Here is a 57,020-nt window from a genome sequence, read left to right on the forward strand (position 1 = left end):
CGAAGAGCGTCGCTTGCGCGACCCTGTGCACCAGTCGGGGCTTTCTCAGGCGATTTTCAGTGGTTTGCGCGAACACTTCGAGCGCTTCCCTCCGCCGGCCAGTCTGCTTGCCTGGCAGCGTGATAACCAACGCCAGCCGTCGGGTAATGAGTACCGTATTCAGTCGGGAGATACCCTGTCGGCGATTGCCGTGCGCCACGGCGTACCGGTGAATCAGTTGAAGCAGGCCAATGACCTGAATGGTGACGTGATTCGCGTTGGCCAAGTGTTACAGATTCCCCGTTCATGAGGTGTCGTGTTGACTGATGTGACCGCTACTGCACCGCGTATTCATGTGCTCGACCCGCGGCTGGCTAACCAGATAGCCGCCGGTGAGGTGGTTGAGCGCCCCTCATCGGTAACCAAAGAGCTGATTGAAAACGCTATCGATGCCGGTAGCCAGCGCATCGAGGTGGAAATTGAGCAGGGTGGCGCGCGGCTGATTAAGGTGCGCGATGATGGTATCGGCATTGGCGAACAGGACTTGCCGCTGGCCTTGGCCCGCCATGCCACCAGCAAGATTGGCAGCCTGGAAGATTTAGAGGGCGTTAGTTCGTTAGGCTTTCGTGGCGAAGCGCTAGCGTCGATTAGCTCCGTTTCCCGGCTGGAGCTGATCTCCAATGCCGAAGACGACCCCCGCCATGGCTGGAGGGTAGTCGCAGAAGGGCGGGGCATGGATGCACGGGTGACCCCCGCGCCACATCCCCGAGGCACTAGCGTTGGCGTGCGCGATCTGTTTTTTAATACCCCCGCTCGGCGTAAGTTCCTGCGTACTGAAAAGACCGAGTTTGCCCACGTGGAAGAAGCGTTTCGTCGCCAGGCGCTATCGCGTTACGACATCACCTGGGTGTTGCGCCATAACCAAAAAGTCATACACCAACTGCCTGCCGGTCACTCAGCGTCGGCCCGGGAGCGGCGGATTGCCTCGCTACTAGGCAAAAATTTTATCGAGCACGCCCGCTATATCGAGCGCGAAGCGGGCGGTATACGACTAAGCGGCTGGGTGGGCCTGCCCACCCACTCGCGCTCCCAGGCAGACCAGCAGTACTTTTTTGTTAACGGGCGGGTGGTGCGTGACCGTTTGGTTGCCCACGCGGTGCGCCAGGCCTATCGTGATGTGCTGTTTAACGGCCGTCATCCGGTGTTTGTGCTCTATCTGGAGCTTGATCCAGACGTTGTGGACGTCAACGTCCATCCCACCAAGCACGAAGTGCGTTTTCGTGATGGTCGTATGGTTCACGACTTTCTCTATTCGAGCCTTCATCACTCCCTGGCGTCAGCTAAACCCGCCGAGAGCACAGAGGAGGTTGGTGATGCCGAGGTGGCTGATACGTCAGGCGCATCGCCACAGGGCGAAGCTTCAGAAGTGGGCGACGAACAGCCCCGCTGGCAGCAGCAGGGAATTGCGCTAACCCACTCGCCGGATCGCCACCCTGGTGCTGAGCGCGTGCGCCGCTTTATGCAGGGTTATCAGGCGCTGCACCCCAATCACGAAGAAACGCTGTTAACGCCTCAGCCGAGCGCTCCCCAGCGAGGTGGTGAGGTGCGTGAAGCGCCCCTGGCAATGCCCGATAACGACCCCACTGCAGCGCCGCCACTGGGTTTTGCGCTGGGGCAGTTGCACGGCACCTATATCCTGGCCCAGAACGCCGAAGGGCTAGTGCTGGTGGATATGCATGCCGCCCACGAGCGCATTGTCTATGAGCGTATGAAAACACAGCTGGCCGCTGCTAAAGGGTTGGATGCGCAACCGTTGCTGGTGCCCGTCTCCATTGCCGCTAGCCGGGCAGAGGTGGCCACTGCTGAGAGCGAGCAACAGGCGATCTCCCAGCTGGGCATTGAGCTCGATATTGCCGGGCCAGAGACGCTGCTGGTGCGCCAATTGCCCGCCTTGCTTGCCCAGGCTGACCCTGAGGCGCTGGTGCGTCAGATGCTGGAAGAACTGGCACGCTATGGGCGTACCCATCAAGTCGAGGCTAGGGTGCATGAACTACTCTCTACTATGGCCTGTCATGGCAGCGTGCGTGCCAACCGTCGGCTTACTATCGACGAGATGAACGCGCTACTGCGGGATATGGAGCGCACCGAGCGCAGCGACCAGTGTAATCATGGTCGTCCCACCTGGACGCAGATGGGGCTCAAAGCGCTTGATCGGCTGTTCTTGCGAGGCCAATAGATGCCTGAACAACAGCTGCGCGATCAGTAATCACCTTTTTCTTAGCTAACGGAACCGCGCATGGCTGATACCCGCCCCTGGGCGATTTTTTTGATGGGCCCAACGGCCGCCGGGAAAACCGATACCGCGATAGCGCTCCACGAACGGCTGGGACATGAGCTGATCAGCGTTGACTCGGCCATGGTGTACCGCGGTATGGATATTGGCAGTGCCAAACCCAGCGCGGCGGAGCTTGCCCGTGCGCCTCACCATTTGATCGATATTCGTGACCCCGCGGAGCCCTATTCGGCCGCCGATTTTCGTGTAGATGCGTTTTCGCTTATGCGACAAATCAGCGCGGCAGGCAGGGTGCCACTCTTGGTCGGCGGTACCATGCTCTACTACAAACGGCTGGTCGAAGGGGTGGCAAATCTGCCGTCTGCAGATCCGGCTATTCGCCAACGGCTTGAAGCCCAGTGGCAGGCTGAGGGGCTAATCTCACTGCATAAGCAGCTCGCCGAAGTGGATGCGGTATCCGCTCAGCGCATTCATCCCAATGACCCACAGCGCTTAATGCGCGCCCTGGAAGTGTACTACGCCAGTGGGCGGCCGATGAGTGAACTCTGGGCGGAGCAACAGCCTGAAACCTTTCCCTGGCGTGTGTTGTCGATAGCATTGGCACCTAATGATCGGGCGCTTTTGCATCAACGCATTGCCCAGCGTTTCGAAGTAATGTTGGGTGAGGGCTTGATAAATGAAGTCGCCGCCCTCAGAAAGCGTAATGACTTACATTTAGGCCTGCCGGCGATGAAGAGTGTTGGTTATCGCCAAGTGTGGGAGTACCTGGAAGGGGAGTATGACTATGCCTCTCTCATTGAGCGAGGCGTGATCGCCACTCGTCAGCTAGCCAAGCGTCAATTAACCTGGTTAAGAAGCTGGTCAGAGCTTCATTGGGTAGATTCACAGCGTTCAGACGCGCTGGATCAGGTGCTGAAACTCGTGCGTGACAGCGGTGCTTAGCGTAAGATAGCCGCTAAGATAGTAACTTAGTAAGTGTGTTTTCGATTGGCTGAGTGATTAGGCCTGTCGCGAACCTCAAAGCTCTTCGGGCATTCACTCGGCCTTTCGGGCAGTAATAAATAGTGCGGCGTAGCACCAGTAGGGCACGCCATTTGATAATTAACCCCAACGACAGTTTTAGGGAGAGCAACATGTCCAAAGGGCAGTCCCTTCAAGACCCGTACTTGAACATTCTGCGCAAGGAGCGCATTCCGGTCTCTATCTTTTTGGTCAACGGCATTAAGCTGCAGGGCCAGATCGAATCGTTTGACCAGTTTGTTATCCTGTTGCGTAACACCGTCAGTCAGATGGTTTATAAACACGCTATTTCTACGGTTGTTCCATCTCGCAACGTACGCCTGCCTGCGCAAGATCCGGCAGAGCAAGATGCGGAGATTTAACACCGCTGAAGCAGCAAGAGAGTCCACGAGGTATTGATTGTTTTTCGAACGCCCAGACGCCGGTGAAACGGCAGTTCTTGTTCATGTCGATTTTCATGATGAACAAAAACGTGAAGACCCGGGTGAGTTTTTAGAGCTCGTACGCTCTGCGGGTGCAGAGCCTGCGACTCTACTCACTGCTAGCCGCCACCGACCTGACTCGCGCACCTTTATTGGGTCAGGTAAGTTGGAAGAGCTGCGGGCATTGCTCGCGGCTCACGAGGCTGAGCTGGTTATCTTCAACCATAGCTTAAGTCCCTCTCAAGAGCGTAATGTTGAGCAAGAGCTCAAATGCCGAGTGCTTGACCGTACCGGTCTGATTCTCGATATCTTTGCGCAACGGGCACGAACCCATGAAGGTAAGCTGCAGGTAGAGCTTGCTCAGCTTGAATATATGTCGACTCGCCTGGTTCGCGGATGGACACACCTTGAACGCCAAAAAGGCGGGATTGGCCTGCGCGGCCCAGGTGAGACGCAGCTTGAAACTGACCGTCGCCTGCTGCGCGGGCGAATTAAATCGATTCATAAGCGCCTCGATAAAGTACGCAGTCAGCGTGACCAGAATCGTCGCGCGCGTGCGCGTGCGGAAATTCATAGCGTATCGCTGGTGGGGTACACCAACGCTGGAAAATCGACACTGTTTAATGCCTTGACCAACGCCGAGGTGTATGCCGCCGACCAGCTGTTTGCGACACTTGACCCGACGCTGCGACGGCTTGAAATTGAAGACGTTGGCCCCGTCGTGATGGCCGATACCGTAGGCTTTATTCGCCATTTGCCACACAAGTTAGTTGAGGCATTTCAAGCCACGCTCCAAGAAGCATCGGAAGCGTCGCTGTTGGTACACGTCATTGATGCCGCAGACCCTGACCGCGAGTTAAACGTGGAGCAGGTCGAGTTAGTGCTCAAAGAGATCGGCGCGGATGATGTGCCGGTACTCAAGGTCATGAACAAAATTGATAAGCTCGATAGTGCCCCGCGCATAGAGCGTGATGGCCATGGCGTACCCGAGGTGGTTTGGCTCTCGGCCCAGCAGGGGCAGGGCCTTGAACTACTCCATGAAGCGTTAACCGAGCGCCTGGCCAACGATGTCATTGGCTTTTCGCTGACACTCACTCCTGAGCAAGGTAAGCTGCGCGCTGGCCTTCATGAGCTGAATGCTGTTCGCGAAGAGGCTTTTGACGAGCAGGGGCAGTCGGTGCTGGATGTGCGTTTGCCGCGGCGCGATTTCAACCAGCTAATGGCTCAGCTAGGCGAGCGTGCCAATACCTATTTACCTGCAGCATTGCAGGAAACTGAAGATTGGTAGCCTCACCGTTTAATGTCTAGTACGCTGTCAGTATCTGCTTTTGTATAAAAACGGTACAAGATTTACATAGCAATAATATCAAAACGCCAGCGCTTCGTTGATTTACGAAGCCAGATGCGCGAGCGAATACCCTTAGTGGAGAAGAAGTATGGCCTGGAATGAGCCTGGTGGTGGCAACCAGCACGACCCTTGGAGTAGCGGCGGCCGACGCGGTGGAAATGATGGTGATGGAAACCGTGGCAATAACAATGGCAACGGCGGCGGCAATAACGGTAATAAAGGGGGCAACAACCAAGGGCCTCCTGACCTGGATGAAGCGCTGAAAAAGTTTCAGGACAAGCTTAACAGTATGTTGGGTGGCGGTAAAAAAGGCGGTGGCAAGAAAACCGGCGGTGGTGGTAGTGATAAAAACCGCAACCCTTTTGCGCTGCCAGGCTTGCTGATTATCGTTGCGCTGGCTATCTGGGCGGCGATGGGCTTCTATTTGGTGGACCAATCTGAGCGAGGTGTTGTACTCCGCTTTGGTGAGTACCAGGGCATTGTCGACCCCGGTCTCCAGTGGAATCCGCCCTTAATTGACGATGTGCGTATGGTCAACGTGACGCGTGTGCGCTCGCTGTCACAGACACAGTCAATGCTGACGCGTGACGAAAATATCGTCGAAGTGGAAATATCTGCCCAGTACCAAGTGGCTAACCCACGCGATTTCGTGCTTAACGTACGTGATCCTGCTATCTCGATTGAGAATGCGCTGGATTCGGCGCTACGTCACGTCGTCGGCGGTACTGATATGATCGATATCCTAACCTCGGGTCGTGAGATTTTGGGTAGCTCGGTCGCTAGTCGTCTACAGTCCTATCTCGACAACTACGGTGCCGGTATTCGCCTGCAAACTATCAACATCGAGTCCACTTCGGCGCCCGCGCCAGTGATTGACGCCTTCGATGACGTTATCCGGGCCCGTGAAGATCGTCAGCGTACGATCAACCAGGGTATTGCTTACGCCAACGCGATTATTCCTGAGGCGCAAGGTCAGGCGCAGCGTATTGTTGAGCAAGGCCAGGGTTACCGTGAATCGGTAGTCGCTGAAGCGCAGGGTCAAGCCAACCGCTTTAACTCGCTGCTTTCCGAGTACACTAACGCGCCGGAGATCATGCGTGAGCGCATGTACCTAGACACAATGGAAGAAGTGTTCGGCAAAACACCGAAGGTGTTGCTGGACGTGAGCGAAAACGCGCCGTTGATGTATCTGCCGCTAGATCAGCTTAGAGGTGGCAGCAGTAATCGCAGCAACGCTTCCAGCGGAAGTGCCGATAGCGATGAACAGCTAGACCCGAGTGTGCTTGAGCGGTTACGCAACACCCAGGGCAGTTCCAGCTCTTCATCGAATACCAATAGTAGCTCCATCCGCAGGGAGGGCCGGTAAATGATTAATAATCGATCCCTGCTGATTGTTGGTGGTCTGGCTGCCGTGGCGTGGCTGGCAAGCAACACTCTGTACGTGGTAGACGAAACCGAGCGCGCCGTTAAGCTGCGCTTTGGTGAAGTCATCGAAGAGAATATTCAGCCTGGCTTGCACACCAAAGTGCCGATCGCGCAAACGATCCGTAAGTTTGATACGCGCTTGTTGACGCTGGACACCGATACCAGCCGCTATCTGACCCTCGAGCAGAAAGCGGTGATCGTCGACTCCTACGTTAAGTGGCAGGTGGTGAATCCCACGCGTTACTACGAGGCGACGGCGGGTGATGAGTTGATGGCTATTCGCCTGATTCAGCCGCGAGTGGATGAAAGCCTGCGTAATGAGTTTGGTCGTTTAAACCTTCAGGAAATTATTGCCGAACGTCGTGATGATCTGATGACGGGTCCCACCGAAGAACTCGACGCGCTTATGCGCGATGAGCTCGGGGTGGCCATTCGTGATATCCGTATTAAGCGTATCGACTTGCCGGAAGACGTGTCGGCCGCGGTATTTGAACGGATGCGTTCTGAGCGTGAGCGTGAAGCCCGCGAATGGCGTGCCCAGGGTCAGGAAGAGGCCGAGCGTATTCGCGCCAACGCGGATCGTCGGCGTCAGGTGCTGCTTGCTCAGGCCAATGAGCGCTCAGAGACACTGCGCGGTGAAGGTGATGCCCAGGCCGCTGCGATCTTCTCTGAAGCGTATGGCCAGGATCAGGAGTTCTTCTCCTTCTGGCGTAGCCTGAATGCCTATAGCGAAAGCTTCGCCGACGATGGCAACCTGATGGTGCTGGAACCGAGTAGCGATTTCTTCCGCTACTTGCGCAGCGCTGACCCGGAAAACGATGCAGACAACGGCGAGTAAACCGCCGTTGGCCGGTGATCCTCGTCTTGGTTTGTTGATAGCCAAGCGGGGTTCACCCGGCCCATAAACGTGGTAGAATTTATTAACCGGGCGTCGCCCGGTTTTTTTGTGGCCCTCGTTTAACGCTAATGTCGCCCATGACCATGCTACGTTACTGATTGAATTTGTTGGGCCTTCATCGTCTTGCAGGATTGTTTACATGACCATTGCTGACCGCTGGCTGCTGCCCGACGGCATGGATGAGGTGCTTCCGCCTCAGGCAAGCCGTATGGAAGAGCTGCGCCGCGCGCTGCTCGATCTTTACCACTGCTGGGGTTATGACCAGGTCATGCCGCCACCGGTGGAGTTTCTGGACTCCCTGTTAACCGGCACCGGTACGGATCTGGATCTTCAGACCTTCAAGCTGACCGACCAGTTAACGGGTCGCATGATGGGCGCCTCGGCTGACGTTACGCCGCAAGTCGCACGTATGGATGCCCACTCGCTAAAGCGTCAGGGGCCGGTACGGCTGTGCTATTGCACCAACGTATTGCGCGCTAAGGCGGATCAGCATCAAGGTGGCCGTAGCCCGGTGCAAGTGGGCGCTGAGCTGTTTGGTCATGCCGGGCTTGAGGCGGATAGTGAAATTATTCACTTGGCGCTGGCTAGCATGAAAGCCGCGGGCGCTGAGGAAATTCATCTGGCGCTGGGGCATATCGGTATTTACCGCAGTCTTGTAGAGGCCGCAGCGCTCAACGACGAACAAGAGCGTGCGTTATTTGAGGCGCTAGCGCTAAAGTCACCGAGTCAACTGGCGCAACTTGTTGGCGCCAGTGTCAGCGACCCGGCACTGGCGGATATGCTGCTGGCGCTGGGTGAACTGCACGGTGGCGCAGATATTCTACGCCAGGCGCGGGAGCGGTTTGCCGGCGCACCCGCTTCAGTCTCGGCGGCACTGGATCAGTTGGATGCCCTTTATCAAGGGGTGCTGGCACGCTTTGATGTATCGCTCTACTTTGACCTGGCGGAGCTGCGCGGCTATCAGTACCACACGGGAATGATGTTTGCCGCCTACGTGCCAGGCTACGGCCATGCGCTGGCGAAAGGCGGGCGCTATGATGATACGGGGCGGGCCTTTGGGCGTGCGCGTCCGGCCACCGGTTTCTCGATGGACCTGAAACAGCTGGCATCGCTGGCGTTGGCAGCCCCAAGTCGTGGGGCAATTTGGGCGCCCGCGACTCAGGATGAGTCGCTTAACGCTGCCATTGTCGCGCTGCGTGAGCAGGGTGAACGCGTGATTCAAGCGCTGCCAGGGCAGCGTACTGGGCCGGCGGAGCATGAGTGTGACCGCCGTCTTGAGCTTATCGATGGTCGTTGGCAGCCAACGGCCCTGACACAAGAGACGAGTGCATCATAATGGGTAAGAATGTCGTAGTGCTGGGCACCCAATGGGGTGACGAGGGCAAGGGTAAAATCGTTGACCTGCTCACCGAATCAGCATCCGCCGTGGTGCGTTTTCAAGGTGGTCATAATGCCGGTCATACGCTGGTCATCGACGGTGAAAAGACTGTTCTCCACCTGATACCTTCCGGCGTTTTGCGTCCAGGCAAAACCTGCGTGATTGGTAATGGTGTGGTGCTTTCACCTGAAGCACTGATCAAAGAGATCCGTGAACTGGAAGCCAAAGGCGTTCCTGTGCGTGAGCGTCTGCGCCTGTCGCCGGCCTGCCCGCTGATCCTGCCTTACCATGTGCGTCTGGATCAGGCCCGTGAGAAAGCCCGTGGCATTGCCAAAATAGGCACCACAGGCCGGGGTATTGGTCCCGCCTACGAAGACAAAGTCGCCCGCCGCGGCCTGCGCCTGGGCGATATGCTGCATCGTGAACGTTTCGCTTCCAAGTTGGGCGAAGTGCTCGACTACCACAACTTCGTGTTGGTGAATTACCACGGCGAACCGGCGGTCGATTTCCAGGAAGTGCTGGATACCGCGATGCAGATGGCCGAAGAGCTGCGCCCCATGGTATGCGATACCGTCAGTATGGTGCACGACCTGCGTAAGGCGGGTGAGAACATCCTGTTTGAGGGTGCCCAGGGCTCGCTGCTGGATATCGACCACGGTACTTACCCGTACGTGACCAGCTCGAATACCACCGCAGGCGGCACAGCGACAGGCTCTGGCGTCGGCCCGCTCTATTTGGACTACGTGCTGGGTATCACCAAGGCGTATACAACACGCGTGGGTTCAGGTCCGTTCCCCACTGAGCTATTTGATGTCGATGGGCGCCACCTTGCTGAGCGTGGCCATGAGTTTGGCGCTACCACCGGCCGTGCCCGCCGCTGTGGCTGGTTTGACGCCGTGGCGCTGCGTCACGCGGTGCAGATTAACTCGGTCTCCGGCATCTGCCTGACCAAGCTGGACGTGCTGGATGGCCTGGAAAATATCCGTGTCTGCGTTGGCTATCGCAGTAAAGATGGCGACGTGCTGGAAACACCGGTGGATTCGGAAGGCTACGAAGCTGTCGAGCCGCTTTACGAAGACCTGCCAGGCTGGAAAGAGTCGACCCTAGGCGCCAAAAAGGTAGAGGATCTACCCGCCAATGCCCGCGCTTATATCAGCTATCTCGAACAGCAGGTAGGTACCAGCATCGATATTATCTCCACCGGTCCTGACCGCATGGAAACTATCGTGCTGCGTAACCCCTTCGATAGTTAAGAGTGTTTCGCACGCTGGTCACTGTTTGCGATCAGATAAGCAGATGAACAAAAGGGGCAACTTGGTTGCCCCTTTTGTATTGATGGTGGGTATTTAAAAATCGATCCCGCGGCGTGCCTTAAGGCCATTGTTGAAGGCGTGGCGAACTTCCTGCATCTCGGTCACCGTATCGGCCATGGCGACGAGTTCGCGGTGAGCGTTGCGGCCGGTAATGATCACTGTCTGCTCAACAGGGCGATTCTCCAATGCCTGTTTAACGGTTTCTATCTCTAGATAGCCAAATTTGAGCATATAGGTGATTTCGTCGAGTACTACCAGATAGGTCTCTGGATCGGCCAGCATGTGCTCAGCCTCTTTCCACACCGCCTGGCAGGCGTCAGTATCCGCTTGGCGATTTTGTGTATCCCAGGTAAATCCAGTGGCCATTATCGCCACCTCTAGATTGGCATCTTCTTCCAATCGATTGCGTTCGCCGCACTCCCATAGGCCCTTAATAAACTGCACCACGCCCACTTTGTAGCCGTAGCCCAAGGCGCGTGTAACCGTGCCCCAGGCAGCCGTTGTTTTGCCTTTTCCATTACCGGTGTTAATAATGATTAGGCCGCGCTGCTCGTTGGCACTGGCGACTTTCTCCTCTACGCGCGATTTGAGCTTCTCCATAGAGGCTTTGTGGCGGGTGTCGCGGTCACTCATGATATCTCCTGGTAAAAGCATCAAGCTAAAAAATAACCAAAATTCATAATCCGTTAGCCTAAGCCATCCGCCGAGGGTTGAACATCTTTATGGTCGTACTTGGAGATAATTTTTGTATAGATATTTGCTATGTCTTGTGAACATTTGTCTTAGTAATTCATTCTGAAAACCAACAAAAAACAACAGAATTGGCCCCTAGGGGGCTGGCTGCTCTAGAATAGGAGCCATCTCTTATCAGGAATTACATCATGCCCTCATTTGATATTGTCTCAGAGTTCGATAAACACGAAGGCGCTAACGCCGTTGATCAAGCCAACCGAGAAGTGCAGTCGCGGTTTGATTTTAAAGGTGTTGATGCCAGCTTCACCCTTGAAGGCGACAAAGTGCAGCTCGAGGCGGAAGTTGATTTCCAGCTTAAGCAAATGCTCGATGTGCTGCGCGCACGTCTCATCGCCCGGGGCATCGATGCCCGCTGTATGGATGTGCAAGACCCGCTACTCTCCGGCGTGAAAGCGCGCCAGGAAGTCGCTCTCAAGGAGGGGCTCGACGCGGCGGAAGCCAAAGATGTGGCCAAGCGCATTAAAGCCAGCAAGCTGAAAGTACAGGCGCAAATTCAGGGTGAGAAGGTGCGTGTGACGGGCAAAAAGCGCGACGATTTACAAGCGGTTATGGCGCTGCTGCGCGGCGAAGAGGGGCCGGATCTGCCACTCCAGTTTGATAATTTCCGCGACTAGGCGATGGTGTTCAGCTGTCGAACATTTTTAATTATGTAACATTCGTTTTATACAGGAGTCACGCACTATGTCTGATCCGCAGCCGGTTTATTTAAGCGACTACCAGCCGCCCGCCTACCGGGTAACTCATACCGAGCTGACGTTTGATCTTGACCCCGCCGCGACCCGTGTGAAAGCGCGACTGTTGATGGAGCGACATCCAGAGGCTGACGTTAATGCCCCGCTGGTATTAAATGGCGAGCACTTAAAGCTGATCTCCCTGGCGATTGATGAAGCGCCGCTAGAAGCCTCGGCATATGCACTCGATGATGAAAGCCTGCGCATTGCTCAGGTGCCCGAGCGATTTGCATTGGAAAGCGAGGTGGAGATCGCCCCGCAGGAGAACACAGCGTTAGAGGGGCTGTACCAATCTAATGGCATGTACTGCACCCAGTGCGAAGCTGAAGGCTTTCGCCGGATTACTTTTTATCCCGACCGTCCGGACGTTATGGCGACCTTTAAGGTCACCGTGATCGGTGATCAGCAGCGCGAGCCGATTTTGCTGGCCAACGGTAACCCAATAGAGCGCGGCGAGCTATCAGGCGGTCGCCATTTTGTTACCTGGGAAGACCCGCACCCCAAGCCCTGTTATCTGTTTGCCCTCGTGGCAGGCAATCTACATAGCGTAGAAGATCACTTCACCACCATGAGCGGGCGCGACGTGACGCTGCAGATTTGGGTGGAAAAAGATAACCTGGATAAAACCGAGCATGCCATGGCCTCGTTGAAACGAGCCATGGCGTGGGATGAACAGGCGTATGGCCGCGAGTACGACCTGGATCTATTTATGATCGTGGCCGTCAACGATTTCAATATGGGGGCGATGGAGAACAAGGGCCTCAATATCTTTAACTCTGCGGCGGTACTGACCCATCCACAGACGGCCACTGACGCTGCTTTTCAGAGCGTCGAAGGTATCGTTGCCCATGAATATTTTCACAACTGGTCGGGCAATCGTGTCACCTGTCGCGACTGGTTCCAGCTCTCGCTGAAAGAGGGCTTTACGGTCTTTCGTGACCAGTGCTTTTCGGCGGATACCAATTCAGCACCGGTTAAACGCATCCAGGATGTGTCCTTTTTCCGGACTGCCCAGTTTGCCGAAGATGCCGGTCCCACGGCGCATCCGATTCGCCCCGATCATTATATTGAAATTACCAACTTCTATACCCTGACGATTTATGAGAAAGGGGCCGAAGTTGTCCGCATGCTGCGTAATTTGGTGGGAGAGGAGAATTTTCGTCGCGGCTCAGACCTCTACTTTGAACGCTTCGACGGTCAAGCGGTGACCATTGAAGACTTCGTCGGTTGTATGGCTGAAGCCTCCGGTGAAGATTTTAGCCAGTTTATGCGCTGGTACTCCCAGGCGGGAACCCCAGATATCGACGCCCATGGTGAGTACGATTACGTGCAGGGTGAATACCACTTAACGTTGCGTCAGCGCACGCCTTCCACACCAGGTCAGCCAGATAAGCTGCCGTTGCATATTCCAGTGCGCATGGGATTGGTGGGAACCAAATCCGGCCAGGATCTTACCCTGACGCTCAATGGCGAGAAAATAGGCAAAGATGCGGTCATTCACCTGCGTGATGACGAGCAGACGTTTGTGTTTACCGATGTTGCCGAAGCGCCGGTGCCCTCGTTGCTACGCGAATTCTCAGCGCCGGTGAAGATCCATTATCCATACTCACGGGAAGACCTTGCCTTCTTGTTGACCCACGACAGCGATGGTTTCAATCGCTGGGATGCGGGCCAACGCCTGGCACTACTGGCCTTGGATGACTTGATTGCCGCCCATCGCAATGGGGTTGAGAAGGTCATGGACAGCCGCGTTGTGGATGCCTTTAAAGCTCTGCTAAACGGGCCAATGAGCGATAAGGCGGTATTGGCAGAGATGTTGACGCTGCCCTCCGAGGCGTATATCGCCGAGCAACAGCCTATTGTGGACGTTGATGCCATTCACGCGGCACGGGAGTTTGTGCGTCAGTCGTTAGCCATGGCGCTGCGTGATGAGTTTCTCGCCATCTACGAAGCTAATATGTCAGACGAAGCGTACGCGCCGACGCCGGAGCAAATAGCTCAGCGCAGTCTGAAAAACGTGGCGCTGGCTTATCTGATGTCGATTGAAGATGAGCAGGGCCTGGCGCTGTGTGAAGCGCAGTTCGCCGCCGACCACAATATGACCGATGTGCGTCAAGCGCTCACCCTGCTGGTGCACAGTGATCGCGATGATTTGGCCTCGCCAGCACTCAAAACCTTCGGTGAGAAGTGGGCCCATGACCCGTTGGTGATGGATCAGTGGTTCACCGTCCAGGTGTCGCGCCCTCAGCCAGATGTGCTTGAGCGGGTGAAGTATCTGATGCAGCACCCCGCCTTCTCACTTAGAAATCCCAATCGAGTCCGTGCGCTAGTGGGGGCCTTTGCTCAGAACCGAGTCAATTTCCACCGTTTGGATGGCCAAGGCTACCAACTACTGGCTGACGTGGTCATTGAGCTGAATCGGCTCAATCCAGAGATTGCCGCGCGGCTTATCACGCCGCTAACCCGCTGGCAGCGCTTTGATGAAACCCGCCAAGCATTGATGCGGTCGGAGCTTGAACGGATTAAAGAGCAGCCACTCTCTTCAAATGTTTACGAGGTGGTCGAGAAGGCATTGGCATAAGGTATTGCTATTAAACGTGTATTCTAAGGAAAGGAATAACAATAGTGACAGACTCTCAGCAACACTATTTACTGATTATTAATGGTAAATCCGCTGGTAATCCGGCATTTCGTGAAGCAGTCGATGAACAACGTCAGGCAGGGATGCTGATTACCGTTCGCGCTACCTGGGAAGGGGGCGACGCTGCTGATATTGCTGAGCAATCTGACGCCATGGGGATTACCCATGTGATTGCCTGTGGCGGTGATGGCACGGTTAGCGAAGTCATGAATGGGCTGATGCGCCTGCCCCATGATCGACGCCCTGTATTGGGTATTGTGCCATTAGGCAGTGCCAATGATTTTGCGACTTCGGTCGGCCTGCCGCTGGAGCCAGGCGCCGCTTTGGCGGCGGTAAGGGAGTTGAGCGCCTATCCCATTGATGTTGTGCGCGTGACCGCAGGCGCCGGTGGTGACTTGGCCACTAGCTACTATATCAATATGACCACCGGTGGGTTTGGTGCTGAAGTCACCTCATCGACACCGAAAACCTTAAAGCGGTTGCTCGGGGGCGGGGCTTACTCCTTGATGGGGGCGCTAAAAGCGTGGCGCCATCGCAGCTATCGCGGCACGCTGCATTGGGACGAGAAAGAGGAGAGCGCCTCGTTATTGCTATTGGCGTTGGGCAATGGTCGTCAATCAGGCGGCGGCCAAGTGCTGGCGCCGCGTGCCAAGCTGGATGATGGTCGCCTGGATGTGCTGCTGGTTAAAGACTTTAGCTCGGTAATGGAACTGACTAAGCTCATCAGCGAGCTGCAAACCTTTCCCTACGACGGGCGGTTTGTGCGCTATTTCACCACGACCCAGCTGACGGTGACCACTCAGCCAAATGAGTCACCTTGGCCACTCACGTTAGATGGCGAGGCGCGCTACTATGATCAGTTCTGTGCGGAAGTAGTACCCCTTGCGTTGCGTGTATTACTGCCCGAGGAGTGCCCATTGCTCTCCTCCAGTCGCCCATAACAGGATAGGTTTAGATTTTTAACGTTACAAAGGAGAAGAATCAAATGGCAAATCGCGTGTGGATACCCGTACTCGTCGCCGTGTCACTGCTGCTGAGTGCCTGCGGAGACTCCCAGGAAGATCCCACCGTGACACCCGATGAGAATTCTACGGTGACAGATGAAGAAACAGCTCGTGACGAGGGGACGGGCGAAGAAGAGGCGCCGGACACCGCTGAGAACGCGGCAGAAATGTCCAGTCCGGAAGAAGTAGAGGATGATATTGAAGCACGCCAAGCCGCTGAAGAGCTTGAGCGAGCGGAAGCAATACGTGAGGATGACACACAATCTAGCGACGCCGCCAGCAGCACGACGGCAGGTGGTGAAGAGGTTGAAGCTGGAGAAGATACCCTGGCGGCTGACCCTGACGATGTGCTCGATGAGGAAAGCGCTATGCCGGGTGAGGCCACCCGTTCTGATGTGGATGAGATCATTGCCGAAACTGAACGCCGCTTCGAAGAAGCAGAACAGCGTTTAGAAGAGCAGTTTCAGGAGGTAGAGCAGCAGGCGCCATCTCTAGAGCCGATGGAAAGTGAGGATGTCTCGCCGAGTTGGGAAACCGAAAGCAGTTTGCCAGAGCGCACGCCGTTGCAGGATGATCGCGAGGCAACCGATGTTGACGCCTTGATTGAAGATACCGAACGCCGCTTTGAAGAAGCACAGCAGCGGCTTGAAGAGCAGTATCAAGAGTTGGAAAATCGAGAGGCTGAGAGTGGCGCGGTTGTTGAGCCATCAGGCGAGCTTGGCAGCGATGTTGAAAGCAGTGAAGATAGCCAGGAAAGCGGTGCGAACGGTGATTCTGGCAGTGAGGAGTGATCGCTGAGGGGCTCTCGATTGGCGTTATCGATCGGCAATAAAAAAGGCCCGCAAATGCGGGCCTTTGTCCATCCGTTAGCAATTAAGCTGGGCGGATGTTGGAAGCCTGAAGGCCTTTTTTACCCTGAGTCACTTCAAAGCTGACTTTTTGACCGTCTTGCAGGGTCTTGAAGCCTTCAGCTTGAATTTCGGAGAAGTGGGCGAACAGATCGTCTCCGCCGTCATCAGGAGAGATGAAGCCGAAGCCTTTAGTGTCGTTGAACCACTTAACAGTGCCAGTTGCCATTTTCTATTTCCTTAACATGCTTAGTAATCACGGGCAACTCAATTGTCCACCCGCTACAATCACTCTAGATGCAAACGCGGCTGTCGTCCAGCGACATTCCTAAGATTTTTTATTTCGTTGCGAGTAAGCACTCATGATGCAGTTAGGTTTGATTGATGCACAATTTATTTCCTTTCTGGTAGCGATCACGCTGCTAACGATTAGCCCCGGTGTTGACACCCTGTTGGTGATTCGTAATACGGCGCGTGGGGGGATTAGGGATGGGGTTACCACCAGTCTTGCGATCTGCTTTGGCCTGTTTGTACATGCCACGATCTCGGCGTTGGGCATCTCGCTGATCTTGCTGCAATCCGCCTGGGCGTTTCATATGCTGAAACTAGTGGGGGCGGGCTACCTCATTTGGCTGGGGATCACCAGCTTGTTGGCTGCGCGACGCGGGCAGCCGCTGCCGGTTAATGGCGTGCTAGAGGGCACATCGGCTGTTTCTCGCTGGCAGCCGGTCAAAGAGGGTTTTTTATCCAATGTGTTGAATCCTAAAACCGTGGTGTTCTATATGGCCTTTTTGCCTCAGTTCATCGCGCCCGGCGACCCTGCCTTACTGAAGTCGCTGTGGTTAGCGGGGGTGCACTTTATCATCGCCAATATCTGGCAAATCGGTGTAGTGCTAATGGTGGGGAGTGCCGGTAAGTGGTTGGCCAGTGCGCGCTTTGCACAAACGCTAAACGCCGCTACGGGGGCGGTATTGGTGGTGTTTGGTATTCGGCTGGCATTAACACAACGCCCGGTATAAACCGGGCGCTGGCGTCAATCTAAAGCAGAGGATGCGGTTTAGCGGCGGGCAAGTAGCGCCCGGTCGTAGCGCACCTGCTGTTCGTTATCGCTTAGCAGCGAAACGCCTTCGCTACTGCCGCCGTTGGCAAGGCTCTCAAAAATCACCCGATAGCTGAGCACCGCTTGGACGTAGTCGCGGGTCTCGCGGAAGGGGATGCTCTCCACAAACAGATCGAAGGCTTCTACGCCATCGCCAAGCCACTGGTCGACGCGGCCAGGGCCTGCGTTATAGGCCGCCGCGGCGGCTAGGCGATTACCCTGATAGCGTTGCAGTTTATCGCGCAGGTAGGTGCTGCCCAGGCGGATATTAAGCTCGGGGTCGAGCACGCCGTAGGGGCCAGGGTCGTTAATACCCAGTTCGCGGCTGACTTGGCTAGCGGTGCCGGGCATCAACTGCATAAGCCCGCGGGCTCCTGCAGGTGATAGGGCATTGGGGTTGTAAGCGCTTTCACGCCGGGTAATCGCCATCAATAAGTAGGGATCAACGCCCGTCATTCGGCCCCAATGCTGAAAACTGTCGTGGTAAGCCTGAGGGAAGCGCCAGTCCAAGGCGTCCCACATCTCGGCGGCAATGGTGGTCTGCACTAAGCGCGCATGCCACTGCTGCTGATCGGCGTAGTCGGCTAATGCGCGCGCCTGCTGGGGAGAGCCGCTCTGTACCGCGTGTAACCACTCGCTGTTGGCCAGCCCATCTTCGCCAATGCGTAGCAAGGCCTCGGTGCGCTGTACGGCGGGGAGTTGGGCAACACGTTGGCGCGACGCTGCGTCAAAATGGTTGCGCTCAAGATTCAGTTGATAGGGTTGGCCAAGCTTTTCTGCTGCCGCAAAGCCGTAAAAACTGCGATCCTGGGAAGCCTGCTGGTAGCGCGCTTCTGCCGCTGCTTGATTGCCAAGCTGTCCGTTGGCGCGGCCCAGCCAATACTGCCAACGGCTATTCTCCTGCTGGCTAGCGGGCATTTCAGCGATCCAGTGGATAACCCCATTCCAGTCACGGCTGGCCAGCTCATGGCGGACCCGCAGCTCTAACACCCTCTCGCTGTCAAGTGTCGGTAATACGCCGTCGACCCAGCTAAGCGTGCCTGGGACATCCCGCACCAGAGCGTAAAAGGCAAGCTCTTCTTCGATGGCTGCACGGTCACTGGGCAGCAGGTTTAAGCGTGGTGATAGTGTTTGCCAAGCGGCAAAGGCTGCCGATGTATCTTCGCGGGTATAGCGCTGCATGGCAGCCTGGTAGAAGCTTGCCGTGGCGGCGCACTCCGGGCCTAGGCAAGCGGGCGCCTGGGTAATCGCGCTGCTGCGCGCTGCCACGCTATCGACCGTGTCCAGGGCAGTTTGCCACTGGCCGCTTAATAACCCGCCAAGATAGCTTGAGAGGCGTGTTTCTCCTGCCTGCCAGGCGAGCATTTTGCGCTCCCAGATAGCCGTAGCGTCAATAGTGCCGTTGGCCCGCAGACGCTCAAATAGCGGGTCGCAGGCGTCAGGTTGAGAGCTGCCTACGTGCCATAAATCTAACCCTGCCTCGCTCGCCAACTGGGGTTGAGTCGTTAGCAGCGCCGTGTAGTAGTAACACTGGCGCGCGGTGCCCGCCGGTTCACCGTCGGCTACCGCGAGCAGGTCGCTATAGCGCCCCGCGTGACCATACTTGGCAATGGCTTGACCGCGTATCCAGCCCGCTAACGGAGAGTCGGCGTATTGATCAATAAATTGCTGCACTCGCTCAGGGGAGACATTCGGCAGTTGTCCCCTTATGCGGTGGTATTCCACGTAGCCACGCAGCGTGTGGTCTTCAATGGCGCGTTCATCTACCCGCGCCCACTGCTGCTCCCTTGCGGCAGCGAGGGCATCACGTAACTCACTGTCTGAAGCCGCCCAGGAAAGCGCGGGTAACCCAGCCAGCAGTGCTGTACACAGCAGACGAGCGGTATAGCGAAATGGCGAAACCAACATGGTGCTCTCTCTCTATCAATCGGTGGCACGTTATCTGGGCTCGGGAGCAGCCCACCTAGTTTGCTGAGCAACCGCTATACTGAACGAATACCCGCAGTCATGATCTGACCGCCCAGATACTTAAAGGATCTAATTACGATGGCCCCATTATCCACTTGGTGGTTCTTACGTCGACTCAAATCCCGCCTTTGGGCGACAAAACGCATTGTACGTGCGTTAAAACTGTTTATACCCATGACCCGCGATGTGCTCCGCGGTGATTTTCGGCCTATCCCCTGGTCAGCTTTTGGCATGATGGCATTAGCGCTGGGCTATTTGATAATGCCCTTCGATCTGATTCCCGATTTTCTGATGCTAATCGGTGTGGTGGACGATGTACTGATTGTCGGCTGGCTGCTAAATCGTATCGATCAGCGCTTAGAGGGCTATCGGGCCTGGAAATATACCGATCCCGATATGACACCTTCTTAATACCCATGATTTGTTAACATTCCGCTGCTTGAAAAATCCCTGCTTAGCCCCATATCAAGTTCACGAAACCACTTTAAGCCCCTGCAGGTATCACGCAGGGGTACATGACTCAACGTGATTGATAAGGGCTAAGCGCATGACGACAGCTACCCACGAACAAGCGACCGACAAACAAGCCAACCACGAAGAAACCCTTGGCTTTCAGACCGAAGTTAAGCAGCTGCTGAATTTAATGATTAACTCCCTGTACTCCAACCGGGAGATATTTTTACGCGAGCTTATTTCAAACGCGGCAGATGCCTGCGACAAGCTGCGCTACGCGGCGCTGGATAACGACGCGCTCTATGAAGGCGATAGCGAGCTGCGCATCGAAATCGAGCATGATAAAGAGGCCAACACCATCACCCTGCGTGATAACGGTGTCGGTATGAACCGCGAAGATGTGATTGCCAACTTGGGTACCATCGCGCGCTCCGGTACCGCTGAGTTTCTCAAGCAGCTTTCTGGCGAGCAGCAGAAAGACGCCAAGCTGATCGGCCAGTTTGGCGTTGGCTTCTACTCGGGCTTTATTGTCGCTGATGAAATTTCGGTACGTACCCGCAAAGCGGGCACGCCAGCCGCCGAGGGCGTTGAGTGGCGTTCAAAAGGTGAAGGCGAGTTTACCGTAGCCGATATCGAGCGTGCCCAGCACGGCACCGAAATTACCCTGCACCTGAAAGACGACGCCAAAGAGTTTGCCGACGATTATCGCCTGCAAGGCTTGGTGCGCAAGTACTCGGACCATATTGAAGTGCCTGTGCGCATGCCGAAAACGGAAACGGCGAAAGATGACGAAGGCAACCCCATCGAAGGTAGTGAAGTGACTACCTGGGAAACCGTCAACGAGGCGACGGCACTATGGTCTCGCCCGAAAAGCGAGGTTTCCGACGATGAGTACAAGGCTTTCTATAAGCACGTTGCGCACGACTTTTCTGACCCGCTGACCTGGAGCCACAACAAGGTCGAAGGCAAGCTTGAGTACACCAGCCTGCTTTATGTGCCGGGTCGCGCGCCCTTTGACATGTTTGACCGCGACGGCGCCCGGGGCGTTAAGCTCTACGTCCAGCGCGTGTTCATTATGGACGACGCTGAGCAGTTCCTGCCGCTCTATCTGCGCTTTATCAAAGGCGTGCTGGATACCCGCGAACTGTCGCTCAACGTATCCCGCGAATTGCTCCAGCAAGACCCCAATGTGGATAAGATCAAAGCGGCGCTCACCAAGCGCGGCTTGGATATGCTCAAAAAGCTCGCCAAGGAAAAAGAGCAGTATCAAACCTTCTGGAATACCTTCGGCAGCGTCCTTAAAGAAGGGCCGGGTGAAGATCCATCCAACCGCGAAAAAATTGCTGGTTTGCTACGCTTTGCCTCAACCCACACCGACACTGCTACCCAAGAGCATGCGCTGGCAGACTACGTAGAGCGTATGAAAGAGGGTCAGCAGAAGATTTACTACGTGGTGGCGGATAGCTTCAATGCGGCCAAAAACAGCCCGCACCTGGAGATCTTCCGCAAAAAAGGCATCGAAGTGCTGTTGCTGTCTGACCGTATTGATGACTGGCTAATGAGCCATCTCACCGAGTTCGACGGCAAAACCTTTGCCGATGTGGCCAAGGGCGAGCTTGACCTTGGCGATGTGGAAGACGAAGAAGAGAAAAAAGCCCAGGAAGAGACCGCTAAAGCCAAAGAAGATCTGGTCAAGCGCGTTAAAGAAGCGCTGGGCGATGGTGTTCAAGAGGTCAAAGTGACCCACCGCCTCACCGATTCACCGGCCTGCGTGGTGCTGCCTGAGCATGAGATGGGCTACCAGATGCGCCGCATTATGGAGGCCGCGGGTCAGCCGCTGCCTGAGGTGAAGCCGATTCTTGAGCTTAACCCCAGCCATGCGCTGGTAGCGCGTTTGGAAGGTGCTGAAGGCGATCTGTTTACCCAGCTAGCCTACATCTTGCTGGATCAGGCGATCATCGCTGAGGGTGGCCACTTGGATGACCCTGCGGCCTACGTGAAGCGCCTGAATAACGTTCTAACGGCTTAATAAAATACGCTGCTTTAACGACGACGGCCCGCTGGTTACCCCAGCGGGCCGTCTGTTTTGATAGAGTAGGGTTTACGTTCTGCAAGACTTCTTAGGACACTATTATGATGGCTGAGCAGCAAATCAACGTAGCGGTGCTGGGGGGCGGTAGTTTTGGTACGGCGCTGGCGAGTATTGCCGCCGACAACGGCGCCCGGGTTCGCCAGTGGATGCGTGATGAAACGTTGGTCACGCAAATCAACCAAGAGCACCGTAACGGGCGTTATCTGCCGCATTACGCTATGAATTCGGCTGTAGAAGCCTCAACCGATCTTCAAGCTGTGCTGGCTGACGCCGAGCTAGTGCTAATCGCGATTCCCTCCAAGGCTTTTCGCAGCGTCGTGCAAGCGGCGAAAGCATGGCTGAGGCCCGAGCAGATCCTGGTCAGTACGACTAAGGGAATTGAGCAGGATGGGTTTCTGCTGATGAGCCAAGTGCTTGAGCAGGAGACGGGCTTTAGCCATATTGGCGTGATTGCTGGCCCCAATCTGGCCTCTGAAATCGCCGATAAACAGCTAACCGCCACGGTGATTGCCAGTGCAGATCCGTTAACCCGCACTCGGGTTCAGCAGGCATTGGGCTGCCGCTATTTCCGCGTTTACGCCAGCGATGACCGCCACGGCGTTGAGCTGGGCGGTGCGCTGAAGAATATTTATGCCATTGCTGCCGGTATGGCGGCAGCGCTGGGCATGGGGGAAAACACCCGCAGCATGCTGATGACCCGCGCTTTAGCGGAAATGAGCCGCTTTGCCGTCGCCCAGGGGGCTAACCCGATGACCTTTTTAGGTCTAGCGGGGGTGGGGGATTTGATTGTTACCTGCTCGTCTAACCTGTCGCGCAATTACCGGGTCGGCTACGCCATGGGGGAAGGCCGCACGCTGGAAGAAGCGGTTGATGCGCTTGGTCAAGTCGCAGAAGGGGTGAATACCGTTAAGCTGGTATGCGCTAAAGCGAGTGAAATGGGCGTTTACATGCCGCTTGCTGAGGGCCTTAATCACGTGCTGTTTGACGGCGTACCTGCCCAGGATATGGCGCGTACCTTAATGATGGGTGAGCAGAGCAGTGATGTAGAGTTTATTCTGCCCCGTGAAGCGGTGCAGCAGGCGCATAGAGAAAATGGAGGCTGGCATGCCTGATATGCTAATGATGCGCCACGGCGAGGCCGCGCCGGGGTATCCCGACCAGGCGCGCCGGTTGACGCCTCACGGCGAGCTGGAAGCCGAAAAAATGGCGCGCTGGCTGGCCGAGCGTATTGCTTCGGGTGAGTTGCCAATGCCGAGGGTTTATGCCAGCCCCTATGCCCGCGCGCAGCAGACCGCGCAAACGCTCTGTGACGCGCTGAAAACATCACTTGAGACGCTTGATTTTATTACCCCGGATGATTCCCCTGGTGCAGTAAGCGACTGGCTACTTGAGCAGCCTGAGGGCGCGCCAATTATGCTGGTCAGCCATATGCCGCTGGTGGGAGAGTTGGCCGGATTATTAGTCGAGGGTAGCCCAGCCCAGGGAGTTGGCTTCCCTACCGCCGCTATCGCCGAGCTTGAGGCTGACGTATGGGCGGCGGGGTGTGCACAGTTGAAGCGCTTTACCCAGCCCAGCCAACTTTAAGAACCTTAAATGCCAAAAAAAGCGGCTGCCAATGCAGCCGCTAGTATTTGCAAGCTTTCAGATCCGAATCAGCTCGTAGCGGGGGTCTTTCGCCAGGGATGGCGAAAGTAGCGCCCAGGGAGGGGTTCACAGCGCCCCCGCGAAGAGTTGTTCGGATCGTCTCCCTGTTACAACAACGCGTCGAGCTTCTCTTTTAACAAGCCGTTCACCTGCTGTGGGTTGGCGGTGCCACGAGACGCCTTCATCACCTGACCAACAAAGTAACCAATCATTTTGCCACGTTTTTCCGGTTCCGAGTCGCGGTATTGGGCGACCTGGGCGGGGCTATCGGCAATCACTTGATCGATCATTGCCTCGATAGCGCCGGTGTCGGTTACCTGCTTGAGGCCTTTGGCGTCAATCACCTCATCAGCGCTTTCACCCTGGCCATTCCACAATGCCTGGAAGACCTCTTTTGCGGCTTTGCCGTTAATGGTGTCATCCAATACGCGGCTGATCAGCTCGCCTAGCTGGCGGGCAGAAATCGGGCTATTGGCAATGCTTAGGTTTTCTCGGTTAAGTGCCCCGGAAAGCTCACCCTGAACCCAGTTGGCTGCTTGCTTGGCATCGCCACACTCGCTATGTACGGCTTCAAAAAATTCGGCCATATCGCGGCTGGCGGAGATGACGTTGGCGTCATAAGCAGACAGCCCCAGCGCGTTCTGGAAGCGCTCGCGCTTATCCGCAGGCAGTTCGGGCAACTGGCCACGCAGGTGATCCAGGTAGGCCTGATCCAGCACCACCGGCAGCAGGTCAGGACAGGGGAAGTAACGGTAGTCGTTGGCCTCCTCCTTGGTGCGCATACTGCGGGTTTCATCGCGGTCTGGGTCGAACAGGCGCGTTTCCTGAACCACCGTGCCGCCATCTTCGATCAGCTCAATCTGGCGCTCCACCTCAAAGGCAATGGCACGCTCGACAAAGCGGAAGGAGTTAACGTTTTTAATCTCAGCCCGGGTGCCAAAGGCTTCCTGACCTTTGGGGCGTACCGAAACGTTAACGTCGCAACGCATTGAGCCTTCCGCCATATTGCCGTCGGAAATGCCCAAATAAGTGACGATGGAGTGAATCGCCTTGAGATACGCCGCGGCCTCTTTGGCGTTGCGCATATCCGGCTCGGAGACGATTTCCAGCAGCGGCGTGCCCGCCCGGTTTAAGTCGATACCGGTCATGCCGTGAAAATCTTCGTGCAATGACTTGCCGGCATCCTCTTCAAGGTGGGCATGGTGAATGCGGATATGCTTGGAGCTGCCATCTTCCAGGGTAATCTCAACGTCGCCAGGGCCGACGATGGGGTGGTACATCTGGCTGGTTTGATAGCCCTTGGGCAGGTCGGGGTAGAAGTAGTTTTTACGGTCAAACACCGACACTTCAGCAATATCCGCATGCACCGCCAGGCCAAACTGAACGGCCATGGCCACGGCCTGCTCGTTAAGCACCGGCAGCACGCCGGGTAGCCCTAAATCCACCGCGCAGGCCTGGGTGTTGGGCTCAGCGCCAAACGCCGTCGAGGCGCCGGAGAATATTTTTGAACGTGTTGCGAGCTGAACGTGGACTTCAAGCCCAATCACGGTTTCCCATTGCATTAGGCGTACTCCTCGGCAAAGGCAGGACGTTGTAAGTGCCAGTCGGTCGCTTGCTGAAACTGGTGGGCGACGTTAAGCAACTGCGCTTCGGCAAAGTGGGTGCCCAGAATTTGTAGGCCTACCGGGCGATTGCCAACAAAACCAGCCGGTACGCTGATGCCAGGAATACCCGCCAGGTTCACCGCGATGGTGTAGATATCCTGCAGATACATCGACACTGGGTCTTTTTTGGCGCCCAGATCAAAGGCTGGCGTAGGCGAGGCGGGGCCCATCAGTACATCGACGTCTTCAAAGGCGTCCAGGAAGTCCTGACGGATCAAACGGCGCACCTGCTGGGCTTTGGTATAGTAGGCGTCAAAGAAGCCTTCAGAGAGCGTGTGGGTGCCGATGAGAATGCGTCGCTTGACCTCTTCGCCAAACCCCTCTGCACGGGAGCGTGTGTAGAGGTCGATCAAATCGCTGGGATTGTCACAGCGGTGACCAAATCGTACACCGTCGTAACGGGACAGGTTGGAAGAGGCTTCCGCGGGGGCAATCACGTAGTAGGCCGGAATCGCATAGTGAGTATGCGGCAGGCTGACTTCGCGCACCGTGGCGCCTAGGGATTCGTAAACTTTTACCGCCTCACGGACGGCTTTTTCGACCTCGGGGTCTAAACCATCGCCAAAATACTCTTTGGGCAGGCCAATTTTGAGACCCGAAAGGGGAGCGTTAAGGCTTTCCACGTAGTCGGGGACACCGCGGGAAACGCTGGTGGAGTCGCGGCCGTCATGGCCAGCAATCACCCCTAGCAGGTGGGCGCAATCTTCAGCGCTGCGCGCCATTGGGCCAGCCTGATCAAGGCTTGAGGCGTAGGCAATGATGCCAAAGCGCGAGACGCGGCCATAGGTGGGCTTTAGGCCGGTAATGCCACAAAACGCCGCCGGTTGGCGAATAGAGCCGCCGGTGTCGGTGCCCATGGCGGCGGGCACCAAGCCCGCCGCGACTGCGGCCGCGCTGCCGCCTGAGCTGCCGCCAGGCACTGCTTGAAGATCCCAGGGGTTCTTAACCGGGCCGTAGTAGCTGTTTTCGTTGGAGGAGCCCATGGCGAACTCATCCATATTGGTTTTACCCAGGCTGATCGTGCCCGCTGCGTTGAGCTTTTCAACCACGGTGGCGTTATAGGGAGCGATAAAATTATCCAGCATTTTCGAGCCGCAGCTGGTTTTTACACCCTGAGTGCAAAAAATATCTTTCAGCGCCAGAGGAATGCCCGCCAGTGGCCCGGCTTTGCCCGCCGCTCTGGCGTTGTCGGCGACTTCAGCCTGTTTCAGCGCCTGCTCAGCGGTCACGCTGATAAAACTGTTCAGCTTGCCGTCAGCCTTGTCAATGCGCTGTAAATAGTGAGCGGTCAGCTCGCGGCTGGAAAACTCGCCGCTTTTCAAGGCGGCAGCGAGTTGCGTTAAGGTTTTCTCATGCATGACCCAGAAGCTCCGTTCAGGGGAGAAAAAAAGTGGCAATAGTGGTGGCTGCCAATGCTCGTGTGCCGTTACTCAGCGTGTTTGTTCACTGAGTTTATTCAACGACGCGGGGCACCAGATACAGGCCATTTTCCACTGCCGGAGCACAGCGCTGAAAGGTATCGCGCTGGTTAGATTCCGTTACTTCATCGGCGCGCAGTCGCTGGGTCGCATCGAGCGGGTGAGCGAGCGGCGTCACGCCTTCAGTATCCAGGCTTTGTAGCTGGTCGACCATGTCCAGAATCCGGCTTAGGTCGTCTACAAAGCCGCTGGCTTGGTCATCGCTGACGGCGAGTCGGGCCAAGTGAGCGGCCCGGCGCACATGAGATTCTTCAAGCGCCATGATCGAGTTTTCCTCGTAAATGTGATGGAACATAATCCGCTTTAAGCGGTATACATACCGATATCAAAAAAACGTCTTGTGTCGCAGACGTGGAAAATAGCCGCAAAAGGTACCACATCTTGGCCTTAACGGGCAGTGTTAGGCGCGACTCGTGCTTGCTGCCAGGGGGTTGCGGTGATACCGTTTGCATCCGCACAGGGTTCCCGGTCTGCACTAGGTAACAACATCCATGTTTAAACGTTTGAGGGGGCTGTTTTCCAGCGATCTATCGATCGACTTGGGTACGGCCAACACACTGATTTATGTACGCGGTCGCGGTATCGTGCTCGATGAGCCGTCCGTGGTTGCTATCCGCCAGTCTGGCAATATGCGCAGCGTCGCGGCAGTCGGTACTGATGCCAAGCGAATGCTGGGGCGCACGCCCGGCAATATTACTGCGATTCGGCCGATGAAAGATGGCGTTATTGCCGACTTCACCGTCACCGAACAGATGCTCCAGCATTTTATTCGCAAAGTTCACCAAAGCACCTTCTTGACCCCCAGCCCGCGTGTGCTGGTGTGCGTTCCTTGCATGTCCACGCAAGTAGAGCGTCGGGCGATTCGTGAGTCAGCAGAAGGTGCCGGTGCCCGTGAGGTGTTCTTGATTGAAGAACCCATGGCGGCAGCGATTGGCGCAGGCCTTCCTGTTGATGAAGCACAGGGGTCGATGGTGGTGGATATCGGTGGTGGTACCACCGAGATCGCGATTATTTCACTTAACGGTGTCGTCTACTCCGAATCTATTCGGGTGGGTGGTGACCGCTTTGATGAGGCCATTACCGCCTACGTGCGTCGTCACTACGGCAGCCTGATTGGTGAAGCAACGGCTGAGCGCATTAAAGAAGAGATTGGCTGCGCCTACCCCGGTGGCGAACTGCGCGAAATTGACGTGCGCGGGCGCAATCTGGCCGAAGGCATCCCACGTAGCTTTACGCTTAACTCCCACGAAACCCTGGAAGCGTTGCAAGAAACCCTGGGTTCTATCGTGGCTGCGATTAAGAGCGCCCTTGAGCAGTCACCGCCTGAATTGGCGTCTGATATCGCCGAGCGAGGCTTGGTGTTAACGGGCGGTGGTGCGCTGTTGCGCGACCTGGACAAGCTGATCGCTGAAGAGACAGGGCTGCCGGTGATCGTTGCCGAAGACCCGTTGACCTGCGTTGCTCGCGGCGGTGGTAAAGCGCTGGAAATGATTGATCAGCACACCTTTGAGTTGCTGTCGAGCGACTAATCGCAGCGGTTAATTGCGGGGGGATTGCCTATTAAACCGCTGTTTTCGCACGGGCCACTGCCGGGCTACCGGCTGTTTTTTTGTGTCCTGGCTGCCAGTGCATTGATGTTTGTCGACCAGAACTTCACGCGTATGGAGCAAGTACGTGCGCAGATGTCGATGGTCGTTGCTCCTATTCAATGGGTCGTTAGTGTGCCTAGCGACCTGTTGAACTGGGGGTCGCTTGCGCTCTCTGATCAACAGGCGCTGGTGGATGAAAATCGCCGCCTGCGTGAGCAGATTCTCACCCTTTCCCATCGTGGTCAGCGGATGGCCAACCTGACGGCGGAAAACAGCGAGCTGCGCGATTTGCTGAAAGCGGCGAAGCGGCGTGATATTCCCTATATCACGGCTGAGCTGCTGTCGTTGGATAATGATCCCTTTAGTCATCAGATGGTGGTTAATCGCGGCCATCGTCACGGCGCTTATGTAGGTCAGCCTGTCATCGATGCTTCTGGGTTGGTGGGGCAAATTACCGCAGTCTCTGCCTACTCCAGCCGCGTGCTGCTATTGGCCGATGCCAGTCACGCCTTGCCGGTTCAGTTAAACCGCAATGGGCTGCGCTTTATTGTCCAAGGGGCGGGGCGTTACAGTAGCGTTAATGTGATGCACGTGCCTGATACGGCGGATATTCGTGAAGGTGATTTGTTGACTACATCGGGCTTGGCCGGGCGCTTTCCTCCGGGTTACCCCGTAGCGCGCGTTACTGAGGTGTATCACGATCCAGGCCAGCCATTTGCGCGGGTTACGGCCGAACCCATGGCGCAGTTGCAGCGTTCACGTCACTTCTTGTTGCTTTTTCCTCCTGTGCGAGAAGACGTGGAAGAGAATGCCTGGGATGATACGCTGGATATCTCGGCAGAGGCATTGCGCTCCTCTCTTCAGCTAGCCAGTCCTGACGAAGCGCTTCCCGCACAAAATGCATCACCTCCAGAGGTGCCCTGATGCCGCGAGCACCGATTGTTCCATTAGTGGTTATTTGGCTTAGCCTGATCCTAGCCCTCTGCTTGCAAGTCATGCCGCTGGCCGATGGCTGGCAGGTATATCGCCCCGAGTGGCTGGGGCTGATGCTCATCTACTGGTGTATGCGTGCTCCCGACAGAGTCGGTGTTTTCCATGGCTTTGTGCTGGGCATTCTGATGGATTTAATTGAAGGCACCGTGTTGGGGCAGCATGCGCTTATCTATGCGCTGTTGGCGTTTCTGTGTGCTCTGGTCTACCCCCGTTTTCGGGCCTATTCGTTGGTACAGCAGTCGGCACTGGTGCTGGTGCTGTTGGGCTTGATGCAGCTAGTCGCCCAGTGGCTGCGCACTATCGTGGGTGATTTTTCGATCCATTTAGCGTTTTTGATTCCCGCTTTGATCAGTGCGTTGCTATGGCCGTGGCTGGCGACGATGTTCCAGGCGCTAGAACGCCGGTTGGCGGCTTCATGACGGCACCTGTTTTGTGCTTAGCGTCTGCCTCTCCACGCCGTCGGGCCTTGCTGGCCTCTATTGGGGTGCCGGTCACGGTTAATCCCTGCGATATCGATGAGACGCCGCTGGTCGGCGAGTCGGCTCAAGCCTATGTACAGCGCTTAGCGATAGCTAAAGCTGAGGCGGCGGCGCCATTAACTGACCTACCTACGCTAGGTTCAGATACCGCGGTGGTGGTCGATGGGCGTATTCTAGGTAAACCGGCGAATGCTGGACAGGGCGCTGAAATGCTGGAGCTGCTTTCGGGGCGGTGTCATCAGGTGCTTACCGCCGTGGCAGTGAGTGGACCTGCAGGAATGCTCTCTTGCTGCGTGACCACCCAGGTGACGATGCGTGAGATAAGCGCCGATGAAATCGCTGCCTACTGGCGTACCGGTGAACCTGCTGATAAGGCCGGTGGCTACGCCATACAGGGATTAGCGTCCATATTTGTAAAACAGATTCAAGGCAGTCACTCGGCAGTGGTAGGGCTACCGCTGTTTGAGACGACGCACTTGCTATGCCGACAGGGAGTTCCTATCTGGCAGCGTGTCTGACACCTTTGGGTTGAAGGTATTGAGCACCTGTATCGCTGGCAAGGAATACGTCAACCAACAAGGAATTTTGCATGAGCGGTGAAGTTCTCATCAATTTAACGCCAATGGAAACCCGCGTCGCGCTGGTTGAAAATGGCGTTTTGCAAGAGGCACTGATCGAGCGTTCCCGTCGGCGTGGCATCGTGGGCAATATCTACAAAGGCAAAGTGGTTCGTGTACTGCCTGGCATGCAGGCTGCTTTTGTTGATATTGGCTTAGATCGGGCGGCGTTTATTCACGCCCACGAAGTGATGCCACCCGGCACACCGCTCGATGAGCAGCAGACCATCGGCCAGTTACTCCATGAGGGCCAGGCGTTAGTGGTACAAGCGACCAAAGACCCTATCGGTAGCAAAGGGGCACGCTTAACCACGCATCTGTCGATCCCTTCTCGCTATCTGGTCTATATGCCCGATTCGCCGCATCATGGCGTTTCGCAGCGTATTGAGGATGAGCGCGAACGCGAACGGTTAAAAGCCCTGCTAGACAGCAGCGTGGTGGAGCAGACGCTGGAAGTGACGGGGGGCTTTATTGTTCGCACGGCCGCGGAAGGCGTGGGTGACGAAGAGCTACAAGGCGATATGCACTTTCTGCTGCGGCTGTGGCGTAAGGTCAGCGAGCGTAAAGTAACCGCGACGCCGCAAAGCGTGATTTACGATGATTTGCCGCTATTTATGCGCACCCTGCGCGACGTAATGCGCGACGATATCGAAAAAGTGCGCATCGATTCGCGGGAAAACTTCGTCAAGCTGGTGGAGTTTGCCGAAGAGTTTATGCCCGACGCGGTGGAGCGGATTGAATACTACCCCGGCGAGCGGCCCATCTTTGATCTCTACAGCGTCGAAGATGAGATCCAAAAAGCCTTGGGGCGCAAGGTACAGCTGAAATCCGGTGGCTATCTGGTGATTGACCCCACCGAGGCAATGACCACCATTGATGTCAATACCGGGGGTTATGTCGGTCACCGCAACCTTGAAGAGACCATTTTCAAAACCAACCTTGAAGCGGCCACGGCCATTGCCCGCCAGCTTCGGTTGCGCAATCTGGGCGGCATTATCATTATCGACTTTATCGATATGGTCGATGTTGAGCATCAGCGTCAGGTGTTGCGGGTATTGGAAAAAGCCTTAGAGCGTGATCATGCCAAAACCAAGTGTACCGGCGTTACCGAGCTTGGCCTTGTTCAGCTTACCCGGAAACGCACCCGGGAGAGCCTAGAGCAAACGATGTGTGAAGCGTGCCCCACCTGCAGTGGGCGCGGCACGCTTAAAACGCCAGAAACCGTCTGCTACGAAATCTTTCGTGAGATACTGCGCGAAGAGCGCGCCTATAGCGCTGAAACTTACATGGTGCTTGCATCGCAGCCTGTCGTTGATCGTTTATTGGATGAAGAGTCAGCCGCAGTGGCCGACCTGGAGACGTTTATCAATAAAACCATCCGCTTTCAGGTTGAACAGCACTACTCCCAAGAGCAGTACGATATTGTGCTGATGTAACCATGCTAATGCGTTCGCTGGTGCGTTGGAGTTTGCTGATCGCAGCCTGGCTACTGGGCAGCACGGCTGTGCTGCTGTTGCTGCTGCGCTTGGCGATTAGCCAATCCGATGCCTTAACTCCCCGTATTGAAGCGCTGCTTGAGGCGCGCATTGGCGTGCCGGTCACCATTGAGCGGCTATCGCTTTCGCTCGCCCGGAGCGATCTTCTATTACGCCTTGATGGCGTAAACGCGGAAACCCCTGATGGCCAAGCGCTGTTTTCCCTGGAGCATGCGGGGCTACGTTTGGATACCTGGGCGTCGCTTGTCAACATGGCGCCGATTTTTAGCGACGCACGCATCAGCGGTACCCAGTTGCATCTTTATCAAGGCTCGGGGGCGTCTTTGCGGTGGCCTGAGCCCGCAGAGTTACCGCTATTGATGGCGGCGGAGCCCGACGTGGATCTGGCCACGATTGATAATTGGGCAGGCTTGATTTTGCGTCAACGTCTCTGGGTGGATGACACCCGCGTGGTGCTGCACGGCAAGCAAGACACCGTGATGCTCCATGCGCAGACACTGCTGCTGACCGGCGATGAGCGGCGGACACGGCTGGAAGGCGCTATCAATATCGCTGAATCGCTACAGCAGGCGCGCGAAGTGGATCTGCCCGCGGTTGAAATAAAGGTCGAAATGCAGCCCGGCCGACGGGGCTTTAGCGATTTTTCGGCAGCGTTGCAACTGGATGTTCAGCTTGACCAGTTAGTCGTTTTGGCGGATATGTTCCGGCCGGATCATGCCGCTTATTTAGAGCAAGCCGGCGGCAGTGCGCGGCTTTGGGGGCGCTGGAGCGCCGGACGCCTTGAAGAGTCTCGCATTGCTGTCGATGTTCCCCAGTTGACGCTACGCCATCAGGTTCAGTACGCGGTGTTAAGGGACATCAAGGCCAACGGTTTATGGCAGCGCGACGGCGACGGCGGTGAAGCGTGGCTAAGCGGTGATGCTGACAGTGTGGAGTGGGCCCAGCCCCCCGGCGGCAACGTGGGGCCAGCCTTGCCGCGCCACTGGCACGCTACCCACCAGCCAGGACAGTGGGAAGTGCGCACCAGTGCCTTTGAACTCGCCTCGCTGACTGCTTGGCGTGACTACGTATTGCTCCCTGAATCCGTCACCCGGGTATTGCAAACCCTGGCCCCCCGCGGGCAAGTCGAAGGGTTACACGTGGGGCAGCAGGATGGCCACTGGGGAGTGGACGCGGCGCTAACCGGTGTGGAGGTTTCACCGTGGCAGCAGGCGCCGGGCGGTGGCCCGCTGGATGCCTGGGTGCAGGCGCGGGATTTCCGTGGCCGCGTGCTGTTTAGCAGCAACGGCGATAGCACCCTCTACTTTCCTGAGTTTTTTGCCGCTCCCATGCAGCTTCGGCGTGCTGAAGGGGAAGTGGAGTGGGTATATGACGGCCCCAATACCATGGTGAGTGGCAAGCGGCTAAGTGTCGACTGGGACGGCGCCCAGATAGCGGGTGGCTTCGGTTTGGTGACCGGCAATCAGCGTGGTCATTTTGGTTTGGACCTAACGTTTAGCGACGTGGATGCTCTTGAGCGTCCGCTTGCCCAGTGGTTGCCGCTCAGCGTGATGGACGATGAGCTGCGCGAATGGCTGCTTAATGATATGGGTGGCTACGTCAGCGAAGGCTCGCTGCAGCTAAGCCAGCCGTTAGGCGAAGGGGCGACGGCCCAAGACTTTACCGCAACGCTTGCCTTGGCGGTGACGCAAGGGCACTTGCCGATCGCGCCAGGCTGGCCACGCCTTGACGATGTCGAGGGGCGACTGAAGTGGCAAAACAGGGTGTTAGAGGCTGAAATTGATAACGCCCAGAGCCATGGTGTCACGGCTTCAGAGGGCGAGGTGGTGATGGAGGATGAGACGCTCAACCTTTCGGGGCAGTTAACCTCGGATGGGCCAGCGCTGATATCATTTTTACAGGCGATGCCTGAGATCGACCTTTCCCAACTAAGTGATTTGCGCGTGACGGGGAACGTTAACGGCGATATTGCGCTGTCGTTGCCGTTGGCAAACCCTGAGGCGCTGCAGCTGGAAATTAATGCTCAGCCGCGCTTCTCGGAAGTGGTTTATCAACCGCTCGACTTACGTCTTCAATCGGTTGAGGGGGATCTCGCCTGGCTTCAAGATGGGGAGAGTTCGGGGCTCGTCGGTGAGGCTAGAGGACAGTTGCTGGGGGGGAGTGTCAACGCTGATATTGATACTCAAAGCGACGGCATACAACTGCAAGGGAGTGTCGCTACCGCGGCGCTGTTCGGGCTTGCCGGGTTAGACAGTAGCCAAGGGCGTCTGCCCTTAGAAGGGCCGATAGAGTGGCAGGGCCTTGTCAGCATAGTGCCGACGCCCACCCTTCGCTTTGAAAGCCGCTTGCTCGGCGTTACTAGCCACCTGCCCGAACCGTTTGCCAAAGCGCCACAGCAGCCCTGGCCCTGGACTTTGACCGCTGACTTAGAGGCCAAACGGCTTGAGACACAGCTGGCCGATATCGTCGCCGCCCGAATTCAGCAGCGTAATGGCGAGTTTGCCGGGTCGCTAAATGTAGGCAGCCAAGCGGAGCGTCTGCCCGGCTGGCCCACCCAACCGGGGTTTAGCCTTAACGCTGCCGTGCCACGGCTTGACCCGCTAGCGTGGCAGCAGGCGATTGCACCGCTGATGGCTGGTGGGGCACCCGGCGCGTCAAGCGCAGGCACTCAAACGCCGCTGGCGGTCTCGTTAACCACCCCCTGCGTGGTTTACCAAGGCGAGTGTTTAGGCTCTCTTAACGCCTCCGGAGGCATCAACGCAGGCCTGATCGATTTGGGCCTAAGCGGTAACCTGGTCACCGGGCGTGTAAACTACGATGCTCAATCTCCGCAACCGTTAGATATGGCCATTGAAGCGCTGGCGCTTGATCGCTTGCTGGCGTTAGCCAATGTTGAGCATGACAGCGATGCACCGATGCCAGACTCCTGGATGGGGTCGGTCGAAACGCAGCGTCAGGCGCCGGTGGCCATTCCTGACTGGCTAGCCGATGTGCCCAATGGGCGATTGCGTTTAGCCGAAATTGCCATGGGGCCGCGTCGTTTTGGCCCCTTGACGGCCTACTGGAAAACCGACGGTGAGCGTTTTTCGCTTACCCCCGTTGGTTTAACCCTGGGGCAGCTCTCGGCGCGGGGCGAGCTACATTGGGAAGGGGATGCTGTTTCCAGCCATACTCGGGCGGACATTACCATTCAGGGCGGAGACATTGGCACCGCCCTTGAGCGCCTTGACCAGCCGGTGGCCATGCGCAGCCGGAGTACTGATGTGGCCGCCTCGCTTGATTGGCCGGGGGCACCCTGGCAGTTGGAGCTAAGCCGCTCGGATGGCACTATCAGTACCGACATTCGCGATGGCCGCTTTGTCACCCTGGAATCGGCACCTGCGCGGTTAATTGGCTTGCTCAATTTCGATAATATTTTACGCCGTCTACGCCTGGATTTTTCCGACGTTACCGGCCGGGGCACGGCATTTGATCGTGTCCAGGGCACCGCCGACGTTACCGGTGGGTTGCTGACGCTACGCGGGCCATTGCAAATTGATGCCCCGGCCACCACCCTAACGCTTACCGGCAGTGTCGACCTGGTGTCGCGTGAACTTGACCAGCGTCTTGGCGTCACACTCCCAGTGTCGCAAAGTTTACCGATTGCGGCGATCGCCGTTGGCGCACCCATCGTGGGCGGCGCGCTATTCCTTGCTGACCAGCTGTTTGGCGACGCTTTAGATCGTGCCACGACACTCCATTATCGCGTGCGAGGCCCTTGGACCTCGCCGCAGGTTACTTTAGAAGGCCCCCAATGACCGCATATAAAAGTGATGTAGATACGGCTGCCGCCATTCTGTTGACCCCTGGAGGACTCGATTTAGAGGCTCTGGAAACGGGGTTGGGCTACGCCCTGGGCGCGGGCATTGACTACGCGGATCTCTATTTTCAGCGTACTTGGCAAGAGGGCTGGGTGCTGGAAGATAGTGAGGTGAAAGAGGCCAGCTACAATATTGACGGCGGTGTCGGCGTGCGCTCACTGGCCGGTGAAAAAACCGGCTTTGCCTACTCCAACCAAATTACCGCCGATGCGCTAATGGACACTGGCCGCACCGCGGCAGGTATTGTGCGTAGCGGTCAACGTTTGCCTGGGCAGTTGGTTCAGCCCGTTTCCGCTATGTCGCGCTACGCTGGGATTGATCCCCTAGCCGGGCTAAGCGCCGAAGAGAAAGTGGCCATGCTCAAACAGGCTGACCGTGTGGCGCGCGCGGCGGATCCGAGCATTAGCCAAGTGAGCGCTTCTCTTTCGGGTACTTATGAAGTGGTGCTGGTGCGGGCCAGCGACGGCACTCTGGCTGCCGATATTCGCCCCCTGGTACGCTTTAATGTCAGCGTTATTGCGGTGAAAAATGGTCGCCGTGAGCGCGGCAGCGCAGGCGGTGGTGGCCGTTATTCCATGGCTAGGCTGCGCGATGATCAAGTCGCCGAGCAGTACGCCAAAGAGGCGGTGCGTCAGGCGCTGGTTAATCTGGAAGCCGTCGATGCGCCAGCGGGGCAAATGCCCGTAGTGCTGGCGTCTGGGTGGCCGGGGATTTTGCTCCACGAAGCAGTGGGGCATGGCCTTGAAGGCGATTTCAACCGTAAGGGCAGCTCCGCCTTTGCGGGCCAGATGGGCAAGCGCGTGGCCGCTAAAGGCGTGACCATTGTCGATGATGCAACTTTATCGGATTGCCGTGGCTCCATGAGCGTGGATGACGAGGGCACGCCGGGGCAATACACGCCGCTTATCGAAGACGGCATTTTGACCGGCTATATGCAGGACAAGCTAAATGCTCGCTTAATGGGTATGGCACCCACAGGCAACGCGCGGCGCGAATCCTTTGCTCACCTGCCGATGCCGCGTATGACCAATACCGTTATGCTTGCGGGACAAGATGAGCCCAGCGATATTATCAAAAGCGTTAAGCGCGGCATTTATGCGGTCAGCTTTGGCGGCGGTCAGGTGGATATCACCTCAGGTAAATTCGTGTTCTCCGCCAGCGAAGCCTACCTGATTGAAGATGGTAAGGTGACGGCGCCGGTAAAAGGGGCCACCTTGATTGGTAACGGGCCAGAAGCGATGCAGCGGGTCTCCATGATTGGCCACGATATGGCGCTGGATACCGGTATTGGCGTATGTGGTAAAGAGGGGCAGGGCGTACCGGTGGGTGTCGGCCAGCCCACCCTGAAATTGGATGAGCTGACCGTCGGCGGTACTCAGTCTTGAAGGGCGGTCTTAATGAGCCGCCTTTAAAGAGCCAGCGTTTCGCGCAGGTGTTTGAATAGCTTGCGCGAGCTGGTCGGCGGTTTGCCCTGCTCGCGTTCCCGCTGGGCGTTGCGAATCAATTGACGCAGGGTCTGGCGGTCGGCATCGGGGTGCTCCGCCATAAACAGGTCGACAGCAGGATCGCCCTCGTCAATTAAGCGTTCCCGCCATTTTTCCAGTCGGTGAAACGCGTGGTCGCGCTGCTCCTGTTCCTGATCGATGGAATCAAATACGCCTTGAATGGCGGTGAGATCCTCTTTACGGATTAGCTTACCGACATACTGCATATGGCGGCGGCGACCTTCATGGGAACGGATGCGCGAGGTTTCCTCGATAGCGCGCAGCATATCGTCAGAGAGGGGGAAACGGGCGCGTTCCGCCGGTCGCATGGCGATCAAGGTTTCCCCAAGTGCCTGTAAGGCATGCATTTCGCGTTTGAGTTGCGACTTGCTAGGGCGTTCTTCCTGCTCTTCTACTTCATTAGTATTTGAGACAGTACTTGAGACAGTATCGGGACGTTGCTTACGCATAGTGTGACTCACAGACAAGATTCGTGGCGGCATTATACCAGCTGCGAGTACAACATTGATTCGCCGAAGAGACTCTCTTGAAAGACACGCTCTTGAAAGACATTCGCTTGAGAGACATTCGGTTGAAAAAGGAGGCCATATGGCACAGGCATTTAATGCATCCGCGCAGCAGTCGTTATTGACCGCGCGTGCCGAAGAGGCGCTCGCGCTGGCTAAGCGCTTGGGCGCAGATGCTGCCGAGGTGGGCGCAAGCGTAGACCAGGGCATCGGTGTCAGCGTACGCCTGGGCGAAGTAGAAACGGTTGAGTTATCCCGTGACCAGGGCATTGCCGTCACGCTCTACGTGGGCCAGCGTAAAGGCAGTGCTTCATCCACAGACGCCAGTAGCGCCTCAATTCAGGCCGCTGTGGAGAAAGCCCTGGCGATTGCCCGCTATACCGGCGAAGACCCGGCCGCTGGGCTGGCCGATGCCTCCCTTATGGCTACTGAGTTGCCCGATCTAAAAGTGCACTACCCCTGGGCCCTGACAACGGATGAGGCGATTGAGCTGGCGCTTGCCTGTGAGCAGGCGGGACGCGACGTTGACGGCATTTCCCAGTCGGATGGCGCGTCACTCTCCAGCGGCGAAGGGGTACGCGTTTACGCCAATAGTCACGGCTTTTTAGGTACCCAAAAGGGCAGTAGTCACTCGCTTTCGTGCATGCTGATTGCCCAAGACGCGGCCGGTATGCAGCGCGACTACGACTACACTTCTGCCCGCGACCCCAAGGCACTGCGAGACCCCGCCGAGGTGGGCCGCGAGGCCGCCGCGCGAACGCTACGCAGGCTCGGCGCTAAACGCCCGCCCACGGGCACTTTTCCGGTACTGTTTGATCCCTCGCTGGCCAGTGGCTTAATCGGCCACCTTCTCAGTGGTTTGGCCGGTGGAGCACTCTACCGGCAGGCCTCGTTTTTGTGCGACCGACTCGGCACGCCGCTGTTTCCCGACTGGTTTAGCTTAGAAGAGCGTCCCATGGAGGTCGGTGCCACGGCGAGCTCGCCGTTTGATGGCGAGGGCGTGCAAACGCGCAATAATCGCTTTATCGATCAGGGCAGCATTGCCAGCTATATGCTCTCTTCTTATAGCGCTCGTCGTCTCGATATGCAGACCACGGGCAATGCCGGTGGCGCACGTAATGTGCGTTTAGCGGCGCCGCTGCAATCACGCGAAAGCCTGCTACAGGAGATGGGGCGGGGGATTTGGGTAACTGAACTGATGGGCCAAGGTGTTAACGGTGTGACTGGCGACTACTCTCGCGGTGCCGCAGGCTTTTGGGTCGAAAACGGTAAGGTGCAGTACCCGGTCGAAGAGTTCACCATTGCCGGTAATCTAGAGCGGATGTTTGCTGGGCTAGTCGGTATCGGCGATGACACCGATACCCGTGGCAGTGTTCACACGGGTAGCTGGTTAATCGATGCCATGACGGTCGCCGGTGACTAAGTCCAAATAGCCAAGTGCGGCTACTGATCTTCCTCGAAACGGGCGTCGAACAGCGCTTGAATCGCTTCAAGTGCCTGTTCGGCGTCATCACCTTCGGCGCTGATCGTTAGCTCGGTACCGCAAGGGGCGGCGAGCATCAGCAGCGACATAATGTTGGCGGCGTCGGCAACCTGTTGCTGTTTGTAAACACGTATTTTAGCCGAGAATTGTTGGCCGCATTTGACCAGTTTTGTCGCTGCGCGCGCGTGTAGCCCGCGTTGATTGGTGAGTGTAAGTATTCGTTCTGGCACCCTGGTTCCTTTTCGCCGAGTGGTGTCATTAATGGATAGGCGCGCTTAAGAAGTCTCTTCTCGCTCGTTGTTTGGAGTAGCGCTGAGGAGAGGAGCCGCCGGCTGATCGCTTAAGGTGTAGTGCAGCCCCAGCTCACGATGGCGTAGTTGAACGTCGCCCATGCTGGTGGCCAGCCTTTCTGCCAGCTTCTCGACCATATAGACCGAGCGGTGTTGGCCACCGGTGCAGCCAATCGCGATAGTCATGTAGCTGCGTTGGCTATTCTGGTAAGCGGGTAGCCAACGCTCTAGCCAAGCCAGAATGTCGTCGCTCATGGCGTCAACAATGGGATAGCCGCTCAAAAAAGCCACAATCTCAGCGTCGCGGCCGGTGAACTGGCGTAGCGTTGGGTCCCAGTAAGGATTCGGCAGACAGCGCACGTCGAAGACCAAATCAGCGTCTAACGGAACGCCGCGTTTATAACCAAACGACTCAAGGGTCAGCGTTAGCTTATCGCGGCGCTGGTGCGCTACCTGGTCGGTAATGCGACGGCGCAAATCGTGTACCGATAAGCGTGATGTATCGATCAATAGATCGGCGAGATCGCGAATATCCTCCAGCGTCTCCTCTTCTTTGTTGATCGCCTCTTCCAGGGTCATCTCGCTATCCCGAGTCAGCGGATGGCGTCGCCGGGTAGCGGAGTAACGCTCAAGCAGGATACGGGCATCGGTGGTCAAGTAAATAACTTGAAAATCGATTTTACGCTGGCGCAACTCTTCTAACAAAGACGGTAGGCGCTCCAGCGCTCCCGGCAAATTACGGGCATCAATACTGACCGCCAAGTGAGCACGGTCACCCTGGTCGCGTAATTCGTCCACCAACGAGCCCAGCAGCATAGCGGGGAGGTTATCAATGGCATAATAGCCAAGATCTTCCAGCGCCTGTAGAGCGATAGATTTGCCTGACCCGGAGCGGCCGCTAATGATCACCAGTTGCATAGAGTCTCTCTTTGCTTTGGTCAAGCTGCGTTGAGGGTGGTGAGCAAAACATTACCTGCCATAATGAACCTTAAAACAGGTTTGAAGATCTTTACGCGGATTGCTCACGAATTTTGGCGGTAATCAGCTCAAGTAGCTCTCGCTGACTGGCTGCTTTACGCAGCTGCTGGCGTGTATCCGCATCATTCATGATGGTCGCTACTTGGCCGAGCAGAGAGAGGTGCGTGTCATCTGCCTCTTCGGGTACCAGCAGGACAAACACCAGATCTACCGGGTCACCGTCGATAGCGTCAAAATCAATCGCTTCTGAGAGTTTTAAAAAACCAGCGATAGGAGCGTTGCAGTGGGGGCTACGCGCATGAGGAATAGCCACACCGTTACCAATACCGGTACTGCCTAAGCGCTCGCGGCCGATTAAACGGCTAAACACTTCTTGGCTGTCCAGGCTGGGGATATTTTGCGCGATAAAGGTGCTGTAAAACTCCAGCACCCTTTTTTTGCTGCCCCCGGGTACGTCAAACAGAACGCGCTCCGGGGGGAGTATGGTTTCCAACGTCATTGAATTAACGCACACCTGCGCCTTGGGCGCGAGCTTGTGCTTTTTCCTTGTGTTTAACGAGTTGACGGTCGATTTTATCCGCTAGGGCGTCGATAGCGGCGTACATATCACTGTCGAGGGCTTCCGCATGTAAGTCAGCACCTGCGGCGTGCAGCGTACAAGCGGCCTGCTGGCGCTCTTTCTCCACTGATAAGGTGACTTGCACCGTGGTTATATTGTCGTAATGGCGCTCTACACGCTCAAGCTTTTCGTTGACATAGTCACGCAAGGCGTCAGTCAGTTCTACGTGATGACCAGTGATATTTACTTGCATTGACGTGCTCCTTATCCATCGGACTGTACTTCGATTGTAACCCTTTTTGCCGCGTTGCAAAGCCCTTGTCGAGAGATTCGCTGCAACGTCGACATAACCTAGCGTAAACGGCGCCGCTCACTGGAGGAGGGAATGCCCATGGCCTCACGATATTTAGCCACCGTACGCCGTGCCACTTGAATCCCCCCTTCGCCTAATAGCGTGACCAAGCGGCTGTCTGAGAGCGGCTTGCCGGGTGGCTCCTCTTGAATCAATTTCTTGAGTCGCGCGCGGATGGCGGTGCTGGAGTGACTGTCGCCATCTTGACCGCTTACCTGACTTGAGAAAAAGTACTTGAGCTCGAACACGCCCCGGGGGGTATGGATATATTTTTGCGTCGTGACCCGTGAAATCGTCGATTCGTGCATCTCCACAGCTTCGGCAATATCGGCCAGTATCAGCGGCTTCATGGCTTCTTCACCGTGCTCTAAAAAGCCAATCTGGCGGGTGATGATTTCGCGCCCCACGCGCAGCAGCGTATCGTTACGGCTCGAGAGGCTCTTAATCAGCCAGCGTGCTTCCTGGAGGTGCTCTTTGAGAAACTGGTTGTCATCGCTTTTGTCCGCACGCTTAATCAAGCTGGCGTAGTCGGGCTGAATACGCAGCCGTGGCAGGGCCTCTGGGTTGAGTTCTAAATGCCAGCCTTCGTTATCGTGGCGGACGACCAGGTCGGGGGTTACATAGCTGTCATCGGTGTCGCCGTAGGCGCTGCCTGGGCGAGGGTCGAGGCTGCGAATAAGTAGGATGACATCGGCCAGCTGTTGGTCATCGAGCCCCAGGCGGCGCTTTAGCAGACGCATGTCATCCTTGCCAAGCGCTTCAAGGAACTGCCGCACTAGGCGGCGGGCGGGAACCAGTAGCGGCGTATCATCGGGCAGGGCGGCGAGCTGCAGCATCAGGCATTCACGCAGGTCGCGGGCAAAGATGCCGGTCGGCTCAAACTGCTGGAGTTTGAGCAGAATGGTTTCCACTTCGCGCTGGCTAAGCCCGTCAACGCCCTGGGCGCGCAGGCCCTCACGGATATCGTTAAGCGGCTGGGTTAAGTAGCCGTTCGCATCGAGCGCGTCGATTAGGCTCTCTGCGACAAGCTGTTCGCGAGCGCTAAAGTCGGTCATGGCGAGTTGCCACAGTAGGTGCCCATGCAGGCTTTGTCCGGCCGCCTGACGCTCAAAGTCGGGGCCTTCGCTGCTGCTGCCGCCCTGGCTACCCATATCCTGATAGGTATCTGACCAGTCGCTATCTACCGAGAGTTCAGTGGGGATGCTTTCTGACCACTCTTCCTCTTTAGGCTCGCTGACAGCCTGCTCATCAAATTCATCTTCCTGCTCCAGCATGGGATTGGCATCTAGGGCCTGCTGAATTTCTTGACGAAGGTCCAGCGTCGAGAGTTGCAACAGCGCAATCGCCTGTTGCAACTGGGGCGTCATGGTCAGCTGTGTGCCGATACGCAGTTGGAGAGAAGCTTTCATGACCATCTGAGAACCACTCGTTAATCAGAATGCTCCACCCTAGTGCGAGTGAGTGCCCGGTGCAAGTGCAATAAGCATGCCATTGGTAGTAAAGTTGTTGCAGAGCGCTATTTACAGAACCAAAAAATAGGTTTAAGGGCAGGCGATAATTGTCGGCACAGTTGATCAGTTTAAAGGCGAAAATCAGCGCCCAGATATACGTCTCTGACCTTCTGATTATCGAGAATGGCACTGGGTGAGCCGCTGGCAATGATTTGCCCATCACCCACGATATAGGCGATATCGCAAATATCGAGGGTTTCACGCACGTTGTGATCGGTGATCAGCACGCCAATATGACGCTGCTTCAGCGCACGGATGATGGTTTTGATCTCGCCTACCGAAATAGGGTCGACGCCGGCAAAGGGCTCATCCAGTAGAATAAAGGCAGGGTCAGTGGCCAGCGAGCGGGCAATTTCTACACGCCTGCGCTCACCGCCCGAAAGGCTCATGCCAAGGTTGTCGCGAATGTGGGTGATATGAAAGTCTTCGAGTAGCGCTTCCAGGCGCTGTGCGCGTCCTGCGCGGTCAAGCTCTTTGCGCGTCTCGAGTATCGCCATAATGTTATCGGCAACCGAGAGCTTGCGAAAAATAGACGCCTCTTGGGGGAGGTAGCCAATACCCGCCGCTGCGCGCTCGTGCATCGGCGCGCGGGTTAAATCCACCGCATCGATTCCGACCTTGCCAGCATCGGATTTCACCAGCCCGACAATCATATAGAACGAGGTGGTTTTCCCTGCGCCGTTGGGGCCCAGTAGGCCAACAATACTGCCTTGGGAGATCTCTAAATTGATGTCTTTGACCACTCGACGACGCTTGTAGCTCTTCGCCAGGTGGTGGGCATACAGGGTTTTGATCGGCGCAGTGTCAGCAGTTGCCACAGCTTGGCTCCCTATTGTTCAGGCTGAATCGTCATACGAATGCGCTGGGGCTCACTGCCGTCAACGTCAGAGCGCGCTTGAATCACTTCGCGGTCAATAAAATACTCAAGGCGCCCACCGGTAAAGGTATCTTCCTGTTGGATCAGTTCGGCTTGGTCGATTAGCTCTACGCGGCGCTCGGCGACGTGGTAAATAATCCTTCGCGCCCAACCTTCCGTCGGGCCATCTTGCCCTTCGGCTTGATGGCGCAGGTAGGCGCGCTCACCGGTGGCGGTTGCCGTCGAGAGTTCACCAGCCGCGTTGCGTTCGATCTCTACCCGCTCCCCGCGCAGCCGCATCTCGCCCTGACGAATATCCACATTCCCGGTATACACGGCGGTGCCCGCCCGTTGGTCGAGATCTAAACGGTCGGCTTCGATTTCCACCGGGGCCTGTTGTGAGGTTTGGGCCAGAGCCGATAGCGGCATCGCGAGCGCAAACAGGGCGGTGTAAATAAGTGCTTTCATGACAATTCCTATTAGCGTTGCGTGGCCGGGGGGTGCGTGCCGCGCACATTATCAGTTAGCCGAACCTGGCTATTGTTAAGCCACACATCCATGCGTGAGGCACTCATTTGCTGGGGCGGTTGCTGCAGCATTACCGGTGTTGCACTCCACGCATGCTGAGTTAGGCCATCATAATGCAATAGCTCAGTATCTAGCTGCCAGCCTTCATCCGGCGCGACCAGACGAGCCGAACCTGACAGCAGCAGGGCTTGGGTAGCGGTATTGAGCGTGCCGACATCGGCGCTGGCCAGCCACTGACGGTTTTCGCTGTCGTAGAGTACGGCTTCGGGCTCTTCGGTCCAGGTTTCACTTTGCTGTGGGGTATGAATTAGGCGCGGTGTTTTTAGCGACTGCAATACCTTGCCGTTATCACCAAACAGGGTGATTTCAGCGTTTTCGAGTACATGGCCTGGCTCCTGAGCCTGCGCTTCAGGATCGATGGCAATGTCTTGAGGTCCGCCGGGGTCAAGCCATACCAGTAGAGCGCCCAGCGCGATAACCAGTCCGCCGAGCCAAAGGCGTACGTTAAGTCGCTTCAACATTTATGGTCGACCATGCAGATAGGTGTCAAGCACCGCGCCCCAGTGCCCTTGAGATTCAAGCAGCGTGTCGCAGATTTCACGCACGGCGCCGTGGCCACCCAGGCGTTCGGTGGTCCAGTCAGCGTGGGTGTGCATATAATCCGGCGCGTTAGGTACCGTAATGCCGACGCCGCAGCGCTTAATCGCCGCTAGGTCGGGTAGGTCGTCGCCGCAATAGGCCACCTGCTCCAGCTCGATATCAAGGCGCTGGCAGAGCCCGCGCAGGGTCGCCAGTTTGTCCTCACAGCCTTGATGGACATGGTCGATACCCAGGGCAGCAGCACGTTGACTTACCATCGGCGAATCGCGGCCGGTAATCAGCGCAACATGCACGCCCACGCGTTTGAGCAGCTTTAATCCATGGCCATCCTGAGTATGGAAGGCTTTGATTTCGATTCCATCGGCTTGAAAGTAGAGGCGGCCATCGGTGAGGACACCGTCAACATCGAGCGCCAATAGGCGTACGCGGCGGAGTCGATCAAGTAGCGCGGCAGGTAGGGTCATAGAGCCTCCATATCAGTGATTTTTAAAACCAGTCGGCATAGAACGGTGATGGGTTAAATAACGCCGCTAGCGAGCAGGTCGTGCATATGTAGAGCCCCAATAGGGCGCTGTTGTTCATCCACCACCGCGAGCGCGGTAATCCGGCTCTCTTCCATAATGCGTACAGCTTCGGCCGCCAGAATGTCGGGGCCGATGCGTTTGCCTGGCCGGGTCATAACGTCGTCAACGAGGACATCGCGCAGATTGTGAAACTGATCCAGCGTGCGGCGCAGATCGCCATCGGTGTAGACACCAGCGAGGCGTCCATCGCTATCCACCACACAGGTAAAGCCAAGCCCTTGCCGGGTAATCTCCAATAACGCATCGCGCAGCGGGCTGCCCAGCGCGACCTGGGGCAGACGCGCACCGTCGTGCATGAGGTCCCTAACGCGTAGCAGTAAGCGCTTGCCTAAACTGCCGCCGGGGTGGGAGAGGGCAAAATCTTCGGCGGTAAAGCCGCGTGCTTCCAGTAACGCAACCGCCAGTGCATCACCCAGGGCGAGGGCAGCGGTGGTGGAGCTGGTGGGAGCGAGGTCGAGCGGGCAAGCCTCACGCTCAACGCCACTGTTAAGATGCGCATCAGCGTGTTTGGCAAGCGTGGAGTGGGGGCGGCCGGTCATGCTCACTAACGGTGTGCCGAGGCGTTTAAGCAGCGGCAGAAGAGCAGTGACTTCGGCTGTTTCCCCTGAGTTGGATAATGCCAGCACCACATCGGCGCGGGTAATCATGCCTAGATCGCCGTGGCTGGCCTCACCAGGGTGAACGAAGAAGGCCGGCGTGCCCGTGCTGGCAAGCGTTGCTGCCAGCTTGCCAGCAATGTGCCCCGACTTGCCCATGCCGGTCACCACCACACGCCCTTGGCAGGCGAGGATCAGCTCGCAGGCGCGGTCGAAGCTTTCGTCGAGCTTAGCCTGGAGACCGCCAATGGCTGCCTGCTCAATTTGCAGCGTACGCAGTGCGCTTTCGCGTAGTAGGCTGGATGAAGCGAGAGGCTGGCGCATAGCGTTTTCTCTTAACAATTGAAAATATAAAAAGTAGTAACCGCCAAGAATAACATCTCGATACCTCTAATAGGCAGTAATTGAGGTGGAGTGCTACCGCCGTTGGCTATTGGCACATCTCCGTGTCGAGGGCAGGTTGACGCGAGGGCGCTACATTACACAGATCGCCAACGCCGATAGCCCTGTTCAGTCGGAAGGCTCGCTCCTGCATTCATCTCTTGTGTCGTTATAGTACAATGTTTGACAATCTTTTAGAAACACTGTTTTCTAACCGCGGCGGTAGCAAGTAGGGTATGCTATTTCGCTTTAGCCGCGCCTCGTTAAGAGTCAACTGAGCCATGACAGATGCACCTTTTATAGAAATTGAAGAGCTTTATTTCTCACGTGGCGATCACGAAATTTTCCGTGGTGTGAATATGACCATACCGCGGGGTAAAGTGACGGCGATCATGGGGCCAAGCGGTACCGGTAAAACAACGCTGCTGAAACTGATCGGCGGGCAGTTGACCCCGGAGAGCGGGCGCATACTCATTGATGGTCAGGATGTTCATCGGCTATCCCGGAAGGCGCTATTTACGCTACGCAAGCGGATGGGAATGCTGTTTCAGAGTGGCGCACTGTTTTCCGATTTGGATGTGTTCGAGAACGTAGCCTTCCCGCTGCGCGTGCATACTGATTTGCCCGACACCATGGTGCGCGATCTGGTGTTGCTAAAGCTACAGGCCGTCGGACTGCGCGGAGCGCGCCACTTAACGCCCGCGGAACTGTCCGGGGGGATGGCTCGCCGGGTGGCGTTGGCCCGTGCGGTAGCGCTGGATCCGGAGCTGATTCTGTATGACGAGCCGTTTGTGGGGCAGGATCCTATTTCTATGGGCGTGTTGGTGCAGCTCATCAAGCGCCTGAATCAAGCGCTGCAGCTAACCTCCGTGGTGGTCTCCCATGATATCAAGGAGACCTTGAGCATTGCGGATTACCTCTATTTAATTGCCGATGGTCAGGTGGTCGCCCATGGCACGCCGCAAACGTTGGACACTAACCAAGATCCGCGGGTTAGCCAGTTTATTCATGGCGAACCCGATGGCCCGGTGCCGTTTCACTACCCTGCTGAAGCGTTTTATCGCGACATTCTGGGTGACGCCCCGGTGACACCATAGGGATAGGCGACAACGTTAGCTTAAATGCACACATGCAGGGCAAATAAAGGGCAGGGTTAATGCAGTCAAAGTTCTCTAATAGCACCGCGCGTATCACCCGGCTAGGGCGTCGAGGGTGCGATTTAATGGAAGCATTAGGCCGTGCCGGGGTGTTTCTATTCCAGTCAGCGATTGGCGTGCCTTCCCGGGAAGGTTGGCGTTTGTGGTTGCACCAGATGCACTTTGTTGGCGTGCTTTCGCTGGCCATTGTGTTGGTGTCGGGGCTGTTTATCGGCATGGTGCTGGCGCTGCAGGGCTATACCATACTGGTTGATTTCGGGGCTGAGCAGGCGCTGGGTCAAATGGTAGCGCTTTCGCTATTGCGTGAGCTTGCCCCCGTAGTGGCGGCGCTGCTGTTTGCTGGTCGGGCAGGCTCTGCGCTCACCGCCGAGATTGGTTTGATGAAAGCCACAGAGCAGCTCACCAGCATGGAAATGATCGGGGTTGATCCGCTACGCCGCGTGGTGGCCCCACGCCTATGGGCTGGCTTTGTGTCGCTGCCTATCCTAACGGTCGGTTTTAGCGTGGTGGGTATTTGGGGCGGCTACCTGGTGGGCGTCGAGTGGTTAGGCGTTTTTGAGGGCTCCTACTGGAGCAACATGCAAGCCAACGTGGCCTTTCTCAGTGATATTGGTAACGGCATGATCAAAAGCGCCGTATTTGCCTTGGTGGTAACCTGGATTGCGGTGTTCCAGGGGTATGATTTGGTGCCCACTTCGGAAGGTATCTCGCGTGCTACTACGCGCACGGTAGTGTATTCGTCGCTTGCAGTATTGGGGCTTGATTTTGTGTTGACCGCCATGATGTTTGGCGGCCTTTAATGGCTGGAGCAGTTTCATGAAACGCAGTAAAACCATGGAGTTCGGTGTAGGCCTGTTTATGGTGGCAGGCATCCTGGGGCTTGTGTTCCTCGGCTTGCGGGTTAGTGGACTGACGCTCTCTGCGCCCACACAGTCATTTCAGCTAGAGGCCAACTTCGCCAATATTGGCAGTTTAAAGCCCCGTGCCAGGGTCACTATGGCGGGCGTAACGGTGGGGCGGGTAGAAGCTATTGAGCTGGATACCGAGTGGTTCGATGCGCGGGTAGTGCTCAGCCTGGATAGCGAACTTGAAGGCCAGCTCTCAAGAGACTCAATTGCCTCTATTCTGACCGCAGGCTTATTAGGCGAGCAGTACATTGGCCTTAGTGTAGGCGGCGATCCTGAGATGCTGGAAAATGGCGACACCATTCGCGACACCCAGTCGGCACTAGTGTTGGAAGAACTTATTCAGCAGTTTGTGTCCAATATGGCAAGTAACTAGTGTTTCAAATGGCAGGTGCTAATTCAGTGCAACCAGTGCAATAACGGGCCCAGGGCAAAACGGGTTGGGAGATAATGGCTATGAATGGAGTGAGCGTGATGTTGGGTCGTTGGTTTTTGATGGTAATAGTGATGGCAGCGTTAATGATGCCCCTGCAATCACAGGCGCAGTCTCAGACGCCAGAAGAGATGGTGCGCGATAACGTTGAGTCGCTGATGGCAGACCTTCAGGGCCGTAAGGATTACTATGCCAATAACCTGAGCGAGCTTGAGGCGTTGGTGGATAGCAATCTCGATCAGGTAGCGGATTTTCGCTATATCGGTGCCAGCGTGATGGGCAACTATTTTCGTAACGCTTCTCCAGAGCAGCGCCGTCGTTTTGTCGATGTGTTTCGGCAAACGCTGATCGATACCTATACCCGCGGGCTGGTGACGTTTGATTACGATGAGCTGCGGGTATTGGATACCCAGCAGGCCCAGCGCTATGACGACCAGGCCAGCGTTGCCATGGAAGTCGTGGCCAGTGATGGGCAAGTCTATCCCGTTAGCTATAGTCTGAGGCTCTCCAATGGTGAATGGCGGGTGGTGAATGTGATCGTTAATGGCATTAATCTGGGTCTGACGTTCCGCAATCAGTTTGACCAAGCCATGCGTGATAACAATCGCGATTACGATGCGGTTATTAACGGTTGGTCGCCTGAGGTGGGCGTTGAAGAGCTTGAACAGGGAGGCGATGCGTGACAGCGCTGTTTTCACACCCCGGCGTCACCGTTAGCGTAGAAGACGCTACCCTGCTCGTAGTAGGGGATGTAGAGGTAACCGTGGCGGCCGATTTGGCCGCCAGTGGTGTTAAATGGCTCAAGCACACCGAACTAACCACCATCAGCTTTGATTTCAGCCGCGTTGAAAAGGCCAGCAGCGTTGCCATTAGCGTGCTGTTTGAATGGCTCCGCATCTGCCAACAGCGCGGTATCCAGGTTCAATTCATTCACTTTTCAGCTCCGCTGCGCCGCCTTGCCTCACTGGCTGAATTGGATGCGTTGATTGAGCAACCCACCGCTACCTTGGCAGTTTAAAAGTACGCCATCGCCAAGCGCGCTGCTTTTCTTTATTATGTCGACCCAATTACGCTCAATGATAACGATGACCCCAAAGGAGTTTTTGCGCCATGCAACCCAACGAGGTAAAAGCACTGCTTGAATCCCGTATCGACGGATGCCAGTTCCATATCCAGGGTGAAGGCTGTAATTTTCAGGTGATTGCGGTTGGCGATGCCTTTGAAGGTCTCTCTCCGGTCAAACGTCAGCAGCTTGTCTACGCTGCGCTGAGCGATGAGATCGCCTCGGGTGCGCTCCACGCTATTAGCATCAAAACGTTTACCCCGGCGCAGTGGCAAACTGCACCGGAAAACGTTCAATAACGGTCGTACCATGGATAAATTAATCATTACCGGCAATGGATCGGTAGACGGTGAGGTGTGGGTGAGCGGCGCCAAAAATGCGGCGCTGCCCATTCTGTGTGCCAGCCTATTGGCCGATGGTCCTGTGGTGATTGGTAACTTGCCCCATCTACAGGATATTACCACCACGCTAGAACTGCTTGGCCGCATGGGCGTTGAGCCGGTGATGGGTGAGAAACTGAGTATTCAGTTGGATGGTTCCCAAGTCACTCAGTGTCATGCACCGTATGAGCTGGTTAAAAAAATGCGTGCCTCGATCCTGGTGTTGGGTCCTCTGCTTGCCCACTTTGGTAAAGCCGATGTATCGCTGCCCGGTGGTTGCGCCATTGGCTCACGGCCAGTGGATTTGCATATTCGCGGTTTAGAAGCCATGGGGGCAGAGATTCGCGTTGAGGCTGGCTATATCCGCGCGCGGGTAGATGGTCGTCTAAAAGGGGCAACTATTTACTTTGATACCGTGACAGTGACCGGTACCGAAAACCTGTTGATGGCGGCGACCCTGGCCGATGGCAAAACCGTTCTGGAAAACGCTGCCCGCGAGCCGGAAATTGTCGACTTGGCTGAGTGCTTGATCAAAATGGGCGCTAACATCAGCGGTCAAGGCACTGACACCATTACTATCGAAGGCGTCGAAAAACTCCACGGTTGCGAGCACGATGTAATGCCTGACCGTATCGAGACAGGCACCTTTCTAGTTGCCGCCGCCATGACCGGCGGCCGGGTGAAGGTCAAGCGCACCCGGGCCGATATTCTGGATGCGGTCATTGCCAAGCTGGAAGAGGCGGGTGCCGAAGTCACCTGCGGCGACGACTGGATTGCTCTGGATATGCACGGTAAGCGTCCTAAGGCGGTGAATATTCGCACTGCGCCCTATCCGGCGTTTCCCACCGACATGCAGGCGCAGTTCGTGGCCATGAACGCAGTGGCCGTGGGGCATTCTCGGGTGGTCGAGACGATTTTCGAGAACCGCTTTATGCATGTTCAAGAGCTAAACCGCATGGGCGCCAACATTGTGCTGGAAGGTAATACCGCCTTGATCGAGGGGGTCGAGAAGCTTTCCGGTGCGCCGGTAATGGCCACCGACCTGCGTGCTTCTGCTTCGCTGGTGATTGCAGCCATGATGGCCGAAGGCGAAACGCTGGTGGATCGTATTTACCACATTGACCGTGGCTACGAGTGTATCGAAGAGAAATTGCAGCTGCTGGGTGCACGTATTCGCCGTATACCCGGCTAAGTCATGCTATTAATCCCTGCATTCGAATAACGACGGGCCAATACGATGAGTAAGCAACTGATTTTAGCCCTCTCGAAGGGCCGTATTCTGGAAGAGACGCTGCCGCTGCTAGCCGACGCGGGCATCACGCCTGCCGAGGATTTAAGCAAAAGCCGTAAGCTGTTGTTTGATACCAATTTGCCCGACGTAAAACTGGTCATTATCCGTGCTACCGACGTGCCCACCTACGTTCAGTTGGGGGCCGCCGATGTTGGCATCGCAGGCAAAGATGTGCTGCTTGAGCACGGTGCTGAAGGGCTTTATGAACCGCTGGATTTGGAAATTGCCCGCTGTAAGTTGATGACCGCGGGTGTGACCGGCGAGTTGCCGGCCCGCGCCCGGCGTCGGGTGGCCACGAAATTTGTTAACGTGGCGCGACGCTATTACGCCGAGCAGGGCATCCAGGCCGAGGTGATCAAGCTCTACGGCGCTATGGAGCTTGCGCCGCTGATGAACCTGGCCGATGAGATTGTCGATATCGTCGATACCGGCAACACCCTGCGGGCAAATGGCATGGAGCCCCGCGAGCTTATTGCCCATATCAGCACCCGGCTAGTGGTCAATAAGGCCGCGATGACCATGAAACATGAGCGTATTAAGCCGTTACTCGACCGCTTAGCCAGTGCGGTCAAAAAGCGTCAGACCCAGCTTGCCGAATGATCTGAGGTGACCCCCATGAGTGAGCCCATGAGCAAACAGACGACTGCGACGATTTCACGCCTATCGACAAGCGATGCTGCCTTTAACCATCGGCTTGATGCGCTGTTGGATTGGGAAGGGGTGTCTGATAAAGCGATACAGACGCGGGTAGAAGAAATCCTTGCCAGCGTAAAACAGCGGGGCGATGCGGCGGTGGTGGAAGCCACCAATCGTTTTGACCGGCTTTCTGCTGCCTCGATGGATGAGCTGCAGTTGACGCCCGAGCAGTTGAAAAGGGCGTTTGATAACTTGCCCGCTGAACAGAGAGAGGCGCTTTCCAGTGCGGCCGAACGCATCAAGCGCTACCACGAGCGCCAAAAGCCCAGCTCCTGGCAGTATGAAGAGGCTGATGGCACGGTGCTGGGGCAGAAAGTCACCCCGCTGGATCGCGCCGGCATTTATGTCCCCGGTGGTAAAGCGGCTTACCCCTCGTCGGTGCTGATGAATGCGATTCCTGCCCATGTGGCCGGGGTGCGCGAAATCGTTATGGTCGTGCCTACGCCGGATGGCGTGCTCAATGAGCTGGTGCTGGCCGCGGCCCACTTGGCAGGTGTCGACTATGTATTCACGATTGGTGGTGCCCAGGCGATTGCAGCGCTTGCCTACGGCACTGAAAGCGTGCCGCGGGTCGATAAGATAGTCGGCCCAGGCAATATTTATGTAGCCACGGCCAAGCGTGCTGTGTTTGGTCAGGTGGGCATCGATATGATTGCCGGGCCCTCGGAAATCATGGTGGTTTCTGATGGGCAGACCGATCCCGATTGGCTGGCCATGGATCTGTTCTCCCAGGCCGAGCACGACGAAGATGCCCAGGCGATCCTGGTCAGTTGGGATGCGCAACACTTAGAGGCTGTCGAAGCGGCGATTGAGCGGCTGCTGCCGACCTTAGGGCGCGAAGAGATTGTGCGCGAGTCGCTAGGCAAGCGGGGAGCATTGGTGCTCTGTCAGGACGCTCAAGAAGCGATTACGCTGATTAACCGGATTGCCCCTGAGCACCTGGAGCTTTCGGTGGCTGCACCAGAAACATGGCTAGACGAGATCCGTCATGCTGGCGCGATATTTATGGGGCGTTACACCGCCGAAGCGCTAGGTGACTATTGTGCTGGTCCCAACCACGTGCTGCCTACCTCTGGCACGGCGCGCTTCTCTTCACCGCTGGGTGTTTACGACTTCCAAAAGCGCTCTTCGATTATTCACTGCTCCGCAGACGGCGCTTCTGAGCTCGGTAAAATCGCCTCGGTATTGGCGCGGGGTGAGTCACTAACCGCCCACGCCCGCTCAGCGGAGTACCGGATCCACGATTGATACACCCGGCGACGCTTCAGCGCGCTCATATTGCTAGCTATGAGTCGCGCTGACCGGGGGTCTCTTCATTAATTGGGATGGTAGGTAACGGGCGTTCGCCAACTTCCAGCGTCATTTCCAAGCGTTCGCCGCTACGTACGATGGTGAGCGGTAACGAAGTGCCGGGGGCTATAGAGGCGATTTCGCTCATCGTGTTACGGGCATCCAAAATGGGCTGACCGTCGACGGAGAGTAGTACATCGCCTGGTTCCAGCCCCGCTTTTTCGGCGGGCCCACCGCTGACAACGCCGGCGACGATGACGCCTTGGGGCGTTTGCAGCCCAAAGGAAGCCGCCAGTTCCCGGGATAGTGCCTGCGCTTCAATGCCCAGCCAGCCACGAATCACCCGCCCCTGAGTGACCAATTCATCGAGAATGCTGTGGGCAAGGTTGGCGGGTATGGCAAAGCCAATGCCTTGAGAGCCTCCTGAGCGTGAGAAGATCGCGGTATTAATCCCGACCATAGCACCTTCGGGGTTGATCAAAGCGCCGCCTGAATTGCCCGGATTAATGGCCGCATCTGTTTGAATAAAGTCTTCGTAGGCGTTGAGCCCTAAATGATTGCGCCCCGTGGCGCTAATGATGCCCATGGTGACCGTCTGGCCGACGCCAAAAGGGTTGCCAATGGCGAGCGCTACATCGCCTACTGCCACATCGGCAGAATCCGCCAGTTCAATGACTGGCAGATCGTCCAGAGTAATTCTTAGCACGGCTAAATCACTCTCTGGGTCTGTGCCAATCACTTCCGCCAGGGTTTCGCGCCCATCACGCAGAGCGACCTGGATTTCATCGGCGTCGTTGATAACATGGTGATTGGTCAGAACGTAGCCGTCCTCGCTGACGATAACGCCAGAGCCGAGACTAGACAGCATCCGCTGGTGGGTGGTGGCGTCATCGCCCTGATTATCGAAAAATTGCTGAAAAAACGGATCCGACATCAGCGGGTGTTGATCGCGTTCAACGATGCGCGAAGAGTAAATGTTTACCACCGCGGGGGCGGCTTGCTCCACCGCCTGGGCGTAGCTGACAGGGCCGTTGTTACGAGACAGCGGCGCTGCCTGATGAATTTCCGGCGCAGGACGGTTGGGATTAGGCTCTACCAGTGTCGGGGTCGCAGAAATCACCGGGTCTGGCGTCTGGGGGGCTTGTGGCGATGAATCACGAAACGGGTTGGGTAACTGCTCGGGAAGTGCAAAGAGGATCACCACCGCGAGCAGTACGCCTGTGATAACAGGCCAGAGATAAGGCAGCACGTAGCGTCGCATGCGATCATTTCCTTAGCGGTTCGGTCTCGCTGTTCGCGATAAAAAGCAGCAGGTTTTACAATGGTTTTATGGTAACACTTTCTTAGCAACTTCCTCACGGGTGCAGTTAAATCAATAAAGGATGCAATATGATTCATCGTGACCAAGTAGTGGCCGCCTGTGACCATCAGTTACGTGCGGCGGATTTTAAAGATTTTACCATTAACGGCTTGCAGGTAGCTGGCAGCGAGCAAGTTAAGCGCATCATGACGGGAGTGACGGCCTGTCAGGCGCTGCTGGATGAGGCCGTCGCATGGCAGGCGGATATGGTGCTGGTGCATCATGGCTACTTTTGGAAGAATGAGCCCGTAGCAATTACCGGCATGAAGCAGAAGCGGATTAAAACGCTGCTTGATAATGATATCAGCCTGTTAGCCTATCACCTGCCCTTGGATGCACATGCGGAAATGGGCAATAACGCCGAGTTGGCCCGTCGCTTGGGGTGGAAGGTAGAAGGGTGTATTGATGGCGAGCTTGGGGAGGGGCTTTTGTGGTCGGGGCGTTTACCGCAGTCGCAGTCGGTTAGCGCATTAGCCGCGCAAATAGCGCAAACCTTGCAGCGTGAGCCTTTGGTCATTGAGGCCCCGCTGGAGGGGGGTGTCGAGCGCATTGCCTGGTGTACCGGTGGGGCGCAAGACATGATTACCGCTGCCTTTGATGCTGGCGCGCAGGTATTCGTATCGGGTGAGATCTCCGAGCGAACCACTCATCTGGCGCGGGAAATGGGCATTCACTATATCGCCGCCGGGCACCACGCCACGGAACGTTATGGGATTCAGGCACTGGGCGAGTGGCTAAGCGATGAGTACGACGTTGAGCATCGCTTTGTGGATATTGATAACCCTGCTTAACATTCAATGCCCCGGATCGCTGGTAGCAGAAGCCGGGGCTGCTTAATTATTATGGGGGGGCTAGTAGCGCGGCGGCTGGGGTGTCGCCGCCTCATTGCCTTTCAGGCCAAAGTCTTCAGACAGCGTGCCGCCTTTGCCATCCGCGTAGTCACGGGGCGTAGCAGGAGTGTTGGTGTCCGCCGTTGTCTGCTGCTCTTGGGCTGAGTCAACGCCCGAAAGATCGAGGCTGGGCTGGATGGCTGCATCGCGAATATTCCACTCCGCTGCGTCCTCTTTGAGCTGAAGCTCAAGCTGGTTGGCTTCATCACGAATGTTGCTTAGACGTTGATAAATGCCCGTTAAATGGCTGCCCACGCTGCTCTTCATCTCGGCAATCTGGTGCTCGCGTTCGAGTAGCTTTTGGCGCATGGCAGAGGCCTCGCGCTGGTTCTTGCTGAACAGCCGATAAGCGACCGCTCCAACGATTAGGCCGATAATAAACCCGATGATGGCAAACGTTAATGGTGAGCTCGCGTCCACAGTGTTCTCCCTGGCGCCTTGAATCTAACAGTTAGGCTGCATTAGCTAGCAGCTTAAGAATTGAACAGGCTGCTATTATAGGCGTCAGTCAGCCGGTTGGGTCAATCCACTCATGCGCTTAGATGTCTCTACAGGTATAATCACTGCCTTCTTAAGGTTGCCAGTGGTTGTGCTGGCTGCTGCCTTATATGCTGTGGGAGGCGAGTGCATGTCATCAACATCTGCGGGTGGGGCAGCGAGAAAGACGCGCCCTGCATCGCCTATAGAGCGCTATCGGGCGGACTTAGAGCGCGATGATTTTCAATATGATGCTGCTCAGGAGTTGGCGGTAAAGCATCTTCAGCGGCTCTACGATGAGCTTGTCGCCGCGCCTACGACGGTCCCCAAGGCGTTGGTCGCTAATAAAGGCCTGCATAAAGGGTTAAAAGCCAAAATGGCGGGGTTTATGGGTAAGAAATCCTCATCGCCTGAGGAGCCTGCTTTGCCGCAAGTTAAGGGTCTCTATTTTTGGGGCGGAGTAGGGCGTGGCAAGACTTACCTAGTCGATACCTTTTATGAAGCCTTGCCCTTTCCCGACAAAATGCGCACCCATTTTCACCGCTTTATGCAGCGGGTTCATAACGAGCTGACCCACTATAAAGGTGAAAAAAATCCGCTCACGCTAATCGCCGGTAAGTTTGCCACCGAGGCGCGGGTTATTTGCTTTGATGAGTTTTTTGTTAAAGATATTACCGACGCCATGATTCTCGCCAATTTGCTGGAAGCGCTGTTCGAGCGTGGAGTGGTACTGGTGGCGACCTCCAACATCGTGCCTGATGATTTATATAAAGACGGTCTGCAGCGGGCGCGCTTTTTGCCGGCTATTGAGCTTGTGAACCGCCACTGTGAAGTGGTTAACGTCGATTCTGGGGTGGACTATCG

General features: G+C 56.4%; 56 protein-coding genes (2 of these 56 only partly in view). 37 read left to right on the forward strand and 19 right to left on the reverse strand.

From position 1 onward, the window contains the following. The 9 genes from ACT3UM_RS07590 to ACT3UM_RS07630 form a co-directional block, all read left to right on the forward strand. Positions 1-289 carry the final stretch of an N-acetylmuramoyl-L-alanine amidase gene (locus ACT3UM_RS07590; protein ID WP_498897559.1) on the forward strand. It extends 1,175 nt beyond the left edge of the window, so the window shows 289 of its 1,464 coding nt (coding positions 1,176-1,464); its start codon lies beyond the left edge, outside the window; the stop codon is at positions 287-289. Positions 290-307: 18 nt separating this feature from the next. Then, positions 308-2,215: a DNA mismatch repair endonuclease MutL gene (gene mutL / locus ACT3UM_RS07595; protein ID WP_498897662.1), complete on the forward strand. Its 1,908-nt coding sequence runs from the start codon at positions 308-310 to the stop codon at positions 2,213-2,215. Positions 2,216-2,275: 60 nt separating this feature from the next. Next, entirely contained in the window at positions 2,276-3,214 is a 939-nt protein-coding gene (gene miaA / locus ACT3UM_RS07600; protein ID WP_498897561.1) for a tRNA (adenosine(37)-N6)-dimethylallyltransferase MiaA, read from the forward strand. A 191-nt stretch (positions 3,215-3,405) separates the two neighbouring features. Then, positions 3,406-3,654 (forward strand): RNA chaperone Hfq, encoded by a 249-nt coding sequence (hfq, locus tag ACT3UM_RS07605; protein ID WP_007114649.1) that lies wholly within the window; start codon positions 3,406-3,408, stop codon positions 3,652-3,654. A gap of 37 nt (positions 3,655-3,691) precedes the next feature. Further along, positions 3,692-5,002, forward strand: coding sequence for a ribosome rescue GTPase HflX (hflX, locus tag ACT3UM_RS07610; protein ID WP_498897562.1), 1,311 nt, complete (start codon positions 3,692-3,694; stop codon positions 5,000-5,002). Positions 5,003-5,150: 148 nt separating this feature from the next. Next, positions 5,151-6,428, forward strand: coding sequence for an FtsH protease activity modulator HflK (gene hflK / locus ACT3UM_RS07615; RefSeq protein ID WP_498897564.1), 1,278 nt, complete (start codon positions 5,151-5,153; stop codon positions 6,426-6,428). Further along, the gene (gene hflC / locus ACT3UM_RS07620; RefSeq protein ID WP_498897566.1) at positions 6,429-7,325 is read left to right on the forward strand and encodes a protease modulator HflC; all 897 of its coding nucleotides are present in this window, start codon (positions 6,429-6,431) and stop codon (positions 7,323-7,325) included. 199 nt (positions 7,326-7,524) lie between these two features. Continuing rightward, on the forward strand, positions 7,525-8,721 hold the full coding sequence (locus ACT3UM_RS07625; protein ID WP_498897568.1) for an ATP phosphoribosyltransferase regulatory subunit: 1,197 nt from the start codon (positions 7,525-7,527) through the stop codon (positions 8,719-8,721). Continuing rightward, entirely contained in the window at positions 8,721-10,016 is a 1,296-nt protein-coding gene (locus ACT3UM_RS07630) for an adenylosuccinate synthase (protein WP_088698541.1), read from the forward strand. The genes ACT3UM_RS07625 and ACT3UM_RS07630 overlap by 1 nt, the downstream gene beginning before the upstream one ends. 93 nt (positions 10,017-10,109) lie before the next feature. Here the strand turns inward: ACT3UM_RS07630 and cobO are convergent, their stop codons facing one another. Then, positions 10,110-10,709 carry a cob(I)yrinic acid a,c-diamide adenosyltransferase gene (cobO, locus tag ACT3UM_RS07635; protein ID WP_498897570.1) on the reverse strand — a complete coding sequence of 200 codons (600 nt, stop codon included), beginning with the start codon at positions 10,707-10,709 and terminating at the stop codon, positions 10,110-10,112. Positions 10,710-10,957: 248 nt separating this feature from the next. Here cobO and ACT3UM_RS07640 point away from each other — a divergent pair, with 248 nt between their 5' ends. The 4 genes from ACT3UM_RS07640 (at position 10,958) to ACT3UM_RS07655 (ending at position 15,996) form a co-directional block, all read left to right on the forward strand. Then, positions 10,958-11,443, forward strand: a complete 486-nt coding sequence (locus tag ACT3UM_RS07640) for a YajQ family cyclic di-GMP-binding protein (RefSeq protein WP_498897572.1) — start codon at positions 10,958-10,960, stop codon at positions 11,441-11,443. A 67-nt stretch (positions 11,444-11,510) separates the two neighbouring features. Next, a complete protein-coding gene (gene pepN, locus ACT3UM_RS07645; protein ID WP_498897574.1) occupies positions 11,511-14,141 on the forward strand; it encodes an aminopeptidase N in 2,631 nt (876 codons plus the stop codon). A 44-nt stretch (positions 14,142-14,185) separates the two neighbouring features. Then, the gene (gene yegS / locus ACT3UM_RS07650; protein ID WP_498897576.1) at positions 14,186-15,142 is read left to right on the forward strand and encodes a lipid kinase YegS; all 957 of its coding nucleotides are present in this window, start codon (positions 14,186-14,188) and stop codon (positions 15,140-15,142) included. Positions 15,143-15,186: 44 nt separating this feature from the next. Then, positions 15,187-15,996, forward strand: a complete 810-nt coding sequence (locus tag ACT3UM_RS07655) for a hypothetical protein (protein WP_498897578.1) — start codon at positions 15,187-15,189, stop codon at positions 15,994-15,996. 82 nt (positions 15,997-16,078) lie between these two features. On the opposite strand, the gene ACT3UM_RS07660 is transcribed toward ACT3UM_RS07655, so the two are convergent. Further along, complete coding sequence (locus ACT3UM_RS07660) at positions 16,079-16,282, reverse strand: cold-shock protein (RefSeq protein ID WP_007114660.1); 204 nt, start codon at positions 16,280-16,282, stop codon at positions 16,079-16,081. 133 nt (positions 16,283-16,415) lie between these two features. Between ACT3UM_RS07660 and ACT3UM_RS07665 the strand changes: the two genes are divergently transcribed. Next, entirely contained in the window at positions 16,416-17,072 is a 657-nt protein-coding gene (locus ACT3UM_RS07665) for a LysE family translocator (protein ID WP_498897581.1), read from the forward strand. Between the two features lie 38 nt (positions 17,073-17,110). Here the strand turns inward: ACT3UM_RS07665 and ACT3UM_RS07670 are convergent, their stop codons facing one another. Continuing rightward, positions 17,111-19,060, reverse strand: a complete 1,950-nt coding sequence (locus tag ACT3UM_RS07670; RefSeq protein WP_498897583.1) for a transglycosylase SLT domain-containing protein — start codon at positions 19,058-19,060, stop codon at positions 17,111-17,113. A gap of 138 nt (positions 19,061-19,198) precedes the next feature. Between ACT3UM_RS07670 and ACT3UM_RS07675 the strand changes: the two genes are divergently transcribed. From ACT3UM_RS07675 to sixA, 4 genes are all read left to right on the forward strand, one after another. Next, positions 19,199-19,531, forward strand: coding sequence for a YkvA family protein (locus ACT3UM_RS07675; RefSeq protein WP_035578304.1), 333 nt, complete (start codon positions 19,199-19,201; stop codon positions 19,529-19,531). Positions 19,532-19,667: 136 nt separating this feature from the next. After that, complete coding sequence (htpG, locus tag ACT3UM_RS07680) at positions 19,668-21,602, forward strand: molecular chaperone HtpG (protein ID WP_498897585.1); 1,935 nt, start codon at positions 19,668-19,670, stop codon at positions 21,600-21,602. Between the two features lie 107 nt (positions 21,603-21,709). Then, entirely contained in the window at positions 21,710-22,777 is a 1,068-nt protein-coding gene (locus ACT3UM_RS07685) for an NAD(P)H-dependent glycerol-3-phosphate dehydrogenase (protein WP_498897664.1), read from the forward strand. Further along, the gene (sixA, locus tag ACT3UM_RS07690) at positions 22,770-23,249 is read left to right on the forward strand and encodes a phosphohistidine phosphatase SixA (RefSeq protein WP_498897587.1); all 480 of its coding nucleotides are present in this window, start codon (positions 22,770-22,772) and stop codon (positions 23,247-23,249) included. The genes ACT3UM_RS07685 and sixA overlap by 8 nt, the downstream gene beginning before the upstream one ends. A 167-nt stretch (positions 23,250-23,416) precedes the next feature. Here sixA and gatB read toward each other — a convergent pair whose 3' ends face one another. The 3 genes from gatB to gatC all read right to left on the reverse strand — a co-directional run bounded on the left by gatB (position 23,417) and on the right by gatC (position 26,713). Continuing rightward, positions 23,417-24,871 carry an Asp-tRNA(Asn)/Glu-tRNA(Gln) amidotransferase subunit GatB gene (gatB, locus tag ACT3UM_RS07695; protein ID WP_498897589.1) on the reverse strand — a complete coding sequence of 485 codons (1,455 nt, stop codon included), beginning with the start codon at positions 24,869-24,871 and terminating at the stop codon, positions 23,417-23,419. Further along, complete coding sequence (gatA, locus tag ACT3UM_RS07700; RefSeq protein WP_498897591.1) at positions 24,871-26,331, reverse strand: Asp-tRNA(Asn)/Glu-tRNA(Gln) amidotransferase subunit GatA; 1,461 nt, start codon at positions 26,329-26,331, stop codon at positions 24,871-24,873. Before gatA ends, gatB begins: the two co-directional genes overlap by 1 nt. A gap of 94 nt (positions 26,332-26,425) precedes the next feature. Beyond that, positions 26,426-26,713, reverse strand: a complete 288-nt coding sequence (gatC, locus tag ACT3UM_RS07705) for an Asp-tRNA(Asn)/Glu-tRNA(Gln) amidotransferase subunit GatC (protein WP_498897593.1) — start codon at positions 26,711-26,713, stop codon at positions 26,426-26,428. Between the two features lie 229 nt (positions 26,714-26,942). Between gatC and ACT3UM_RS07710 the strand changes: the two genes are divergently transcribed. The 7 genes from ACT3UM_RS07710 to tldD all read left to right on the forward strand — a co-directional run bounded on the left by ACT3UM_RS07710 (position 26,943) and on the right by tldD (position 36,870). After that, positions 26,943-27,980, forward strand: a complete 1,038-nt coding sequence (locus ACT3UM_RS07710; RefSeq protein ID WP_007114671.1) for a rod shape-determining protein — start codon at positions 26,943-26,945, stop codon at positions 27,978-27,980. Between the two features lie 24 nt (positions 27,981-28,004). Continuing rightward, positions 28,005-28,964 (forward strand): rod shape-determining protein MreC, encoded by a 960-nt coding sequence (mreC, locus tag ACT3UM_RS07715; protein ID WP_498897595.1) that lies wholly within the window; start codon positions 28,005-28,007, stop codon positions 28,962-28,964. Further along, on the forward strand, positions 28,964-29,452 hold the full coding sequence (mreD, locus tag ACT3UM_RS07720; RefSeq protein WP_498897597.1) for a rod shape-determining protein MreD: 489 nt from the start codon (positions 28,964-28,966) through the stop codon (positions 29,450-29,452). Before mreC ends, mreD begins: the two co-directional genes overlap by 1 nt. After that, on the forward strand, positions 29,449-30,030 hold the full coding sequence (locus ACT3UM_RS07725) for a Maf family protein (protein WP_498897599.1): 582 nt from the start codon (positions 29,449-29,451) through the stop codon (positions 30,028-30,030). The genes mreD and ACT3UM_RS07725 overlap by 4 nt, the downstream gene beginning before the upstream one ends. 71 nt (positions 30,031-30,101) lie before the next feature. Further along, a complete protein-coding gene (gene rng, locus ACT3UM_RS07730) occupies positions 30,102-31,565 on the forward strand; it encodes a ribonuclease G (RefSeq protein WP_498897601.1) in 1,464 nt (487 codons plus the stop codon). 2 nt (positions 31,566-31,567) lie between these two features. Beyond that, positions 31,568-35,422, forward strand: a complete 3,855-nt coding sequence (locus tag ACT3UM_RS07735; RefSeq protein WP_498897603.1) for a YhdP family phospholipid transporter — start codon at positions 31,568-31,570, stop codon at positions 35,420-35,422. Further along, positions 35,419-36,870, forward strand: a complete 1,452-nt coding sequence (gene tldD, locus ACT3UM_RS07740) for a metalloprotease TldD (RefSeq protein WP_498897605.1) — start codon at positions 35,419-35,421, stop codon at positions 36,868-36,870. The genes ACT3UM_RS07735 and tldD overlap by 4 nt, the downstream gene beginning before the upstream one ends. Positions 36,871-36,893: 23 nt before the next feature. Here the strand turns inward: tldD and yjgA are convergent, their stop codons facing one another. After that, on the reverse strand, positions 36,894-37,439 hold the full coding sequence (gene yjgA, locus ACT3UM_RS07745; RefSeq protein ID WP_498897606.1) for a ribosome biogenesis factor YjgA: 546 nt from the start codon (positions 37,437-37,439) through the stop codon (positions 36,894-36,896). A gap of 139 nt (positions 37,440-37,578) precedes the next feature. Between yjgA and pmbA the strand changes: the two genes are divergently transcribed. Beyond that, the gene (gene pmbA / locus ACT3UM_RS07750; protein WP_498897609.1) at positions 37,579-38,919 is read left to right on the forward strand and encodes a metalloprotease PmbA; all 1,341 of its coding nucleotides are present in this window, start codon (positions 37,579-37,581) and stop codon (positions 38,917-38,919) included. Positions 38,920-38,939: 20 nt separating this feature from the next. Here the strand turns inward: pmbA and ACT3UM_RS07755 are convergent, their stop codons facing one another. The 10 genes from ACT3UM_RS07755 to ACT3UM_RS07800 all read right to left on the reverse strand — a co-directional run bounded on the left by ACT3UM_RS07755 (position 38,940) and on the right by ACT3UM_RS07800 (position 46,157). Continuing rightward, the gene (locus tag ACT3UM_RS07755; protein ID WP_035578341.1) at positions 38,940-39,209 is read right to left on the reverse strand and encodes an HPr family phosphocarrier protein; all 270 of its coding nucleotides are present in this window, start codon (positions 39,207-39,209) and stop codon (positions 38,940-38,942) included. 45 nt (positions 39,210-39,254) lie between these two features. After that, a complete protein-coding gene (gene rapZ / locus ACT3UM_RS07760; RefSeq protein WP_498897611.1) occupies positions 39,255-40,187 on the reverse strand; it encodes an RNase adapter RapZ in 933 nt (310 codons plus the stop codon). Positions 40,188-40,278: 91 nt separating this feature from the next. Next, positions 40,279-40,746, reverse strand: a complete 468-nt coding sequence (locus ACT3UM_RS07765; protein ID WP_498897613.1) for a PTS sugar transporter subunit IIA — start codon at positions 40,744-40,746, stop codon at positions 40,279-40,281. Between the two features lie 4 nt (positions 40,747-40,750). Then, positions 40,751-41,059 carry a ribosome hibernation-promoting factor, HPF/YfiA family gene (gene hpf, locus ACT3UM_RS07770; RefSeq protein WP_007114683.1) on the reverse strand — a complete coding sequence of 103 codons (309 nt, stop codon included), beginning with the start codon at positions 41,057-41,059 and terminating at the stop codon, positions 40,751-40,753. Positions 41,060-41,157: 98 nt separating this feature from the next. Beyond that, positions 41,158-42,573 carry an RNA polymerase factor sigma-54 gene (locus tag ACT3UM_RS07775; protein WP_498897615.1) on the reverse strand — a complete coding sequence of 472 codons (1,416 nt, stop codon included), beginning with the start codon at positions 42,571-42,573 and terminating at the stop codon, positions 41,158-41,160. Between the two features lie 164 nt (positions 42,574-42,737). Beyond that, positions 42,738-43,487: an LPS export ABC transporter ATP-binding protein gene (gene lptB / locus ACT3UM_RS07780; RefSeq protein ID WP_498897617.1), complete on the reverse strand. Its 750-nt coding sequence runs from the start codon at positions 43,485-43,487 to the stop codon at positions 42,738-42,740. A gap of 11 nt (positions 43,488-43,498) precedes the next feature. Next, positions 43,499-43,993 (reverse strand): lipopolysaccharide transport periplasmic protein LptA, encoded by a 495-nt coding sequence (gene lptA / locus ACT3UM_RS07785; RefSeq protein WP_498897619.1) that lies wholly within the window; start codon positions 43,991-43,993, stop codon positions 43,499-43,501. Positions 43,994-44,004: 11 nt separating this feature from the next. Beyond that, positions 44,005-44,574: an LPS export ABC transporter periplasmic protein LptC gene (gene lptC, locus ACT3UM_RS07790; RefSeq protein ID WP_498897620.1), complete on the reverse strand. Its 570-nt coding sequence runs from the start codon at positions 44,572-44,574 to the stop codon at positions 44,005-44,007. Next, positions 44,575-45,117 carry a KdsC family phosphatase gene (locus ACT3UM_RS07795; protein WP_035578357.1) on the reverse strand — a complete coding sequence of 181 codons (543 nt, stop codon included), beginning with the start codon at positions 45,115-45,117 and terminating at the stop codon, positions 44,575-44,577. A gap of 53 nt (positions 45,118-45,170) precedes the next feature. After that, the gene (locus ACT3UM_RS07800; protein WP_498897622.1) at positions 45,171-46,157 is read right to left on the reverse strand and encodes a KpsF/GutQ family sugar-phosphate isomerase; all 987 of its coding nucleotides are present in this window, start codon (positions 46,155-46,157) and stop codon (positions 45,171-45,173) included. 338 nt (positions 46,158-46,495) lie between these two features. On the opposite strand from ACT3UM_RS07800, the gene ACT3UM_RS07805 reads away from it, so the two are divergent. The 9 genes from ACT3UM_RS07805 to hisD all read left to right on the forward strand — a co-directional run bounded on the left by ACT3UM_RS07805 (position 46,496) and on the right by hisD (position 53,387). Continuing rightward, positions 46,496-47,311, forward strand: coding sequence for an ATP-binding cassette domain-containing protein (locus ACT3UM_RS07805; protein WP_498897624.1), 816 nt, complete (start codon positions 46,496-46,498; stop codon positions 47,309-47,311). A 59-nt stretch (positions 47,312-47,370) separates the two neighbouring features. Next, complete coding sequence (mlaE, locus tag ACT3UM_RS07810) at positions 47,371-48,171, forward strand: lipid asymmetry maintenance ABC transporter permease subunit MlaE (RefSeq protein ID WP_498897626.1); 801 nt, start codon at positions 47,371-47,373, stop codon at positions 48,169-48,171. 16 nt (positions 48,172-48,187) lie between these two features. Next, the gene (mlaD, locus tag ACT3UM_RS07815; protein WP_035578367.1) at positions 48,188-48,652 is read left to right on the forward strand and encodes an outer membrane lipid asymmetry maintenance protein MlaD; all 465 of its coding nucleotides are present in this window, start codon (positions 48,188-48,190) and stop codon (positions 48,650-48,652) included. Positions 48,653-48,750: 98 nt separating this feature from the next. Then, on the forward strand, positions 48,751-49,392 hold the full coding sequence (locus tag ACT3UM_RS07820) for an MlaC/ttg2D family ABC transporter substrate-binding protein (RefSeq protein WP_498897666.1): 642 nt from the start codon (positions 48,751-48,753) through the stop codon (positions 49,390-49,392). After that, complete coding sequence (locus ACT3UM_RS07825) at positions 49,389-49,727, forward strand: STAS domain-containing protein (protein WP_498897628.1); 339 nt, start codon at positions 49,389-49,391, stop codon at positions 49,725-49,727. The genes ACT3UM_RS07820 and ACT3UM_RS07825 overlap by 4 nt, the downstream gene beginning before the upstream one ends. 92 nt (positions 49,728-49,819) lie before the next feature. After that, positions 49,820-50,071 (forward strand): BolA family protein, encoded by a 252-nt coding sequence (locus ACT3UM_RS07830; RefSeq protein WP_007114696.1) that lies wholly within the window; start codon positions 49,820-49,822, stop codon positions 50,069-50,071. A gap of 10 nt (positions 50,072-50,081) precedes the next feature. After that, complete coding sequence (gene murA, locus ACT3UM_RS07835; protein WP_498897631.1) at positions 50,082-51,344, forward strand: UDP-N-acetylglucosamine 1-carboxyvinyltransferase; 1,263 nt, start codon at positions 50,082-50,084, stop codon at positions 51,342-51,344. Between the two features lie 45 nt (positions 51,345-51,389). Next, entirely contained in the window at positions 51,390-52,043 is a 654-nt protein-coding gene (gene hisG, locus ACT3UM_RS07840; protein WP_498897633.1) for an ATP phosphoribosyltransferase, read from the forward strand. A 15-nt stretch (positions 52,044-52,058) separates the two neighbouring features. Continuing rightward, positions 52,059-53,387: a histidinol dehydrogenase gene (hisD, locus tag ACT3UM_RS07845; RefSeq protein ID WP_498897635.1), complete on the forward strand. Its 1,329-nt coding sequence runs from the start codon at positions 52,059-52,061 to the stop codon at positions 53,385-53,387. Positions 53,388-53,424: 37 nt separating this feature from the next. Here the strand turns inward: hisD and ACT3UM_RS07850 are convergent, their stop codons facing one another. Further along, positions 53,425-54,690: a Do family serine endopeptidase gene (locus ACT3UM_RS07850; protein ID WP_498897637.1), complete on the reverse strand. Its 1,266-nt coding sequence runs from the start codon at positions 54,688-54,690 to the stop codon at positions 53,425-53,427. A 128-nt stretch (positions 54,691-54,818) separates the two neighbouring features. Between ACT3UM_RS07850 and ACT3UM_RS07855 the strand changes: the two genes are divergently transcribed. After that, positions 54,819-55,580, forward strand: coding sequence for a Nif3-like dinuclear metal center hexameric protein (locus ACT3UM_RS07855; RefSeq protein ID WP_498897639.1), 762 nt, complete (start codon positions 54,819-54,821; stop codon positions 55,578-55,580). Between the two features lie 60 nt (positions 55,581-55,640). Here ACT3UM_RS07855 and ACT3UM_RS07860 read toward each other — a convergent pair whose 3' ends face one another. Beyond that, complete coding sequence (locus ACT3UM_RS07860; RefSeq protein ID WP_498897641.1) at positions 55,641-56,099, reverse strand: Z-ring associated ZapG family protein; 459 nt, start codon at positions 56,097-56,099, stop codon at positions 55,641-55,643. 208 nt (positions 56,100-56,307) lie between these two features. On the opposite strand from ACT3UM_RS07860, the gene zapE reads away from it, so the two are divergent. Beyond that, positions 56,308-57,020, forward strand: the 5' portion of a protein-coding gene (gene zapE / locus ACT3UM_RS07865; RefSeq protein ID WP_498897643.1) for a cell division protein ZapE. The gene runs 484 nt beyond the window's last position; only the first 713 of its 1,197 coding nucleotides appear in the window; it begins with the start codon at positions 56,308-56,310; the stop codon falls past the right edge of the window.

This window comes from Halomonas sp. AOP13-D3-9 (assembly GCF_052379125.1).
Lineage (GTDB): Bacteria > Pseudomonadota > Gammaproteobacteria > Pseudomonadales > Halomonadaceae > Vreelandella.

Coding starts and splice junctions, on each gene's coding strand:
- miaA (WP_498897561.1), top strand. CDS start 2,276: ATGGCTGATACCCGCCCCTGGGCGATTTTTTTGATGGGCCCAACGGCC.
- hfq (WP_007114649.1), top strand. CDS start 3,406: ATGTCCAAAGGGCAGTCCCTTCAAGACCCGTACTTGAACATTCTGCGC.
- hflK (WP_498897564.1), top strand. CDS start 5,151: ATGGCCTGGAATGAGCCTGGTGGTGGCAACCAGCACGACCCTTGGAGT.
- hflC (WP_498897566.1), top strand. CDS start 6,429: ATGATTAATAATCGATCCCTGCTGATTGTTGGTGGTCTGGCTGCCGTG.
- ACT3UM_RS07625 (WP_498897568.1), top strand. CDS start 7,525: ATGACCATTGCTGACCGCTGGCTGCTGCCCGACGGCATGGATGAGGTG.
- ACT3UM_RS07630 (WP_088698541.1), top strand. CDS start 8,721: ATGGGTAAGAATGTCGTAGTGCTGGGCACCCAATGGGGTGACGAGGGC.
- cobO (WP_498897570.1), bottom strand. CDS start 10,709: ATGAGTGACCGCGACACCCGCCACAAAGCCTCTATGGAGAAGCTCAAA.
- ACT3UM_RS07640 (WP_498897572.1), top strand. CDS start 10,958: ATGCCCTCATTTGATATTGTCTCAGAGTTCGATAAACACGAAGGCGCT.
- pepN (WP_498897574.1), top strand. CDS start 11,511: ATGTCTGATCCGCAGCCGGTTTATTTAAGCGACTACCAGCCGCCCGCC.
- ACT3UM_RS07655 (WP_498897578.1), top strand. CDS start 15,187: ATGGCAAATCGCGTGTGGATACCCGTACTCGTCGCCGTGTCACTGCTG.
- ACT3UM_RS07660 (WP_007114660.1), bottom strand. CDS start 16,282: ATGGCAACTGGCACTGTTAAGTGGTTCAACGACACTAAAGGCTTCGGC.
- ACT3UM_RS07665 (WP_498897581.1), top strand. CDS start 16,416: ATGATGCAGTTAGGTTTGATTGATGCACAATTTATTTCCTTTCTGGTA.
- ACT3UM_RS07670 (WP_498897583.1), bottom strand. CDS start 19,060: ATGTTGGTTTCGCCATTTCGCTATACCGCTCGTCTGCTGTGTACAGCA.
- ACT3UM_RS07675 (WP_035578304.1), top strand. CDS start 19,199: ATGGCCCCATTATCCACTTGGTGGTTCTTACGTCGACTCAAATCCCGC.
- htpG (WP_498897585.1), top strand. CDS start 19,668: ATGACGACAGCTACCCACGAACAAGCGACCGACAAACAAGCCAACCAC.
- ACT3UM_RS07685 (WP_498897664.1), top strand. CDS start 21,710: ATGGCTGAGCAGCAAATCAACGTAGCGGTGCTGGGGGGCGGTAGTTTT.
- sixA (WP_498897587.1), top strand. CDS start 22,770: ATGCCTGATATGCTAATGATGCGCCACGGCGAGGCCGCGCCGGGGTAT.
- gatB (WP_498897589.1), bottom strand. CDS start 24,871: ATGCAATGGGAAACCGTGATTGGGCTTGAAGTCCACGTTCAGCTCGCA.
- gatA (WP_498897591.1), bottom strand. CDS start 26,331: ATGCATGAGAAAACCTTAACGCAACTCGCTGCCGCCTTGAAAAGCGGC.
- gatC (WP_498897593.1), bottom strand. CDS start 26,713: ATGGCGCTTGAAGAATCTCATGTGCGCCGGGCCGCTCACTTGGCCCGA.
- ACT3UM_RS07710 (WP_007114671.1), top strand. CDS start 26,943: ATGTTTAAACGTTTGAGGGGGCTGTTTTCCAGCGATCTATCGATCGAC.
- mreD (WP_498897597.1), top strand. CDS start 28,964: ATGCCGCGAGCACCGATTGTTCCATTAGTGGTTATTTGGCTTAGCCTG.
- ACT3UM_RS07725 (WP_498897599.1), top strand. CDS start 29,449: ATGACGGCACCTGTTTTGTGCTTAGCGTCTGCCTCTCCACGCCGTCGG.
- rng (WP_498897601.1), top strand. CDS start 30,102: ATGAGCGGTGAAGTTCTCATCAATTTAACGCCAATGGAAACCCGCGTC.
- ACT3UM_RS07735 (WP_498897603.1), top strand. CDS start 31,568: ATGCTAATGCGTTCGCTGGTGCGTTGGAGTTTGCTGATCGCAGCCTGG.
- tldD (WP_498897605.1), top strand. CDS start 35,419: ATGACCGCATATAAAAGTGATGTAGATACGGCTGCCGCCATTCTGTTG.
- yjgA (WP_498897606.1), bottom strand. CDS start 37,439: ATGCGTAAGCAACGTCCCGATACTGTCTCAAGTACTGTCTCAAATACT.
- pmbA (WP_498897609.1), top strand. CDS start 37,579: ATGGCACAGGCATTTAATGCATCCGCGCAGCAGTCGTTATTGACCGCG.
- rapZ (WP_498897611.1), bottom strand. CDS start 40,187: ATGCAACTGGTGATCATTAGCGGCCGCTCCGGGTCAGGCAAATCTATC.
- ACT3UM_RS07765 (WP_498897613.1), bottom strand. CDS start 40,746: ATGACGTTGGAAACCATACTCCCCCCGGAGCGCGTTCTGTTTGACGTA.
- hpf (WP_007114683.1), bottom strand. CDS start 41,059: ATGCAAGTAAATATCACTGGTCATCACGTAGAACTGACTGACGCCTTG.
- ACT3UM_RS07775 (WP_498897615.1), bottom strand. CDS start 42,573: ATGGTCATGAAAGCTTCTCTCCAACTGCGTATCGGCACACAGCTGACC.
- lptA (WP_498897619.1), bottom strand. CDS start 43,993: ATGAAAGCACTTATTTACACCGCCCTGTTTGCGCTCGCGATGCCGCTA.
- lptC (WP_498897620.1), bottom strand. CDS start 44,574: ATGTTGAAGCGACTTAACGTACGCCTTTGGCTCGGCGGACTGGTTATC.
- ACT3UM_RS07795 (WP_035578357.1), bottom strand. CDS start 45,117: ATGACCCTACCTGCCGCGCTACTTGATCGACTCCGCCGCGTACGCCTA.
- ACT3UM_RS07800 (WP_498897622.1), bottom strand. CDS start 46,157: ATGCGCCAGCCTCTCGCTTCATCCAGCCTACTACGCGAAAGCGCACTG.
- ACT3UM_RS07805 (WP_498897624.1), top strand. CDS start 46,496: ATGACAGATGCACCTTTTATAGAAATTGAAGAGCTTTATTTCTCACGT.
- mlaE (WP_498897626.1), top strand. CDS start 47,371: ATGCAGTCAAAGTTCTCTAATAGCACCGCGCGTATCACCCGGCTAGGG.
- mlaD (WP_035578367.1), top strand. CDS start 48,188: ATGAAACGCAGTAAAACCATGGAGTTCGGTGTAGGCCTGTTTATGGTG.
- ACT3UM_RS07820 (WP_498897666.1), top strand. CDS start 48,751: ATGTTGGGTCGTTGGTTTTTGATGGTAATAGTGATGGCAGCGTTAATG.
- ACT3UM_RS07830 (WP_007114696.1), top strand. CDS start 49,820: ATGCAACCCAACGAGGTAAAAGCACTGCTTGAATCCCGTATCGACGGA.
- murA (WP_498897631.1), top strand. CDS start 50,082: ATGGATAAATTAATCATTACCGGCAATGGATCGGTAGACGGTGAGGTG.
- hisG (WP_498897633.1), top strand. CDS start 51,390: ATGAGTAAGCAACTGATTTTAGCCCTCTCGAAGGGCCGTATTCTGGAA.
- hisD (WP_498897635.1), top strand. CDS start 52,059: ATGAGTGAGCCCATGAGCAAACAGACGACTGCGACGATTTCACGCCTA.
- ACT3UM_RS07850 (WP_498897637.1), bottom strand. CDS start 54,690: ATGCGACGCTACGTGCTGCCTTATCTCTGGCCTGTTATCACAGGCGTA.
- ACT3UM_RS07855 (WP_498897639.1), top strand. CDS start 54,819: ATGATTCATCGTGACCAAGTAGTGGCCGCCTGTGACCATCAGTTACGT.